General features: G+C 67.9%; 63 protein-coding genes and 1 tRNA gene (2 of these 64 only partly in view). 60 read left to right on the plus strand and 4 right to left on the minus strand.

Annotated elements, in window-relative coordinates:
- Positions 1-784 carry the 3' portion of a UDP-N-acetylmuramate dehydrogenase gene (locus PGH47_RS25235; protein ID WP_271665338.1) on the plus strand. It extends 272 nt beyond the left edge of the window, so the window shows 784 of its 1,056 coding nt (coding positions 273-1,056); the start codon falls outside the window, past its left edge; it ends in the stop codon at positions 782-784.
- Positions 785-822: 38 nt separating this feature from the next.
- Here the strand turns inward: PGH47_RS25235 and PGH47_RS25240 are convergent, their stop codons facing one another.
- Positions 823-1,455, minus strand: a complete 633-nt coding sequence (locus tag PGH47_RS25240; RefSeq protein ID WP_271665339.1) for an NAD(P)-dependent oxidoreductase — start codon at positions 1,453-1,455, stop codon at positions 823-825.
- A 106-nt stretch (positions 1,456-1,561) separates the two neighbouring features.
- On the opposite strand from PGH47_RS25240, the gene PGH47_RS25245 reads away from it, so the two are divergent.
- On the plus strand, positions 1,562-2,158 hold the full coding sequence (locus PGH47_RS25245; RefSeq protein ID WP_271665340.1) for a TetR/AcrR family transcriptional regulator: 597 nt from the start codon (positions 1,562-1,564) through the stop codon (positions 2,156-2,158).
- Between the two features lie 52 nt (positions 2,159-2,210).
- Here PGH47_RS25245 and PGH47_RS25250 read toward each other — a convergent pair whose 3' ends face one another.
- Positions 2,211-3,248: an adenosine deaminase gene (locus tag PGH47_RS25250; RefSeq protein ID WP_271665341.1), complete on the minus strand. Its 1,038-nt coding sequence runs from the start codon at positions 3,246-3,248 to the stop codon at positions 2,211-2,213.
- Between the two features lie 123 nt (positions 3,249-3,371).
- Complete coding sequence (locus PGH47_RS25255; protein ID WP_271665342.1) at positions 3,372-4,598, minus strand: pyridoxal phosphate-dependent aminotransferase; 1,227 nt, start codon at positions 4,596-4,598, stop codon at positions 3,372-3,374.
- A gap of 284 nt (positions 4,599-4,882) precedes the next feature.
- Between PGH47_RS25255 and PGH47_RS25260 the strand changes: the two genes are divergently transcribed.
- The 55 genes from PGH47_RS25260 (at position 4,883) to truA (ending at position 48,864) form a co-directional block, all read left to right on the plus strand.
- A tRNA-Trp gene (locus PGH47_RS25260) sits at positions 4,883-4,955 on the plus strand.
- A 108-nt stretch (positions 4,956-5,063) separates the two neighbouring features.
- On the plus strand, positions 5,064-5,348 hold the full coding sequence (secE, locus tag PGH47_RS25265) for a preprotein translocase subunit SecE (RefSeq protein ID WP_030955320.1): 285 nt from the start codon (positions 5,064-5,066) through the stop codon (positions 5,346-5,348).
- An 81-nt stretch (positions 5,349-5,429) separates the two neighbouring features.
- Positions 5,430-6,248 carry a transcription termination/antitermination protein NusG gene (gene nusG / locus PGH47_RS25270; RefSeq protein WP_030955319.1) on the plus strand — a complete coding sequence of 273 codons (819 nt, stop codon included), beginning with the start codon at positions 5,430-5,432 and terminating at the stop codon, positions 6,246-6,248.
- Between the two features lie 287 nt (positions 6,249-6,535).
- The gene (locus PGH47_RS25275; RefSeq protein ID WP_271665343.1) at positions 6,536-7,063 is read left to right on the plus strand and encodes a hypothetical protein; all 528 of its coding nucleotides are present in this window, start codon (positions 6,536-6,538) and stop codon (positions 7,061-7,063) included.
- A 258-nt stretch (positions 7,064-7,321) separates the two neighbouring features.
- The gene (gene rplK / locus PGH47_RS25280) at positions 7,322-7,756 is read left to right on the plus strand and encodes a 50S ribosomal protein L11 (RefSeq protein ID WP_016645192.1); all 435 of its coding nucleotides are present in this window, start codon (positions 7,322-7,324) and stop codon (positions 7,754-7,756) included.
- Between the two features lie 79 nt (positions 7,757-7,835).
- Positions 7,836-8,561, plus strand: a complete 726-nt coding sequence (rplA, locus tag PGH47_RS25285) for a 50S ribosomal protein L1 (RefSeq protein WP_269637569.1) — start codon at positions 7,836-7,838, stop codon at positions 8,559-8,561.
- A gap of 130 nt (positions 8,562-8,691) precedes the next feature.
- The gene (locus PGH47_RS25290) at positions 8,692-9,507 is read left to right on the plus strand and encodes a hypothetical protein (RefSeq protein ID WP_271665344.1); all 816 of its coding nucleotides are present in this window, start codon (positions 8,692-8,694) and stop codon (positions 9,505-9,507) included.
- Between the two features lie 108 nt (positions 9,508-9,615).
- Entirely contained in the window at positions 9,616-10,446 is an 831-nt protein-coding gene (locus PGH47_RS25295) for an LppX_LprAFG lipoprotein (protein WP_271665345.1), read from the plus strand.
- 293 nt (positions 10,447-10,739) lie between these two features.
- Positions 10,740-11,270: a 50S ribosomal protein L10 gene (gene rplJ, locus PGH47_RS25300; protein WP_030944759.1), complete on the plus strand. Its 531-nt coding sequence runs from the start codon at positions 10,740-10,742 to the stop codon at positions 11,268-11,270.
- Between the two features lie 121 nt (positions 11,271-11,391).
- Positions 11,392-11,775 (plus strand): 50S ribosomal protein L7/L12, encoded by a 384-nt coding sequence (gene rplL / locus PGH47_RS25305; protein ID WP_093746978.1) that lies wholly within the window; start codon positions 11,392-11,394, stop codon positions 11,773-11,775.
- A gap of 579 nt (positions 11,776-12,354) precedes the next feature.
- On the plus strand, positions 12,355-15,840 hold the full coding sequence (gene rpoB / locus PGH47_RS25310; RefSeq protein ID WP_271665346.1) for a DNA-directed RNA polymerase subunit beta: 3,486 nt from the start codon (positions 12,355-12,357) through the stop codon (positions 15,838-15,840).
- 97 nt (positions 15,841-15,937) lie between these two features.
- Positions 15,938-19,837 (plus strand): DNA-directed RNA polymerase subunit beta', encoded by a 3,900-nt coding sequence (locus PGH47_RS25315; RefSeq protein WP_271665347.1) that lies wholly within the window; start codon positions 15,938-15,940, stop codon positions 19,835-19,837.
- Positions 19,838-19,999: 162 nt separating this feature from the next.
- The gene (locus tag PGH47_RS25320) at positions 20,000-20,557 is read left to right on the plus strand and encodes a DUF1707 and DUF4190 domain-containing protein (RefSeq protein ID WP_126900986.1); all 558 of its coding nucleotides are present in this window, start codon (positions 20,000-20,002) and stop codon (positions 20,555-20,557) included.
- A 419-nt stretch (positions 20,558-20,976) separates the two neighbouring features.
- Entirely contained in the window at positions 20,977-21,348 is a 372-nt protein-coding gene (rpsL, locus tag PGH47_RS25325) for a 30S ribosomal protein S12 (RefSeq protein ID WP_003948652.1), read from the plus strand.
- Between the two features lie 2 nt (positions 21,349-21,350).
- Entirely contained in the window at positions 21,351-21,821 is a 471-nt protein-coding gene (rpsG, locus tag PGH47_RS25330; RefSeq protein WP_003992340.1) for a 30S ribosomal protein S7, read from the plus strand.
- 39 nt (positions 21,822-21,860) lie between these two features.
- Complete coding sequence (fusA, locus tag PGH47_RS25335) at positions 21,861-23,987, plus strand: elongation factor G (RefSeq protein ID WP_030944744.1); 2,127 nt, start codon at positions 21,861-21,863, stop codon at positions 23,985-23,987.
- 154 nt (positions 23,988-24,141) lie between these two features.
- Positions 24,142-25,335 carry an elongation factor Tu gene (gene tuf / locus PGH47_RS25340; protein ID WP_030046358.1) on the plus strand — a complete coding sequence of 398 codons (1,194 nt, stop codon included), beginning with the start codon at positions 24,142-24,144 and terminating at the stop codon, positions 25,333-25,335.
- Between the two features lie 200 nt (positions 25,336-25,535).
- A complete protein-coding gene (locus tag PGH47_RS25345) occupies positions 25,536-26,636 on the plus strand; it encodes a PQQ-dependent sugar dehydrogenase (RefSeq protein WP_271665348.1) in 1,101 nt (366 codons plus the stop codon).
- A gap of 42 nt (positions 26,637-26,678) precedes the next feature.
- Entirely contained in the window at positions 26,679-27,785 is a 1,107-nt protein-coding gene (locus PGH47_RS25350) for a PQQ-dependent sugar dehydrogenase (RefSeq protein WP_271665349.1), read from the plus strand.
- A 51-nt stretch (positions 27,786-27,836) separates the two neighbouring features.
- Positions 27,837-27,977: a pyrroloquinoline quinone precursor peptide PqqA gene (gene pqqA, locus PGH47_RS25355; protein ID WP_271665350.1), complete on the plus strand. Its 141-nt coding sequence runs from the start codon at positions 27,837-27,839 to the stop codon at positions 27,975-27,977.
- 8 nt (positions 27,978-27,985) lie between these two features.
- Positions 27,986-28,885, plus strand: a complete 900-nt coding sequence (pqqB, locus tag PGH47_RS25360; RefSeq protein ID WP_271665351.1) for a pyrroloquinoline quinone biosynthesis protein PqqB — start codon at positions 27,986-27,988, stop codon at positions 28,883-28,885.
- The gene (gene pqqC, locus PGH47_RS25365) at positions 28,882-29,619 is read left to right on the plus strand and encodes a pyrroloquinoline-quinone synthase PqqC (RefSeq protein WP_271665352.1); all 738 of its coding nucleotides are present in this window, start codon (positions 28,882-28,884) and stop codon (positions 29,617-29,619) included. Before pqqB ends, pqqC begins: the two co-directional genes overlap by 4 nt.
- Positions 29,616-29,888: a pyrroloquinoline quinone biosynthesis peptide chaperone PqqD gene (gene pqqD, locus PGH47_RS25370; RefSeq protein ID WP_271665353.1), complete on the plus strand. Its 273-nt coding sequence runs from the start codon at positions 29,616-29,618 to the stop codon at positions 29,886-29,888. Before pqqC ends, pqqD begins: the two co-directional genes overlap by 4 nt.
- Positions 29,885-31,021 carry a pyrroloquinoline quinone biosynthesis protein PqqE gene (gene pqqE, locus PGH47_RS25375; RefSeq protein ID WP_271665354.1) on the plus strand — a complete coding sequence of 379 codons (1,137 nt, stop codon included), beginning with the start codon at positions 29,885-29,887 and terminating at the stop codon, positions 31,019-31,021. Before pqqD ends, pqqE begins: the two co-directional genes overlap by 4 nt.
- A gap of 407 nt (positions 31,022-31,428) precedes the next feature.
- The gene (gene rpsJ / locus PGH47_RS25380; RefSeq protein ID WP_003948644.1) at positions 31,429-31,737 is read left to right on the plus strand and encodes a 30S ribosomal protein S10; all 309 of its coding nucleotides are present in this window, start codon (positions 31,429-31,431) and stop codon (positions 31,735-31,737) included.
- 17 nt (positions 31,738-31,754) lie between these two features.
- Positions 31,755-32,399 carry a 50S ribosomal protein L3 gene (rplC, locus tag PGH47_RS25385; RefSeq protein WP_030952368.1) on the plus strand — a complete coding sequence of 215 codons (645 nt, stop codon included), beginning with the start codon at positions 31,755-31,757 and terminating at the stop codon, positions 32,397-32,399.
- An 8-nt stretch (positions 32,400-32,407) separates the two neighbouring features.
- Complete coding sequence (gene rplD, locus PGH47_RS25390) at positions 32,408-33,064, plus strand: 50S ribosomal protein L4 (protein ID WP_107904103.1); 657 nt, start codon at positions 32,408-32,410, stop codon at positions 33,062-33,064.
- Positions 33,064-33,483, plus strand: coding sequence for a 50S ribosomal protein L23 (rplW, locus tag PGH47_RS25395; RefSeq protein ID WP_030952372.1), 420 nt, complete (start codon positions 33,064-33,066; stop codon positions 33,481-33,483). The genes rplD and rplW overlap by 1 nt, the downstream gene beginning before the upstream one ends.
- A 40-nt stretch (positions 33,484-33,523) precedes the next feature.
- Positions 33,524-34,360 carry a 50S ribosomal protein L2 gene (gene rplB / locus PGH47_RS25400; protein WP_007494772.1) on the plus strand — a complete coding sequence of 279 codons (837 nt, stop codon included), beginning with the start codon at positions 33,524-33,526 and terminating at the stop codon, positions 34,358-34,360.
- Positions 34,361-34,372: 12 nt separating this feature from the next.
- Positions 34,373-34,654, plus strand: coding sequence for a 30S ribosomal protein S19 (gene rpsS / locus PGH47_RS25405; protein WP_030952374.1), 282 nt, complete (start codon positions 34,373-34,375; stop codon positions 34,652-34,654).
- A gap of 44 nt (positions 34,655-34,698) precedes the next feature.
- Positions 34,699-35,046, plus strand: coding sequence for a 50S ribosomal protein L22 (gene rplV / locus PGH47_RS25410; RefSeq protein WP_026290933.1), 348 nt, complete (start codon positions 34,699-34,701; stop codon positions 35,044-35,046).
- Complete coding sequence (rpsC, locus tag PGH47_RS25415; RefSeq protein ID WP_055706471.1) at positions 35,046-35,864, plus strand: 30S ribosomal protein S3; 819 nt, start codon at positions 35,046-35,048, stop codon at positions 35,862-35,864. The genes rplV and rpsC overlap by 1 nt, the downstream gene beginning before the upstream one ends.
- 5 nt (positions 35,865-35,869) lie before the next feature.
- A complete protein-coding gene (gene rplP / locus PGH47_RS25420) occupies positions 35,870-36,289 on the plus strand; it encodes a 50S ribosomal protein L16 (protein WP_030967307.1) in 420 nt (139 codons plus the stop codon).
- Positions 36,289-36,513: a 50S ribosomal protein L29 gene (gene rpmC / locus PGH47_RS25425; RefSeq protein WP_007494763.1), complete on the plus strand. Its 225-nt coding sequence runs from the start codon at positions 36,289-36,291 to the stop codon at positions 36,511-36,513. Before rplP ends, rpmC begins: the two co-directional genes overlap by 1 nt.
- Positions 36,513-36,797, plus strand: coding sequence for a 30S ribosomal protein S17 (gene rpsQ, locus PGH47_RS25430; RefSeq protein WP_018543912.1), 285 nt, complete (start codon positions 36,513-36,515; stop codon positions 36,795-36,797). Before rpmC ends, rpsQ begins: the two co-directional genes overlap by 1 nt.
- A 98-nt stretch (positions 36,798-36,895) precedes the next feature.
- Positions 36,896-37,264, plus strand: a complete 369-nt coding sequence (gene rplN / locus PGH47_RS25435) for a 50S ribosomal protein L14 (protein ID WP_003998823.1) — start codon at positions 36,896-36,898, stop codon at positions 37,262-37,264.
- 2 nt (positions 37,265-37,266) lie between these two features.
- On the plus strand, positions 37,267-37,590 hold the full coding sequence (gene rplX, locus PGH47_RS25440; protein WP_107904101.1) for a 50S ribosomal protein L24: 324 nt from the start codon (positions 37,267-37,269) through the stop codon (positions 37,588-37,590).
- Complete coding sequence (gene rplE / locus PGH47_RS25445; RefSeq protein ID WP_107904099.1) at positions 37,590-38,147, plus strand: 50S ribosomal protein L5; 558 nt, start codon at positions 37,590-37,592, stop codon at positions 38,145-38,147. Before rplX ends, rplE begins: the two co-directional genes overlap by 1 nt.
- A gap of 5 nt (positions 38,148-38,152) precedes the next feature.
- Positions 38,153-38,338, plus strand: coding sequence for a type Z 30S ribosomal protein S14 (locus tag PGH47_RS25450; RefSeq protein ID WP_003948630.1), 186 nt, complete (start codon positions 38,153-38,155; stop codon positions 38,336-38,338).
- A 212-nt stretch (positions 38,339-38,550) separates the two neighbouring features.
- Positions 38,551-38,949, plus strand: coding sequence for a 30S ribosomal protein S8 (gene rpsH, locus PGH47_RS25455; RefSeq protein ID WP_007384075.1), 399 nt, complete (start codon positions 38,551-38,553; stop codon positions 38,947-38,949).
- A gap of 24 nt (positions 38,950-38,973) precedes the next feature.
- Positions 38,974-39,513, plus strand: a complete 540-nt coding sequence (rplF, locus tag PGH47_RS25460) for a 50S ribosomal protein L6 (protein WP_107904097.1) — start codon at positions 38,974-38,976, stop codon at positions 39,511-39,513.
- Between the two features lie 3 nt (positions 39,514-39,516).
- Entirely contained in the window at positions 39,517-39,900 is a 384-nt protein-coding gene (rplR, locus tag PGH47_RS25465) for a 50S ribosomal protein L18 (protein ID WP_030967303.1), read from the plus strand.
- Positions 39,901-39,941: 41 nt separating this feature from the next.
- The gene (gene rpsE, locus PGH47_RS25470; protein ID WP_015658456.1) at positions 39,942-40,547 is read left to right on the plus strand and encodes a 30S ribosomal protein S5; all 606 of its coding nucleotides are present in this window, start codon (positions 39,942-39,944) and stop codon (positions 40,545-40,547) included.
- Positions 40,547-40,729, plus strand: coding sequence for a 50S ribosomal protein L30 (rpmD, locus tag PGH47_RS25475; RefSeq protein ID WP_006376032.1), 183 nt, complete (start codon positions 40,547-40,549; stop codon positions 40,727-40,729). Before rpsE ends, rpmD begins: the two co-directional genes overlap by 1 nt.
- A gap of 2 nt (positions 40,730-40,731) precedes the next feature.
- Positions 40,732-41,187: a 50S ribosomal protein L15 gene (gene rplO / locus PGH47_RS25480; protein WP_093824865.1), complete on the plus strand. Its 456-nt coding sequence runs from the start codon at positions 40,732-40,734 to the stop codon at positions 41,185-41,187.
- 245 nt (positions 41,188-41,432) lie between these two features.
- Positions 41,433-42,749, plus strand: a complete 1,317-nt coding sequence (gene secY, locus PGH47_RS25485; protein ID WP_107904093.1) for a preprotein translocase subunit SecY — start codon at positions 41,433-41,435, stop codon at positions 42,747-42,749.
- Positions 42,749-43,414 carry an adenylate kinase gene (locus PGH47_RS25490; RefSeq protein WP_271665355.1) on the plus strand — a complete coding sequence of 222 codons (666 nt, stop codon included), beginning with the start codon at positions 42,749-42,751 and terminating at the stop codon, positions 43,412-43,414. Before secY ends, PGH47_RS25490 begins: the two co-directional genes overlap by 1 nt.
- Positions 43,415-43,549: 135 nt before the next feature.
- The gene (gene map / locus PGH47_RS25495; RefSeq protein ID WP_150500348.1) at positions 43,550-44,386 is read left to right on the plus strand and encodes a type I methionyl aminopeptidase; all 837 of its coding nucleotides are present in this window, start codon (positions 43,550-43,552) and stop codon (positions 44,384-44,386) included.
- Between the two features lie 179 nt (positions 44,387-44,565).
- A complete protein-coding gene (infA, locus tag PGH47_RS25500) occupies positions 44,566-44,787 on the plus strand; it encodes a translation initiation factor IF-1 (RefSeq protein ID WP_003948620.1) in 222 nt (73 codons plus the stop codon).
- 59 nt (positions 44,788-44,846) lie between these two features.
- On the plus strand, positions 44,847-44,960 hold the full coding sequence (rpmJ, locus tag PGH47_RS25505; protein ID WP_003998809.1) for a 50S ribosomal protein L36: 114 nt from the start codon (positions 44,847-44,849) through the stop codon (positions 44,958-44,960).
- A 190-nt stretch (positions 44,961-45,150) separates the two neighbouring features.
- Positions 45,151-45,531, plus strand: a complete 381-nt coding sequence (gene rpsM / locus PGH47_RS25510; protein WP_020135802.1) for a 30S ribosomal protein S13 — start codon at positions 45,151-45,153, stop codon at positions 45,529-45,531.
- A 66-nt stretch (positions 45,532-45,597) separates the two neighbouring features.
- Positions 45,598-46,002, plus strand: a complete 405-nt coding sequence (gene rpsK, locus PGH47_RS25515) for a 30S ribosomal protein S11 (RefSeq protein WP_003956432.1) — start codon at positions 45,598-45,600, stop codon at positions 46,000-46,002.
- A 152-nt stretch (positions 46,003-46,154) separates the two neighbouring features.
- Entirely contained in the window at positions 46,155-47,177 is a 1,023-nt protein-coding gene (locus PGH47_RS25520) for a DNA-directed RNA polymerase subunit alpha (RefSeq protein ID WP_003966937.1), read from the plus strand.
- A 179-nt stretch (positions 47,178-47,356) separates the two neighbouring features.
- Entirely contained in the window at positions 47,357-47,863 is a 507-nt protein-coding gene (gene rplQ, locus PGH47_RS25525) for a 50S ribosomal protein L17 (RefSeq protein ID WP_030960844.1), read from the plus strand.
- 140 nt (positions 47,864-48,003) lie between these two features.
- Positions 48,004-48,864, plus strand: a complete 861-nt coding sequence (truA, locus tag PGH47_RS25530; protein WP_030960846.1) for a tRNA pseudouridine(38-40) synthase TruA — start codon at positions 48,004-48,006, stop codon at positions 48,862-48,864.
- A 4-nt stretch (positions 48,865-48,868) separates the two neighbouring features.
- Here the strand turns inward: truA and PGH47_RS25535 are convergent, their stop codons facing one another.
- The gene (locus PGH47_RS25535) at positions 48,869-49,759 is read right to left on the minus strand and encodes a hypothetical protein (protein ID WP_271665356.1); all 891 of its coding nucleotides are present in this window, start codon (positions 49,757-49,759) and stop codon (positions 48,869-48,871) included.
- An 89-nt stretch (positions 49,760-49,848) separates the two neighbouring features.
- On the opposite strand from PGH47_RS25535, the gene PGH47_RS25540 reads away from it, so the two are divergent.
- The 3 genes from PGH47_RS25540 to pgsB form a co-directional block, all read left to right on the plus strand.
- Positions 49,849-51,051, plus strand: coding sequence for a CapA family protein (locus tag PGH47_RS25540; RefSeq protein ID WP_376054451.1), 1,203 nt, complete (start codon positions 49,849-49,851; stop codon positions 51,049-51,051).
- A gap of 211 nt (positions 51,052-51,262) precedes the next feature.
- Complete coding sequence (locus tag PGH47_RS25545) at positions 51,263-53,512, plus strand: HAMP domain-containing protein (protein ID WP_271668146.1); 2,250 nt, start codon at positions 51,263-51,265, stop codon at positions 53,510-53,512.
- A gap of 7 nt (positions 53,513-53,519) precedes the next feature.
- Positions 53,520-55,103, plus strand: the 5' portion of a protein-coding gene (gene pgsB, locus PGH47_RS25550) for a poly-gamma-glutamate synthase PgsB (protein WP_271665357.1). The gene runs 108 nt beyond the window's last position; only the first 1,584 of its 1,692 coding nucleotides appear in the window; the start codon lies at positions 53,520-53,522; its stop codon lies beyond the right edge, outside the window.

Genomic DNA, 55,103 nt, shown 5'->3' on the forward strand with positions numbered 1-55,103 from the left:
CGAAGCCGTCGCCCGCACTGTCGAGGCAGGGCTCGCCGGGGTCGAGTGCCTCGCCGGAATCCCCGGCTCCGCGGGCGCCACGCCGATCCAGAACGTCGGCGCCTACGGCCAGGAGGTCTCCTCGACGATCACCGAGGTGATCGCGTACGACCGCCGGGCCGGCGAGACGGTCGTCATCCCGAACGCCGACTGTGCCTTCTCCTACCGCCACAGCCGCTTCAAGGCCGACCCCGAGCGCTACGTCGTCCTGCGCGTCCGCTTCCGGCTGGAGGACGCCGACGGGCTCTCCGCCCCCGTGAAGTACGCCGAGACCGCGCGCGCCCTCGGCGTCGAGGTCGGCGACCGCGTGCCGCTGGCCGCCGCCCGCGAGACGGTGCTGAAGCTCCGTAGCGGCAAGGGCATGGTCCTGGACCCCGAGGACCACGACACCTGGTCGGCCGGATCGTTCTTCACCAACCCGATCCTCACCGCCGAGCAGTTCGCGGCGTTCCACGCACGCGTGCGCGAGCACCTCGGGGACGGCACCGAGCCGCCCGCCTATCCGGCGGGGGAGGGGCACACCAAGACCTCCGCGGCCTGGCTCATCGACAAGGCCGGCTTCACCAAGGGGTACGGCACGGGACCCGCCCGCATCTCCACCAAGCACACCCTCGCCCTCACCAACCGCGGTGAGGCGACCACCGAGGACCTCCTCGCGCTCGCCCGCGAGGTCGTCGCCGGCGTCCGCGAGACCTTCGGCATCACGCTGGTCAACGAGCCGGTGACGGTCGGCGTCAGCCTGTAGCGCGCACCCGCGCGGGGCTTCGGCGGCCGTGGGCGGCCTCAGTAGGCGACGCCCACGCCCTGCTTCACCGTGGCCTGGTCGTCGACCGCCGCCAGCATGGCGTGCGCCACATCGGCCCGCCCCAGGAAGCGGCCCCGGACCGGGAACCCGCCCACGACCTTCCGGTACGAGCCGGTGAGCGGCTTGTCCTGGAGGCGGGGCGGCCGCACCGACGTCCACTCCGTGGAGCTGCGGGCCAACTCGGCCTCCATCTCCCGCAGATCGGCGTAGATGTCCTTGAGGACCGCCGAGACGATGCCGCGCGCCGCCCGGTCGACGAAACCGTCGCCCTCCGCCTCGGGGCCGACCGGCGCCGCGCTCACCACGACCAGCCGCCGCACCCCCTCGGCCTCGAGCGCGCCGAGCACCGTACGCGTCAGACGCGCCGCGATCCCGGCGTCCTTGCGGCTGCGGGCACCGAGCCCGGACAGCACCGCGTCCCGTCCGGCCACGGCGGGGCGCAGCGCCTGCGGGTCGGTCAGATCCGCGCGGAACACCTCCAGCCGCTCGCCGGTGACGGGGAAGCGGGCGGGGTCCCGTACGACGGCGGTGACCTCGTGACCGGCGTCCAGCGCCTGGCGGACGATCTCCTTGCCGGTGCCTCCCGTGGCACCGAAGACGGTGAGTTTCATGAGCTCTCCCGTGTGGGTGAGATTGGGTGGGTGAGTATTCACTCACCCCCATCTCCTCTAGAGTGAGTAAGTACTCACCCACCCGTCAAGGGCGATTGGACGTTTCATGGAGAACCGACCCACCCGCGTTCGACTGCTCGACGCCGCCCACGACCTGATGCTCACCGTCGGGCTGGCGCGGGCCACGACGAAGGAGATCGCGCGGGCGGCCGGGTGCTCCGAGGCGGCGCTGTACAAGCACTTCGCCAGCAAGGAGGAACTCTTCATCCAGGTGCTCACCGAGCGGCTGCCCCCGCTGCGCCCCCTGCTCAGCGGCCTCGCGGCCGAGCCCGGCCGGCACTCCCTTCAGGAGAACCTCACCGAGATCGCCCGCCAGGCCGCGCTGTTCTACGAGCAGAGCTTCCCGATCGCCGCGTCGCTGTACGCGCAGACCGAGCTCAAGCGGCGGCACGACGACGCCGTACGGCAGATGGGGGCCGGCCCGCACGTGCCGATCCAGGAGCTCGACACCTACCTGCGGGCCGAGCAGGAGCTGGGCCGGGTCCGCACGGACGCGGACACGTTCGCGGCGGCCTCGCTGCTGATGGGCGCCTGCGCACAGCGGGCGTTCGCCTACGACGCGACCAGGGAGGCGGTACGGCCGCCGGTGGACGAGTTCGCCGCCCGGCTGGCCCGCACGCTCCTCGCAGGCATCGCCGACTGACCGCCGGCCCGGTGAGAGAGGCGGCCAGGACGACGACCGGGGTGAGCCGGTTCTAAACGGGCTGGGTGAGCCAGTCGTCCACCCCCGCCAGCAGCTTGCCCTTCACCTCCTCGGGCGCGGCCGACGCGCGCACCGACTGCCGGGCCAGTTCCGCCAACTCCTCGTCCGTGAAGGCATGGTGGCGGCGCACGAGGTCGTACTGGGCGGCGAGCCGCGAGCCGAACAGCAGGGGGTCGTCCGCGCCGAGGGCCATCGGCACCCCCGCGTCGTACAGGGTCCGCAGCGGGACGTCCTCGGGCTTCTCGTAGACGCCGAGGGCGACGTTCGAGGCGGGGCACACCTCGCACGTCACGCCCCGGTCCGCGAGGCGCTTCAGCAGCCGCGGGTCCTCCGCCGCCCGCACGCCGTGCCCGATCCGGTGCGCGTCCAGGTCGTCCAGGCAGTCACGGACCGAGGACGGGCCGGTCAGCTCGCCGCCGTGCGGGGCCGACAGCAGGCCGCCCTCGCGGGCGATGTGGAAAGCGCGGTCGAAGTCCCGTGCCATGCCCCGGCGTTCGTCGTTCGACAGCCCGAAGCCGACGATCCCGCGGTCGGCGTACCGCACCGCGAGCCGCGCCAGCGTGCGGGCGTCCAGCGGGTGCTTCATACGGTTCGCGGCGACCAGGACGCGCATCCCGAGGCCCGTGTCCCGCGACGCCGTCTCCACCGCGTCCAGGATGATCTCCAGCGCCGGGATCAGACCGCCCAGCCGGGGCGCGTACGACGTCGGGTCGACCTGGATCTCCAGCCAGCCCGAGCCGTCCTTGATGTCCTCCTCCGCGGCCTCCCTCACCAGGCGCTGGATGTCCTCCGGCTGCCGCAGGCACGAGCGGGCCGCGTCGTACAGGCGCTGGAAGCGGAACCAGCCGCGCTCGTCCGTCGCCCGCAGTTTCGGGGGCTCCCCACTGGTCAGCGCGTCGGTCAGGGCCTCGGGCAGGCGCACACCGTACTTGTCGGCCAGTTCCAGCACGGTCGTCGGCCGCATCGAGCCGGTGAAGTGCAGGTGCAGATGGGCTTTCGGCAGTTCAGAGACATCACGTACACGCTCCATTCCAGGATCCTGCCGCACGTCCGCGCCGTCCCGGTAGCGGTTTCCCCTTTAGTGGTCTTGCTCGCACAAACAAATGGGGCCGCCTCCGAAACCGGAGGCGGCCCCACGGGCGGAAGGCGGACGTCAGTCCGTGGCCTCCGCGAGCAGCTTCTGGATGCGGCTCACGCCCTCGACGAGGTCCTCGTCACCGAGCGCGTACGACAGCCGCAGATAGCCCGGCGTACCGAACGCCTCACCCGGGACGACCGCGACCTCGGCCTCCTCCAGGATCAGCTCGGCCAGCTCGACGCTGCTCTGCGGGCGCTTGCCGCGGATCTCCTTGCCGAGCAGGGCCTTGACCGACGGGTACGCGTAGAAGGCGCCCTCGGGCTCCGGGCAGACCACGCCGTCGATCTCGTTGAGCATCCGCACGATCGTCTTGCGGCGGCGGTCGAAGGCCTCACGCATCTTCGCGACCGCGTCCAGGTCGCCGGAGACGGCGGCGAGGGCGGCCACCTGCGCCACGTTCGAGACGTTCGACGTCGCGTGGGACTGGAGGTTGGTCGCGGCCTTCACCACGTCCTTCGGGCCGATGACCCAGCCGACCCGCCAGCCCGTCATGGCGTACGTCTTGGCGACACCGTTGACCACGATGCACTTGTCGCGCAGCTCGGGGAACAGCCCAGGCAGGGAGACCGCGGCGGCCTCGCCGTAGACGAGGTGCTCGTAGATCTCGTCCGTCAGCACCCACAGGCCGTTGTCGACGGCCCAGCGGCCGATCGCCTCGGTCTCGGCCTCGGTGTAGACGGCGCCGGTCGGGTTGGACGGCGACACGAAGAGGACGACCTTCGTCCGCTCGGTGCGGGCCGCCTCCAGCTGCTCCACGGAGACGCGGTAGCCGGTGGTCTCGTCGGCCACGACCTCGACCGGGACACCGCCCGCGAGGCGGATCGACTCCGGGTACGTCGTCCAGTACGGCGCCGGGACGATGACCTCGTCGCCCGGGTCGAGGATCGCGGCGAAGGCCTCGTAGATGGCCTGCTTGCCGCCGTTGGTGACGAGGATCTGCGAGACGTCGGGCTCGTAGCCGGAGTCGCGCAGCGTCTTCGCGGCGATCGCGGCCTTCAGCTCGGGCAGACCGCCGGCCGGCGTGTAGCGGTGGAACTTCGGGTTCTTGCACGCCTCGATGGCGGCCTCGACGATGTAGTCCGGCGTCGGGAAGTCGGGCTCACCGGCGCCGAAGCCGATCACCGGACGCCCGGCGGCCTTGAGGGCCTTGGCCTTGGCGTCCACGGCGAGAGTGGCGGACTCGGAGATCGCGCCGACTCGGGCGGAGACCCGGCGCTCGGTCGGAGGGGTTGCAGCGCTCATGGGCCCCATCGTTTCAGACAGGAAACGCGCGCGGCACGCGGGTTTCACGGACTGAACATCGACTGAACATCCGTCCGGATCCGGCCCTCGGCCTGGGCGATCTTGCGTCGCGGCACCGTCCGACCCCTGGCGATCTTTCGCCTATCAAGCCCCCATCGGGCACTTTCTGTTCGACGGCGCGCCCCGGACCACGTACACTCTCACCTCGTTGGCCTTCAGCAGCCCGCAGTCGCACAGTGCACAGCGAGCACTCGACCGGATGCGGTACGTTGGGGGACACACAAAGGGTCGTAGCTCAATTGGTAGAGCACTGGTCTCCAAAACCAGCGGTTGGGGGTTCAAGTCCCTCCGGCCCTGCTACACACACCTTCGCCAGGATGTGTGCGCATGTACGTACAGCATTGCAACGCCGTGCGGCTCAGACCGGGCGCGGCACGGCCACGACCCGGGATCAGGTGAGGACGGATGGCGGACGCCGTGGGCTCCATCGATACGCCTGACGCCCAGGATGAGGCGCAGGAGAAGAAGAAGGCCCGCAAGGGCGGCAAGCGCGCGAAGAAGGGCCCGCTGAAGCGGCTTGCCCTCTTCTACCGCCAGATCGTCGCGGAGCTTCGCAAGGTCGTCTGGCCGACGCGTAATCAGCTGACGTCGTACACCACCGTGGTGATCTTCTTCGTCGTCGTCATGATCGCCCTGGTGACCGTGATTGACTATGGGCTCGACCACGCTGCCAAGTACGTTTTTGGCTGAGCCGAGAGCGAAGGGCGCCGTTGGTTACCGGCGCCCCTTTCGCATGTTCCACCCCTATGTATCCAGGAAGAAGCAGCCACCGTGTCTGACCAGAACCTGAACGACGCCGTCGAGCCGGACGAGTCCGTGGAAGACGAGCTCGACATCGTCGAGGGCGCGGACGAGGACCTGGACGAGGTCGAGGTTGCCGACGCCGAGGCGGGCGAGCCGGCCGAGGAGGCCGCGCTGCACGTCGAGGACGCCGAAGACGCGGAAGAGGCCGTCGAGGAGGAGACCGAGCCGGTCGACCCCATCGCCGCCCTGCGCGAGGAACTTCGCACGCTGCCCGGCGAGTGGTACGTCATCCACACCTACGCCGGTTACGAGAACCGCGTGAAGACCAACCTGGAGCAGCGCGCCGTCTCGCTGAACGTCGAGGACTACATCTTCCAGGCCGAGGTGCCGCAGGAAGAGGTCGTCCAGATCAAGAACGGCGACCGCAAGACGATCAAGCAGAACAAGCTGCCGGGTTACGTCCTGGTCCGTATGGACCTCACCAACGAGTCCTGGGGTGTCGTCCGCAACACCCCCGGCGTCACCGGCTTCGTGGGCAACGCCTACGACCCGTACCCGCTGACGCTGGACGAGATCGTGAAGATGCTCGCCCCGGAGGCCGAGGAGAAGGCCGCCCGCGAGGCCGCCGAGGCCGAGGGCAAGCCCGCCCCGCAGCGCAAGGTCGAGGTCCAGGTCCTGGACTTCGAGGTCGGCGACTCGGTCACCGTCACCGACGGCCCGTTCGCCACGCTGCAGGCCACGATCAACGAGATCAACGCCGACTCCAAGAAGGTCAAGGGCCTCGTGGAGATCTTCGGCCGCGAGACGCCGGTCGAGCTCTCCTTCGACCAGATCCAGAAGAACTAGCGGTACAGCAGCTCTCGACGAAGGGCCTCCCGTTGGCGGATTCCGCCGGTGGGAGGCCCTTTCGTCGTACGCGGCGGGGCGGGTGCCGGCCGCGTTCCCGGTGGCTTCTCAATAAATGTGTGTTGCACCACAACCATCGGGCTCCCCGGCCGGTCTGACTTGATGACCGAAACGCGTGGACAGCGTTCTTCATGGTGATCCCCAACTCTTTGTGGCGGTTTGTGCTGCGCTGATCGCTGCCCGCGCCGACTCAGAAGTGACGACCCAGAAGTAGGGGGAACTTCCTCATGCGCACTCGCACCCTCCTGGTCGTGGCGGCCGCGTCCGCCTGCGTCCTGCTGCCGACGACCTCCGCGGTCGCCGGCACCGGACCCGCCCCGTCTCCCAACAAGCAGAAGCAGACCGCCCGTTCGGCCGCCCCGTCCGAGGCGGGCAACCCGCTGAGCGCCAAGGCGCAGGCCGCCGGCGTCTGTTCGGACGCCTACCAGATCGGCGCCACTGCCTACATCAACCGCGGTGGCGCGCACGCCGCCTCGGTGAAGCAGTTCTACTCGCCCAGGTGCAAGGCGAACTACGGCTACGTCTGGGTCTGGCAGAGCTTCCGCGACAAGATCAAGGACTACGACGTCAGTACCGGCGTCTACAGCTACGCCCGTGACGAGGTCGTCGGCCAGGACTGGTGGAACGCCACCAACAGCCAGGAGTTCTGGTCCTTCCCCGCCGACACGGTCAGCGAGTGCACCGCGGCCATCGGGACGCTGCGCGCCCCCGGCGACCCGGTGGCGGGCCAGGCCACCACGGCCAAGCGCTGCTGACCCCGCTCAAGCCCCATGCGGGCCCCGGCCGACGCGCGACGGCCGGGGTCCGTTCCTGTCCGGGGCACGGACCGCTGGGGCCGACCGCTGTCAGGGGGCGGGCGACCAGCGGCCTGAGCTGCCGGTTTTGGCCCTGACGCGTTACCCGTTATCGTTGTGCGGTATGCCTCCATCCGGATGATCCGGACGTTCACCGTTCTAGGTGGCCCACGGTACGGATGGCGGCGGATCACCTCTCACTAAGGACCCGGAGAGAGCATGCCTCCCAAGAAGAAGAAGGTCACGGGGCTCATCAAGCTCCAGATCCAGGCCGGTGCGGCCAACCCGGCTCCGCCGGTCGGCCCCGCGCTGGGCCAGCACGGCGTCAACATCATGGAGTTCTGCAAGGCCTACAACGCCGCGACCGAGTCGCAGCGCGGTTGGGTCATCCCGGTGGAGATCACGGTCTACGAGGACCGTTCCTTCACCTTCATCACCAAGACCCCGCCGGCCGCGAAGATGATCCTCAAGGCCGCTGGTGTCGAGAAGGGCTCCGGCGAGCCGCACAAGACCAAGGTCGCCAAGATCACCGAGGCGCAGGTCCGCGAGATCGCCACCACGAAGATGCCCGACCTCAACGCCAATGACCTGGACGCCGCGTCCAAGATCATCGCCGGCACCGCCCGTTCCATGGGCATCACGGTCGAGGGCTGACCTCAACCTCCCCAGCAGAAGTGAGTGGCGGGGCCTGCTCGGCCCGGACCACAACTCCTAAGACAACACAGGAGCAGCAGTGAGCAAGCGCAGCAAGTCTCTCCGCGCTGCGGACGCCAAGGTCGACCGGGACAAGCTCTACGCCCCGCTCGAGGCCGTCCGTCTCGCCAAGGAGACGTCCACGACCAAGTTCGACGGCACCGTCGAGGTCGCCTTCCGCCTGGGTGTCGACCCGCGCAAGGCGGACCAGATGGTCCGTGGCACCGTGAACCTGCCGCACGGCACCGGCAAGACTGCCCGGGTCCTGGTCTTCGCGACCGGTGACCGTGCTGCGGCCGCGGAGGCCGCGGGCGCCGACATCGTCGGCTCCGACGAACTGATCGACGAGGTTTCGAAGGGCCGCCTGGACTTCGACGCCGTCGTCGCCACCCCGGACCTCATGGGCAAGGTCGGCCGCCTCGGCCGTGTCCTCGGCCCGCGTGGTCTGATGCCGAACCCGAAGACCGGAACCGTGACCCCGGACGTGGCCAAGGCCGTGACCGAGATCAAGGGCGGCAAGATCGAGTTCCGCGTCGACAAGCACTCGAACCTGCACTTCATCATCGGCAAGTCGTCCTTCGACGACACCAAGCTGGTGGAGAACTACGGCGCCGCGCTGGAGGAGATCCTCCGTCTCAAGCCGTCCGCCGCCAAGGGTCGCTACATCAAGAAGGCCGCCATCACCACCACGATGGGCCCCGGCATTCCGCTCGACCCGAACCGCACCCGCAACCTCCTCGTCGAGGAGGACCCGGCCGCGGTCTGAGCCAACGGCTCACCAGGCTCGACGACGGGCCCCGCACCCTTCCCGGGTGCGGGGCCCGTCCCCTTTGCCGCCCCCGTCTGACAGTGCCCTGGGTTAACGTGCATTCACGGGATTCGCTCAGGGGGGACGGATGACGAGTACGAGGGCGCGCCGGTCGGCGTTCTGGGTCGCGCTGCTGACCGCGCTGACGGCCTCGGCCGCCTGCACCTCCTCCGACCGCTCCGGGGACCGGGACCGCCCGACGCCCTCCCGCGCGGTGACGGCCGCCCTGCGCACCGTCGAGCGCTCCACCGACGGAGCCGAATCGGCACGCGTCCGCTCCACGACCACGGTGGGCTCGGCCCTGTCCATGAAGGCCCACGGCACCCTCGCCTGGCACGACGGCCTCACCGGCGCCCTGACGATCACGTACACCGGCGGCACCACGGCCGAGACGATGCGCCGCCTCGGCACCACCTCGATGCAGGCTCGCTATCTCCCCGACGCCTACTACGCCCGCATGGGCGAGGCGTTCGCCGAGAAGACCGACGGCAAACACTGGATCAAGTACGCCTACGAGGACCTGGAGCGCCTCGCCGGCAGCTCCGGCGCCGATCTCGCCGACCAGATGCGCGGCACCGTCCCGCACACCTCGGTGAAGCTGCTGCTGTCCTCCACGGACGTACGCAAGGTGGGGGAGGAGACCGTGAGCGGCGAGCGCACCACGCGCTACTCCGGCACGGTCCGGGTCGCGGGCGCCACCTCGCAGACCGTCGACATATGGGTCGACGACCGTGACCTGCTGGTCAAGAAGGTCGAGAAGGGCCGCACGGCCACCGGGCAGCTGACCCAGACCGCGTACTACAGCGACTACGGCGTGAAGGCCACCGTCGAGAAGCCTCCGGCCGGGGACACCGCGGACCTGGAGGACCTGCTGGAGGAAGGGGCCCTCGGCGGCACCTCGTGAGCCGGGCACGGCCGAGTATTCGCAGGACCGTTCGGGGTTCTTGAGGCTACGCTCCCGATCTTGCTGTGCGCTCGTCGGCGCCGGCCGAGCGTTCCTTGGGGGAAAAGGATGAGGCTTTCCGTACGTGCCGCCGTGCCCGCCGCCGCGCTGCTCCTCGCCGGCTGCGCGGGCGGAGCGGGCCCCGACCAGGACGCCTCGGGTGCCTCGGCCGCCGACGCCGTGGCCAGGGCCGTGGAGAAGACCGAGGGCGTCACGTCGCTGCACTACAAGGTGACCGGACGCTTCCCGGAGCGGGGACGCATAGCTGACGAGGGAACCGTCCGCACGAAGCCGGTGACGGCCAGTCTGAGGACGGCCGACCTGGGCGGCGCCGAGCGGGGCGAGACCGAGCTCCGCCTGGTCGACGGGGTGCTGTACGGCAGCGCGACCGGCGACATGGTCGAGGAGATGGGCGGCCGGCACTGGATCAGCTACGGCCCGGCCGCCCACTTCACCACGCACGGCGGCCTGCGCATGGACGTCGGCGCCCTGCGCGACTCGGTCACCCGCAACCCGGCCCGTGAGGCCGCCTTCCTGGCCGGCGCACCGGACGCGAAACGGGTCGGCGACGAGAAGATCGACGGGACCGGGACCACGCACTACACGGGCACGGCCGCCGTCGACGAGCTGCGTGCAGCGCTCGACGAGGTCGAGGACAAGGCCGCCCGTGAGGGCCGCGGGCGCAGCCTCGACCAGTACGAGAAGGCCGGGGTGGACGAGCTCACCCTGGACGTCTGGATCGACGGCGACGACCGCGTCAGACGGCTGCGCACCCAGGGCTTCGGACGGCACGGTGAGCTCGATCTCACCGTCACCTTCCTCGACTACGGCAAGCCGGTGACGATCCGTGCACCCCGCCCCGGCGACACCGCGGACCTGCGGAAACCGCTGGAGAAGTAGGGGGAGCCGACGGCCGCGGGGACCGATTTGCCTGACGGTGACCGTGTCCCGTACTCTCCTACAGAAGCCAAAGACCGCTGGTCGTTGCCGTGTGCTTGCAAGAGGGCGCGGTGGCCGAAGGATCCGCTGAACCGCGGACGACCCGCGCAGGTGACTGTGGAAGTGCTCCCGGAGTTCGCTGCTCGCGCTGCGAATACCCGGTCGAGCTACGCCCCGTGCGCCTGCGCCGGGGCGTTTCGTTTTCCCCAGCCCCTTCTGAGCGGTCGTCATCACCCGGAAGGAGGCCGACGCTCATGGCAAGGCCCGACAAGGCTGCCGCGGTAGCCGAGCTGACGGAGCAGTTCCGCAGCTCGAACGCCGCCGTGCTGACCGAGTACCGGGGTCTCACCGTGGCGCAGCTCAAGACGCTGCGTCGTTCGCTCGGTGAGAACGCCCAGTACGCCGTGGTGAAGAACACGCTGACCAAGATTGCGGCCAACGAGGCCGGGATCTCGACGCTCGACGACCTGTTCAACGGTCCGACGGCGGTCGCCTTCGTCACCGGTGACCCGGTGGAGTCGGCGAAGGGTCTTCGTGACTTCGCCAAGGACAACCCGAACCTCGTCATCAAGGGCGGTGTCCTTGACGGCAAGGCGCTGTCCGCCGACGAGATCAAGAAGCTTGCGGACCTCGAGTCCCGCGAGGTTCTGCTCGCCAAGCTGGCGGGTGCCTTCAAGGCCAAGCAGACGCAGGCTGCCCAGGTCTTCCAGGCGCTCCCGTCGAAGTTCGTCCGCACCGCGGAGGCGCTTCGTGCCAAGCAGGCCGAGCAGGGCGGTGCCGAGTAATTCGGCTCGCATCATGATCGCCGCCTGAGGCAGTCCGCCTGAGGCAGTGGTCGTAGCGGGCCGAGCGTACGCCCGCCAGACATGTACATCCGGCACCAGCCGAATTAGTGGAAGGAAAGCCATCGTGGCTCTCACCCAGGACGAACTGCTCGCCGAGTTCGAGGGCATGACCCTCATCCAGCTCTCCGAGTTCGTGAAGGCGTTCGAGGAGAAGTTCGACGTCACCGCCGCCGCGGCCGTCGCCGTTGCCGGTCCCGCCGTCCCCGGCGCCCCGGCCGAGGCCGCTGAGGAGCAGGACGAGTTCGACGTCATCCTCACCGGCGCCGGCGACAAGAAGATCCAGGTCATCAAGGTCGTGCGTGAGCTGACCTCCCTGGGTCTGAAGGAGGCCAAGGACCTCGTGGACGGCGCCCCGAAGCCCGTTCTCGAGAAGGTCGCCAAGGAGGCCGCGGAGAAGGCTGCCGAGTCCCTCAAGGGCGCCGGCGCCTCCGTCGAGGTCAAGTAACACCTCTCGGCCGAGTACGGCCGTAGCGCTGCAGAATCCGGCCTCCTGAGGCTGTAACGCAGTCGCACCGAAGAGCGATCATCCATTCGGGTGGTCGCTCTTCGGCGTTCCTGGGGGCGCGGCCACGGTTGCCTTGCGCCCGCTTCGACGGCGGGTATGGTGATCTTCGTCGTGTCTCCGGGCCCCCAGGGTTCGGGCATGGGGGCCTTGACGAACCGCACGCAGCGCGCAATTCTCAGGACGCGTCGCCACAAGGATCCGAATCCGAGGCATGGATCGGCGACGAAGAGGGCAGTATCAACGTGCATTGAGGGCAAGCAGGCCGAGGGCGTTGAGAGCAACGAGGGTCGCGAAAAACCCGCACTGGACATCAGTGTGCCAAGTGGCTACACTGACCCTTTGCGCTGCCTGTTAGCTGTCCCCTGCCCGTCACCAGGGGCATGCCCTCGCTTGAGCACCGATGACCGGACCATCCCTGACCTGGCCATTCTTTGGCTGGAGAAGGAAACACCTGTCTCTGTGCGCCGGTGAGGGGCCGGTACGCGCGTAGTGAGTCCGAGCCCTCGGAAGGACCCCCTCTTGGCCGCCTCGCGCAACGCCTCGACCGCGAATACGAACAACGGCGCCAGCACCGCCCCGCTGCGCATCTCCTTTGCAAAGATCAAGGAGCCCCTCGAGGTTCCCAACCTGCTCGCGCTGCAGACCGAGAGCTTTGACTGGCTGCTCGGGAACACCGCCTGGCAGAGTCGGGTCGAGGCGGCTCTGGAGTCCGGTCAGGACGTCCCCACCAAGTCCGGCCTCGAGGAGATCTTCGAGGAGATCTCCCCGATCGAGGACTTCTCCGGGTCGATGTCGCTGACGTTCCGCGACCACCGTTTCGAGCCGCCGAAGAACAGCATCGACGAGTGCAAGGACCGTGACTTCACGTACGCGGCCCCGCTCTTCGTGACGGCAGAGTTCACCAACAACGAGACCGGCGAGATCAAGTCTCAGACCGTCTTCATGGGCGACTTCCCGCTCATGACGCACAAGGGCACGTTCGTCATCAACGGCACCGAGCGTGTCGTGGTGTCGCAGCTGGTCCGTTCGCCCGGTGTCTACTTCGACTCCTCCATCGACAAGACGTCCGACAAGGACATCTTCTCCGCCAAGGTCATCCCGTCCCGGGGCGCCTGGCTGGAGCTGGAGATCGACAAGCGCGACATGGTCGGTGTGCGCATCGACCGCAAGCGCAAGCAGTCCGTGACCGTTCTGCTCAAGGCTCTCGGTTGGACGACCGAGCAGATCCTGGAGGAGTTCGGCGAGTACGAGTCCATGCGCGCCACCCTGGAGAAGGACCACACCCAGGGCCAGGACGACGCGCTGCTCGACATCTACCGCAAGCTGCGTCCGGGCGAGCCCCCCACGCGTGAGGCCGCGCAGACGCTCCTCGAGAACCTGTACTTCAACCCCAAGCGCTACGACCTCGCCAAGGTCGGCCGCTACAAGGTCAACAAGAAGCTGGGTGCGGAGGCTCCGCTCGACGCGGGCGTCCTGACCGTCGAGGACGTCATCTCGACGATCAAGTACCTGGTCAAGCTGCACGCCGGTGAGACCGAGACGGCCGCCGACAACGGCCAGACGATCGTCGTCGAGACCGACGACATCGACCACTTCGGCAACCGTCGTCTGCGCAGCGTCGGCGAGCTCATCCAGAACCAGGTCCGCACGGGTCTGGCTCGTATGGAGCGCGTCGTCCGTGAGCGCATGACGACTCAGGACGTCGAGGCGATCACGCCGCAGACCCTGATCAACATCCGGCCGGTCGTCGCCTCCATCAAGGAGTTCTTCGGCACCAGCCAGCTGTCGCAGTTCATGGACCAGAACAACCCGCTGTCGGGTCTCACCCACAAGCGCCGCCTGTCGGCTCTTGGCCCGGGTGGTCTCTCCCGTGAGCGGGCCGGCTTCGAGGTCCGTGACGTGCACCCGTCTCACTACGGCCGTATGTGCCCGATCGAGACGCCCGAAGGCCCCAACATCGGTCTGATCGGTTCGCTCGCCTCCTACGGCCGCGTCAACGCGTTCGGTTTCGTGGAGACGCCGTACCGCAAGGTCGTCGACGGTCAGGTCACCGACGAGGTCGACTACCTGACGGCCGACGAGGAAGACCGCTTCGTCATCGCGCAGGCCAACGCCACGCTCAACGACGACATGCGCTTCACCGAGAACCGCGTCCTGGTCCGCCGTCGTGGCGGCGAGGTCGACTACGTCGCCGGTGACGACGTGGACTACATGGACGTCTCGCCGCGCCAGATGGTGTCGGTCGCGACCGCCATGATCCCGTTCCTCGAGCACGACGACGCCAACCGTGCCCTCATGGGCGCGAACATGATGCGTCAGGCCGTGCCCCTCATCAAGTCCGAGTCCCCGCTCGTCGGCACCGGCATGGAGTACCGCTCCGCCGTCGACGCCGGCGACGTGGTCAAGGCCGAGAAGGCGGGTGTGGTCCAGGAGGTCTCCGCGGACTACATCACCACCGCCAACGACGACGGCACGTACATCACGTACCGCCTGGCCAAGTTCGCCCGTTCCAACCAGGGCACCTCGGTCAACCAGAAGGTCATCGTCAACGAGGGCGACCGGATCATCGAGGGCCAGGTCCTGGCCGACGGTCCGGCCACCGAGAACGGCGAGATGGCGCTGGGCAAGAACCTGCTCGTGGCGTTCATGCCGTGGGAGGGTCACAACTACGAGGACGCGATCATCCTGTCGCAGCGCCTCGTGCAGGACGACGTCCTCTCCTCGATCCACATCGAGGAGCACGAGGTCGACGCCCGTGACACCAAGCTCGGCCCCGAGGAGATCACCCGGGACATCCCGAACGTCTCCGAGGAGGTCCTCGCCGACCTCGACGAGCGCGGCATCATCCGGATCGGTGCCGAGGTCGTCGCCGGAGACATCCTTGTCGGCAAGGTCACGCCCAAGGGCGAGACCGAGCTGACGCCGGAGGAGCGCCTGCTGCGCGCGATCTTCGGTGAGAAGGCCCGTGAGGTCCGTGACACCTCGCTGAAGGTGCCGCACGGCGAGATCGGCAAGGTCATCGGCGTCCGCGTCTTCGACCGCGAGGAGGGCGACGAGCTTCCCCCCGGTGTGAACCAGCTGGTGCGCGTGTACGTGGCGCAGAAGCGCAAGATCACCGACGGTGACAAGCTCGCCGGCCGTCACGGCAACAAGGGTGTCATCTCCAAGATCCTGCCGATCGAGGACATGCCGTTCCTGGAGGACGGCACCCCGGTCGACATCATCCTCAACCCGCTGGGTGTGCCGTCCCGAATGAACCCGGGACAGGTCCTGGAGATCCACCTCGGCTGGCTCGCCAGCCGCGGCTGGGACGTCTCCGGTCTCGGCGAGGAGTGGGCGCAGCGCCTCCAGGTGATCGGCGCCGACAGCGTCCAGCCCGGCACCAACGTCGCCACCCCGGTCTTCGACGGTGCGCGTGAGGACGAGCTCGCGGGTCTGCTCCAGCACACCATCCCCAACCGCGACGGCGAGCGCATGGTGCTCCCGACCGGTAAGGCGCGGCTCTTCGACGGTCGCTCGGGTGAGCCTTTCCCGGACCCGATCTCCGTCGGCTACATGTACATCCTGAAGCTGCACCACCTGGTCGACGACAAGCTGCACGCCCGCTCGACCGGTCCGTACAGCATGATCACCCAGCAGCCGCTGGGTGGTAAGGCCCAGTTCGGTGGCCAGCGCTTCGGTGAGATGGAGGTGTGGGCGCTCGAGGCTTACGGCGCCGCGTACGCCCTCCAGGAGCTGCTGACCATCAAGTCCGACGACGTCACCGGCCGCGTGAAGGTCTACGAGGCCATCGTCAAGGGCGAGAACATCCCCGAGCCCGGCATCCCCGAGTCCTTCAAGGTGCTCATCAAGGAGATGCAGTCGCTCTGCCTGAACGTGGAGGTGCTGTCCAGCGACGGTATGTCCATCGAGATGCGTGACACCGACGAGGACGTCTTCCGCGCTGCGGAGGAGCTCGGCATCGACCTGTCCCGGCGCGAGCCGAGCAGCGTCGAAGAGGTCTGACGGGAGTCCGGCGGGGCTCTGAACCACAGAGCCCCGCCGACCCCCAGGCCCCCGTTTCAGACCCAAGACTTACAACCCTGAGAGGGATTGACGCATAGTGCTCGACGTCAACTTCTTCGATGAGCTCCGGATCGGTCTGGCCACCGCTGACGACATCCGTCAGTGGAGCCACGGCGAGGTCAAGAAGCCCGAGACCATCAACTACCGCACCCTCAAGCCCGAAAAGGACGGACTCTTCTGCGAGAAGATCTTCGGTCCGACCCGGGACTGGGAGTGCTACTGCGGCAAGTACAAGCGTGTCCGGTTCAAGGGCATCATCTGTGAGCGCTGCGGCGTCGAGGTGACTCGCGCCAAGGTGCGCCGTGAGCGGATGGGCCACATCGAGCTGGCCGCGCCCGTGACGCACATCTGGTACTTCAAGGGTGTCCCGAGCCGGCTGGGCTACCTGCTCGACCTGGCTCCCAAGGACCTCGAGAAGGTCATCTACTTCGCGGCGTACATGATCACGTACGTCGACGAGGAGCGCCGTACCCGCGACCTGCCCTCCCTGGAGGCGCACGTCTCCGTGGAGCGTCAGCAGGTCGAGAACCGTCGCGACGCCGACCTCGAGGCCCGCGCCAAGAAGCTCGAGACCGACCTGGCCGAGCTGGAGGCCGAGGGCGCCAAGGCCGACGTGCGCCGCAAGGTGCGCGAGGGTGCCGAGCGTGAGATGAAGCAGCTGCGCGACCGTTCGCAGCGCGAGATCGACCGCCTCGACGAGGTGTGGACCCGGTTCAAGAACCTCAAGGTCCAGGACCTCGAGGGCGACGAGCTCCTCTACCGCGAGCTGCGCGACCGCTTCGGCACGTACTTCGACGGCTCGATGGGTGCCGCGGCGCTGCAGAAGCGCCTGGAGTCCTTCGACCTCGACGAGGAGGCCGAGAAGCTCCGCGAGATCATCCGTACCGGCAAGGGCCAGAAGAAGACCCGTGCGCTCAAGCGCCTCAAGGTCGTCTCCGCGTTCCTGCAGACCAGCAACAGCCCCAAGGGCATGGTGCTCGACTGCGTGCCGGTCATCCCGCCGGACCTTCGCCCGATGGTGCAGCTGGACGGTGGCCGCTTCGCGACCTCCGACCTGAACGACCTGTACCGCCGTGTGATCAACCGCAACAACCGTCTGAAGAGGCTCCTCGACCTCGGCGCGCCCGAGATCATCGTCAACAACGAGAAGCGCATGCTTCAGGAGGCTGTTGACGCCCTCTTCGACAACGGTCGTCGCGGCCGTCCGGTGACCGGCCCCGGTAACCGTCCGCTGAAGTCCCTCAGCGACATGCTGAAGGGCAAGCAGGGTCGATTCCGTCAGAACCTGCTCGGCAAGCGTGTGGACTACTCCGCGCGTTCCGTGATCGTCGTCGGTCCGCAGCTGAAGCTGCACCAGTGCGGTCTGCCGAAGGCCATGGCGCTGGAGCTCTTCAAGCCGTTCGTGATGAAGCGCCTGGTCGACCTGAACCACGCGCAGAACATCAAGAGCGCCAAGCGCATGGTGGAGCGCGGCCGTACGGTCGTGTACGACGTCCTCGAAGAGGTCATCGCCGAGCACCCGGTTCTGCTGAACCGTGCTCCCACCCTGCACCGCCTCGGCATCCAGGCCTTCGAGCCGCAGCTGGTCGAGGGCAAGGCCATCCAGATCCACCCGCTCGTCTGCACCGCGTTCAACGCGGACTTCGACGGTGACCAGATGGCCGTGCACCTGCCGCTGTCCGCGGAGGCGCAGGCCGAGGCCCGCATCCTGATGCTGTCCTCCAACAACATCCTCAAGCCCGCCGACGGTCGTCCGGTGACGATGCCGACCCAGGACATGGTCCTCGGTCTGTTCTTCCTCACCACCGACTCCGAGATGCGGAACGTCAAGGGCGAGGACCGCTCCTTCGCGTCCGTGGCCGAGGCGATCATGGCCTTCGACGCGGGCGAGCTCTCGCTTCAGTCGAAGATCGACATCCGCTTCCCGGTCGGCACCATCCCGCCCCGCGGCTGGATGCCGCCGGCGCAGGAGGAGGGCGAGCCGGAGTGGCAGCAGGGTGACTCGTTCCGTCTGCGGACGACCCTGGGCCGCGCGCTCTTCAACGAGCTGCTGCCCGAGGACTACCCGTTCGTCGACTACGAGGTCGGCAAGAAGCAGCTCTCCGAGATCGTCAACGACCTCGCCGAGCGCTACCCCAAGGTCATCGTGGCGGCGACGCTCGACAACCTGAAGGCGTCCGGCTTCTACTGGGCGACCCGTTCCGGTGTCACCGTGGCCATCTCCGACGTCGTCGTTCCCGAGGCGAAGAAGGAGATCGTCCGCGGCTACGAGGCGCAGGACGAGAAGGTCCAGAAGCAGTACGAGCGCGGTCTGATCACCAAGGACGAGCGCACGCAGGAGCTCATCGCGATCTGGACCAAGGCGACCAACGAGGTCGCCGAGGCGATGAACGACAACTTCCCGAAGACCAACCCGATCTTCATGATGGTGAACTCGGGTGCACGAGGCAACATGATGCAGATGCGTCAGATCGCCGGTATGCGTGGTCTCGTGTCGAACGCCAAGAACGAGACGATCCCGCGTCCGATCAAGGCGTCGTTCCGTGAGGGCCTGTCCGTGCTGGAGTACTTCATCTCCACGCACGGTGCCCGTAAGGGTCTGGCGGACACCGCCCTGCGTACCGCCGACTCGGGTTACCTGACCCGTCGTCTGGTGGACGTCTCGCAGGACGTCATCATCCGCGAGGAGGACTGCGGCACCGAGCGCGGTCTGAAGCTGCGGATCGCCTCGAAGAACGCCGCCGGCGTTCTGGTCAAGGCGGACGACGTCGAGACCAGCGTCTACGCCCGCATGCTCGCCGAGGACGTCGTCATCGACGGCAAGGTGATCGCGCCGGCCAACGTGGACCTGGGCGACGTGCTCATCGACCAGCTGGTGCACCACGGTGTCGAGGAGGTCAAGACCCGTTCGATCCTGACCTGCGAGTCCCAGGTCGGCACCTGCGCGATGTGCTACGGCCGTTCGCTGGCCACCGGCAAGCTGGTCGACATCGGTGAGGCGGTCGGCATCATCGCCGCCCAGTCCATCGGTGAGCCCGGTACCCAGCTGACGATGCGTACCTTCCACACCGGTGGTGTGGCCGGTGACGACATCACCCAGGGTCTGCCGCGTGTCGTCGAGCTCTTCGAGGCCCGTACCCCGAAGGGTGTCGCCCCGATCTCCGAGGCCACCGGCCGCGTGCGGATCGAGGAGACCGAGAAGACCAAGAAGCTCGTCGTCACCCCGGACGACGGCAGCGACGAGACGGCGTACCCGATCTCGAAGCGTGCCCGACTCCTGGTCAGCGAGGGCGAGCACGTCGAGGTGGGCCAGAAGCTCACCGTGGGTGCCACCAACCCGCACGACGTGCTGCGCATCCTGGGTCAGCGTGCCGTCCAGGTCCACCTGGTCGGCGAGGTCCAGAAGGTCTACAACTCGCAGGGTGTGTCGATCCACGACAAGCACATCGAGATCATCATCCGGCAGATGCTGCGCCGTGTGACGATCATCGAGTCCGGCGACGCCGAGCTGCTGCCGGGTGAGCTGGTCGAGCGCTCGAAGTTCGAGACCGAGAACCGTCGTGTGGTGCAGGAGGGCGGTCACCCGGCCTCCGGTCGTCCGCAGCTCATGGGTATCACCAAGGCCTCGCTGGCCACGGAGTCCTGGCTGTCGGCGGCGTCCTTCCAGGAGACGACGCGAGTCCTCACGGATGCGGCGATCAACGCCAAGTCCGACTCGCTCATCGGCCTCAAGGAGAACGTCATCATCGGTAAGCTCATCCCGGCCGGTACGGGTCTGTCCCGCTACCGCAACATCCGGGTCGAGCCGACCGAGGAGGCCAAGGCCGCGATGTACTCGGCCGTCGGCTACGACGACATCGACTACTCGCCGTTCGGCACCGGCTCCGGCCAGGCCGTTCCGCTGGAGGACTACGACTACGGTCCGTACAACCAGTAAGGCGTGCGTCTGACGCACTGAAAGGCGGTCACCTCCCGGGGTGGCCGCCCTTCGGCGTGCCCGGGGACGTGTCGGGGTTTTCTCGGGGTGGACCCCGATGCCCGGAAGGCCGGTTCGGCGCATCATGGAGAGACTCCGACCAGTACGGGGGAGGTGCTCTCCATGGCGCAACCGTCGTGGCAGCCCTGGCAGCCGTGGCAGGGCGGTGGTGTTCCGCAGCCGTGGACCGGGCCCGGCACCCCGGCGACACCGTCGATGCTCGCCTCGCACGCCGACCGCGAGCGGGCCGTGGACGTGCTCAGGGCCGGCTACGGCGAGGGACGCCTGGAGCAGCCCGAGTTCGAGAAGCGTGTCACGCGCGCCTATACGGCCCGTACGGTCGGCGAGCTGGCCCTGCTCGTCGCCGATCTGCCCCAGGGCCCGATGCCGCTGCCGGCACCCGTGACGCCCGTGCCCCGGACCTTCCTGCCGGTCGCCCGGCCGCAGACCAACGGCAAGGCGGTCGGCTCCGCGGTCTGCGGTGTGCTGTGTCTGGTGAGCTTCGGGCTGACCGGCATCCCGGCCGTGGTGCTCGGGCACGCGGCCCGTGCGGAGATACGGCGGACCGGGGAGGGCGGTGACGCGCTCGCCCTGACCGGGCTGGTGTTCGGCTGGGTGTCGAACGCGGCCTGGGCGGTCCTGCTGACGCTGATGCTCGTGGCCGCCGCGGTGTCCGCGTAGGCGCTGCGCTGGGAGGTGCCGCGATGTTCAGCCGTCGTTCGCGTGCCGCGCCGTCGTGCCTGGTCGCGCAGTTCCCCGCGCCCCTTGAGGGGGCTGTGGAGCCGCCGGTGACTTCGCCAGGCGGTGGATTCGAAGATCAAAACCGTCGCGTGGTCTTGACATCCGTCGTATGGCGATGCGGGCGAGGTCCATTTGTTTTGACCGCAGCGAATGAGGTAGGTACGCTCAGACCTTGTGCCTGGGGTGTGCCCTGGCTCTCGTGCGTGCCTTCAACCGCATAACGAGCTGTGAGCGGCCACCGCAATCTGTGCTCTTTTCGCCTCACGGCGGGAGTCCGCCGGATTCGACACACCCGACCGCGTGGGTCGGCGACGTTCCAGGTTAGCTTCACCATTCGGCACACAGAAACCGGAGAAGTAGTGCCTACGATCCAGCAGCTGGTCCGTAAGGGCCGGCAGGACAAGGTCGAGAAGAACAAGACGCCCGCACTCGAGGGTTCCCCTCAGCGTCGTGGCGTCTGCACGCGTGTGTTCACGACCACCCCGAAGAAGCCGAACTCGGCCCTGCGTAAGGTCGCGCGTGTGCGTCTGACCAGCGGGATCGAGGTCACCGCTTACATTCCGGGTGAGGGACACAACTTGCAGGAGCACTCCATCGTGCTCGTGCGTGGTGGCCGTGTGAAGGACCTGCCGGGTGTTCGCTACAAGATCATCCGCGGCTCCCTCGACACCCAGGGTGTCAAGAACCGCAAGCAGGCCCGCAGCCGCTACGGCGCCAAGAAGGAGAAGTAAGAATGCCTCGTAAGGGCCCCGCCCCGAAGCGCCCGGTCATCATCGACCCGGTCTACGGTTCTCCTCTTGTCACGTCGCTCATCAACAAGGTGCTGCTGAACGGCAAGCGCTCCACCGCCGAGCGCATCGTCTACGGCGCCATGGAGGGTCTGCGTGAGAAGACGGGCAACGACCCGATCATCACGCTGAAGCGCGCGCTTGAGAACATCAAGCCGACCCTCGAGGTCAAGTCCCGCCGTGTCGGTGGTGCGACGTACCAGGTTCCGATCGAGGTCAAGCCCGGTCGTGCCAACACGCTCGCGCTGCGCTGGCTGGTCGGTTACTCCCGCGCCCGTCGCGAGAAGACCATGACCGAGCGTCTCCTCAACGAGCTTCTCGACGCCTCGAACGGCCTCGGTGCGGCCGTGAAGAAGCGCGAGGACACCCACAAGATGGCCGAGTCCAACAAGGCCTTCGCGCACTACCGCTGGTAGTCGCAGACCCCATCGAGACCGAGAGAAGACTGAAGCCTTATGGCTACCACTTCACTTGACCTGGCCAAGGTCCGCAACATCGGGATCATGGCCCACATCGACGCGGGCAAGACGACCACCACCGAGCGGATCCTCTTCTACACCGGCGTCAGCTACAAGATCGGTGAAGTCCACGACGGCGCTGCCACCATGGACTGGATGGAGCAGGAGCAGGAGCGTGGCATCACGATCACCTCTGCTGCCACCACCTGTCACTGGCCGCTCGAGGACAACGACTACACGATCAACATCATCGACACCCCGGGCCACGTCGACTTCACGGTCGAGGTGGAGCGCTCGCTGCGCGTCCTCGACGGTGCCGTCACGGTGTTCGACGGTGTCGCCGGTGTCGAGCCGCAGTCCGAGACGGTGTGGCGTCAGGCCGACCGTTACGGCGTGCCGCGCATCTGCTTCGTGAACAAGCTTGACCGCACCGGTGCCGAGTTCCACCGCTGCGTCGACATGATCTCGGACCGCCTTGGTGCGCAGCCGCTGGTCATGCAGCTTCCGATCGGTGCCGAGGCCGACTTCAAGGGCGTCGTGGACCTGGTCCGCATGAAGGCGCTCGTGTGGTCCGCCGAGGCCGCCAAGGGCGAGATGTACGACGTCGTCGACATCCCGGCCACGCACACCGAGGCTGCCGAGGAGTACCGCGGCAAGCTGATCGAGGGCGTCGCCGAGAACGACGAAGAGATCATGGAGCTGTACCTGGAGGGCCAGGAGCCCACCGAGGAGCAGCTGTACGCCGCGATCCGTCGCATCACCATCGCGTCCGGCAAGTCGAGCGACACCACGGTCACCCCGGTGTTCTGTGGCACCGCGTTCAAGAACAAGGGCGTCCAGCCCCTGCTCGACGCGGTCGTGCGCTACCTGCCGACCCCCCTCGACGTCGAGGCCATCGAGGGCCACGACGTCAAGGACCCCGAGGTCGTCGTCAAGCGCAAGCCGTCCGAGGAGGAGCCGCTGTCGGCTCTTGCCTTCAAGATCATGAGCGACCCGCACCTCGGCAAGCTCACCTTCGTCCGGATCTACTCCGGTCGCCTGGAGTCCGGCACCGCCGTGCTGAACTCCGTCAAGGGCAAGAAGGAGCGCATCGGCAAGATCTACCGCATGCACGCGAACAAGCGTGAGGAGATCGAGTCGGTGGGCGCCGGCGACATCGTCGCCGTCATGGGCCTGAAGCAGACCACCACCGGTGAGACGCTGAGCGACGACAAGCAGCCGGTGATCCTGGAGTCCATGGACTTCCCGGCGCCGGTCATCCAGGTCGCCATCGAGCCCAAGTCCAAGGGTGACCAGGAGAAGCTGGGTGTCGCCATCCAGCGTCTCGCGGAGGAGGACCCCTCCTTCCAGGTCCACTCGGACGAGGAGACGGGCCAGACCATCATCGGTGGTATGGGCGAGCTGCACCTCGAGGTGCTGGTCGACCGTATGCGCCGTGAGTTCAAGGTCGAGGCCAACGTCGGCAAGCCGCAGGTCGCGTACCGCGAGACGATCCGCAAGGCCGTCGAGCGCGTCGACTACACGCACAAGAAGCAGACTGGTGGTACCGGCCAGTTCGCCAAGGTGCAGATCGCGATCGAGCCGATCGAGGGCGGCGACGCCTCGTACGAGTTCGTGAACAAGGTCACCGGTGGTCGTATCCCGAAGGAGTACATCCCTTCGGTCGACGCCGGTGCGCAGGAGGCCATGCAGTTCGGCATCCTCGCGGGCTACGAGATGACCGGCGTGCGCGTCACGCTGATCGACGGTGGCTACCACGAGGTCGACTCCTCCGAGCTCGCGTTCAAGATCGCCGGCTCGCAGGCCTTCAAGGAGGCCGCGCGCAAGGCCAGCCCCGTGCTGCTCGAGCCGATGATGGCCGTCGAGGTCACCACGCCCGAGGACTACATGGGTGAGGTCATCGGCGACATCAACTCCCGCCGTGGTCAGATCCAGGCCATGGAGGAGCGGGCGGGTGCTCGCGTCGTGAAGGGCCTCGTGCCCCTCTCGGAGATGTTCGGTTACGTCGGCGACCTGCGCAGCAAGACGTCCGGCCGGGCCAGCTACTCCATGCAGTTCGACTCCTACGCCGAGGTTCCGCGGAACGTCGCCGAGGAGATCATCGCGAAGGCCAAGGGCGAGTAACGCACCGCGTTCACACGCTTTAGGCTTGACTCCGGAGCCTGGAGGGGCATTCACCCACATTCGTGGGGGAATGCCCTCGGGCCCGGGCTTTCCAGCAAAGATCACCTGGCGCCGATGAAGCAAGGCGTTCAGAACCACTCCACAGGAGGACCCCGTGGCGAAGGCGAAGTTCGAGCGGACTAAGCCCCACGTCAACATCGGCACCATCGGTCACATCGACCACGGTAAGACGACCCTTACGGCCGCCATTACCAAGGTGCTGCACGACGCGTACCCGGACCTGAACGAGGCCTCGGCCTTCGACCAGATCGACAAGGCTCCCGAGGAGCGCCAGCGCGGTATCACCATCTCCATCGCGCACGTCGAGTACCAGACCGAGACGCGTCACTACGCCCACGTCGACTGCCCCGGTCACGCGGACTACATCAAGAACATGATCACGGGTGCGGCGCAGATGGACGGCGCCATCCTCGTTGTCGCCGCCACCGACGGCCCGATGCCGCAGACCAAGGAGCACGTGCTCCTGGCCCGCCAGGTCGGCGTTCCGTACATCGTCGTCGCCCTGAACAAGGCCGACATGGTGGACGACGAGGAGATCCTGGAGCTCGTCGAGCTCGAGGTCCGTGAGCTGCTCTCCGAGTACGAGTTCCCGGGCGACGACCTGCCGGTCGTCAAGGTCTCGGCGCTCAAGGCCCTTGAGGGCGACAAGGAGTGGGGCAACACCGTCCTCGAGCTCATGAAGGCCGTGGACGAGAACATCCCGCAGCCCGAGCGTGACGTCGACAAGCCGTTCCTGATGCCGATCGAGGACGTCTTCACGATCACCGGTCGCGGTACGGTCGTCACCGGCCGTATCGAGCGTGGTGTCCTCAAGGTCAACGAGACCGTTGACATCGTGGGCATCAAGCAGGAGAAGACCACCACCACGGTCACCGGCATCGAGATGTTCCGCAAGCTGCTCGACGAGGGCCAGGCCGGTGAGAACGTCGGTCTGCTCCTCCGTGGCATCAAGCGCGAGGACGTCGAGCGCGGCCAGGTCATCATCAAGCCCGGTTCGGTCACGCCGCACACCGAGTTCGAGGCCCAGGCCTACATCCTGTCCAAGGACGAGGGTGGCCGCCACACGCCGTTCTTCAACAACTACCGTCCGCAGTTCTACTTCCGTACGACGGACGTGACCGGCGTTGTGACCCTCCCCGAGGGCACCGAGATGGTCATGCCGGGTGACAACACCGAGATGAAGGTGGAGCTCATCCAGCCCGTCGCCATGGAAGAGGGCCTGAAGTTCGCCATCCGTGAGGGTGGCCGGACGGTCGGCGCCGGCCAGGTCACCAAGATCAACAAGTAATTGTCGATCTGACCTGGTAGCTCCAAGCGCGAGCTCCTGAAGGGGCCCGTACGACTTCGGTCGTACGGGCCCTTTCGCTGTTTCTGAGGAGATGTCACGAGAGGTGGGCCGGCGGCGGTCTCACCCTCGCGGCTCACCCCGAGTGACAGGCCGATCACGCCTCGCAAAGATTGCTGTGAGGAATCAAGAAAGGTGTCGGCATGGCACATTCAGGCCACTGGGTGCGTTATTCGTCCCGGTTCTGCATAACCTCGCTCACCGCCGCGGCCACCCTGCTGGTCGGCGCGGTGCCGTCGACGAACGCCGCCGCCACGGACCTCGCTCCGCGGCCCGCCGTCGACGTGACCGGTTTCTCCACGGGCTGGTCGAATCCGTGGGCCATCTCCTTCCTGCCGGACGGGCGCTCGGCACTGGTGACGGAGAACGAGAGCGCCCGTGTCTACCGCCTGCGCGACAACGGCCGCCGGACCTTGATCGGCAAGGTGCCGAAGGTCGCCGTCCTCCAGCCCGGTGACGCCGCCAAGGGCGGGCTCCTGGGTGTCGCTCCGTCCCCGACATGGGACGGCAGGAAGGACAAGCAGGTGTTCTTCATGCACACCACGGCGACCGGCAGCCGGGTGGTGCGGATGAACTACGACGGCAAGTCGCTCAGCGGCTACCGAGTCGTCCTCGACGGCCTCAAGCGGGGGTCCAACCACCACGGCGGCAAGATCGCCTTCGGTCCCGACAAGTACCTCTACGTCGCGACGGGCGAGGCCACGCACGCCAGGCTCGCGCAGGACAAGTCCTCGCTCAACGGCAAGATCCTGCGGATCACGAAGTCCGGCAAGGCGGCGCCCGGCAACCCGTTCGGCAACCGCGTCCACAGCTACGGCCACCGCAATCCGCAGGGCCTGGCGTGGGACCGCAAGGGCCGGCTGTGGTCGGTGGAGATCGGGCAGGAAGCCAAGGACGAGCTCAACCTGATCAAACCGGGCGCCAACTACGGCTGGCCCAGCTGCGAGGGCGTCTGCGCCACCAAGGGCATGACCGACCCGAAGGTCACCTGGGACCACACCACGGCCCCCGCCCAGGTCGCCGTCGTGGGTGACGACCTCTACGTGTCGACGCTGAGGGGCTACCAGCTCTGGCGCGTCCCCATCAGCGCGGCCCTCCAGGGCAAGGGCGACAGCGCCAGGACCAAGGTCTTCTCCGGCTACGCGCTGCGTGCCCTCGCGAAGGTCCCCGGCCGGAACGAGCTGTGGCTGGGCACCGCGAGACAGGCCAACGGCGACCGGATCCTCCGGGTGACCGTCGGCTGACGCTGCCCGCCGTCAGACCGAGCAACGACGAAGGACGTCCACATGACCGACATACGCCGCTCGACGCGGCATCCGTCCCGGCTCATGACAGCCGTGCTCGCCACCGCGGCCGCGCTGCTGGCGACCGCTCTGGCCCAGCCGGTGACCGCCGTCCCGCGGGCCGCCGACGGCGGTGCTCCGGCCGGCGCCAAGACACTGTCGAAGGGATGGCACACCCCCTGGGGCATCTCGTTCCTGCCGAACGGCCGGACCGCCCTGGTGACCGAGCGCCTCTCCTACCAGGTCTACCGCCTGGACCGGAACGGCACCAAGAAATGGGTCGGCGAGGTGCCGTACACCGTCCCGGAGCCGTACGACGAGGGCGCAGGCGGACTGCTGGGGGTCGCTCCGTCGCCGACGTGGGACGGCAGGAAGGACAAGCAGGTGTTCTTCATGCACACCACGAAGAGCGAGACCCGCGTGGTCAGGATGGACTACGACGGCACCTCGCTGCGCAACTACAAGCCGATCCTGACCGGCATCCGGCGGGGCGGCGACCACAACGGCGGCAGGATCGCCTTCGGCCCCGACAAGTACCTGTACGTCACCACCGGCGAGGCCCTGCAGCCCGAGCTGGCGCAGGACAAGTCCTCGCTCAACGGCAAGATCCTGCGGATCACGAAGTCCGGCAAGGCGGCGCCCGGCAACCCGTTCGGCAACCGCGTCCACAGCTACGGCCACCGCAATCCGCAGGGCCTGGCATGGGACGCCAAGGGCCGGCTGTGGTCGGTGGAGATCGGCCAGCAGACCCACGACGAACTCAACCTGATCAAGCGGGGCGCCAACTACGGCTGGCCCAGCTGCGAGGGCGTCTGCTCCGTCAAGGGCATGACCGGTCCGAAGGCCACCTTCACCCCCGAGAAGGGCGTCCCGGCCCAGCTCGCCGTCGTACGCAACGTCCTGTACGTGTCGTCGCTGCGCGGGCAGCGGCTGTGGCGCGTGCCGATCGACGGCGGCAGCGAACGCCTCGGCACGAAGACCGCCTTCTACCCCGGCACATACGGCCGGCTCCGCGCCATCGCCAAGGTGCCCGGCGCGAACGAACTGTGGGTCGGCACCAGCGACCTGGGGTACGGCAACGACAAGATCCTCCGTGTCCCGATCAGGTGAGCCCGGCCCCTTCCCTCCCCAAGTAACCCCGAAAGAAGGGACGTACGACCGATGCACGAGACCAAGGAACCGCTGAAGCCGGTCGAGCAGGCCCCCTCGGCGCAGCCGGACGACACCACCTGGCGGGCACCCGCCTTCGAGGTCGTCGACACCGCGCTGGAGGTCACCGCCTACTCACTCAGCACCCGCTAGCGGCCGCCATGCTGCTGCTGGTACTCGGCACTGCCGCCGGCGGCGGCATCCCCCAGTGGAACTGCGCGTGCCCCGGTTGCTCCGGGGCACGCGCCCACCCGCACCGGCGCCGCCGGCACGCCTCGCTGGCCGTACGCACCGGCGAGGGCCGCTGGTACGTCGTCAACGCGACCCCCGACATCGGCGACCAGATCGAGGAACGGCCCGAGCTCCACCCCGGACCCGGCCCCCGGCAGACCCCCCTCGCCGGCGTGATCCTCACCGACGCCGAACTCGACCACACCCTGGGCATCGCCCGGCTGCGCGAGGCGGACGGCTTCCAGGTGCTGGCGACCGCCCCGGTACGGCATGCGCTGCTGGACCGCCAGCGTCTCGGCGAGGTCCTGGCGCCGTACACCGATGTGACCTGGCGGGAGCTGCCGGGGCACGGCGCCGAACCGCTGGACGGCACACCCTCCGGCCTCCAGGTCAGCGGCATCCCGGTCTCCGGCAAGCGCCCGCGGTACGCCGCCGACGCCCCGGACGACGACGCCTGGGTCGTCGCGCTGCGGCTGTACGACCCGTCGTCCGGCACCTCGGTCCTCTACGCCCCGGCTCTTGCCGCCTGGCCGGACCGCCTCCAGCAGGCCGCCGCCGAGGCCGACTGCGTCATCGTCGACGGCACCTTCTGGGACGACGAGGAGCCCCGCCGCACCGGCATCTCCTCGCGCACCGCCACCGGCATGGGCCATCTGCCCATCGACGGCCCGGGCGGCACCGCCGAGCGGCTGGCCCCCCTCACCGCACGGTGCCTGTACACGCACCTCAACAACACCAACCCCCTCGTCGACCCGGCCGCACCCCAGCACAAGCGCCTCGCCCGGCTGGGCATCGAGGTGGCGCACGACGGAATGGTGATCGAGCCATGAGCACAGCCGCTGTGAACACGAGCCCGGCCCCGCCCGAGGAGCCCTGGAGCCCCGCCGAGTTCGAGGCACGACTGCGTGCGGTGGGGGAGCAGCGCTACCACCACCTGCACCCCTTCAACATCCGTATGCACGACGGCGACCTCAGCCCCGGGGAACTGCGCCGCTGGATCGTCAACCGCTTCCACTACCAGCGCCACATCCCCGTCAAGGACGCCCTGATCACCGCCAAGCTGCCCACCTCGGAGCTGCGCCGGATGTGGCTGCGCCGCATCCAGGACCACGACGGGGCACAGACCGGCGAGGGCGGAATCGAGCGCTGGCTGCGGCTCGGGGAGGCGGCCGGCCTGGACCGCGAGACCCTGCTGCGCGCCGACTCGGTGCTGCCGGGCGTACGGCTGGCAGTCGACGGATACGTCAACTTCTGCCGGCTGCGCCCGCCCCTGGAGGCCGTCGCCGCCTCGCTCACCGAACTGTCCGCCCCGGACCTGATGCGCACCCGCATCGACGCCTTCGAGCGCCACTACCCGTGGATCGAAGCCGAGGGCCTCGCCTACTTCCGCACCCGGGTCTCCCAGGGGCGGCGCGACAGCCGCGAGGCGCTGGACCTGGTCCTTCGCTGGGCCCGCACCCATGACGACCAGGAGCGTGCCGTGGCAGCGCTGCGCTTCAAGTGCGACGTCCTGTGGTCGCTGCTGGACACCGTGGACGGCGCGGGCCGCGGGGAGCCGGCGTGAGCGCGCCGCCCGGCACCGACTGGCGGCCCGCCCTGGCCCCCGCCACCGTGCGCCGCCACGACCCCGTGCGGGACGCGGACCTGCTGCTCCTGCCCGAGCGGGTCGGCGTCCTGACCGGCTCGGCCGGCACGGTGCTCGGCCTGTGCGACGGCACCCGCAGTGTCGGCGCCATCGTCGCGGAACTCACCGAGCGCTTCCCCGACGCCCCCGTGGCCACCGACGTCCCCGTGTTCCTGGAGCGGCTGCGCAAGGAGGGCTGGCTGCGATGACCCCGACCGACCCGCCGCCCGGCCCCGCCACACCCCCAGCCCGTCCCTGGGCCCTCCTCGCCGAGCTCACCCACGCCTGCCCCCTGCACTGCGGCTACTGCTCGAACCCCCTTGAACTGACGCGCCGTTCGAGCGAGCTGAGCACCGAACAGTGGGCGGACGTGCTGCGCCAGGCGGGAGAGCTCGGTGTCGTCCAGATGCATCTGTCGGGCGGCGAGCCGCTGCTGCGCCGGGACCTGGCCGAGATCGTCGCCGCGGCCGAGGCGGCCGGCATCTACACCCAGCTGGTCACCAGCGGCGTGGGCCTGAGCGAGCCGCGCCTCGCCGCACTCGCCGCCGCCGGACTGAAGAGCGTCCAGCTGTCCGTGCAGCACGCCGACCCGCGCGCCTCCGACCGCATCGCCGGGCGGCGCTCCTTCGCCGAGAAGGAACGTGCCGCCGAGCTGGTGCGGGCCGCCGGCCTGCCCCTCGGCATGAACGTCGTCCTGCACCGCGAGAACCTGGACGCCCTCGACGCGCTCGTCGAGCTGGGCGTGTCCTGGGGCGTGGACCGCATCGAGCTCGCCAACGTCCAGTTCTACGGCTGGGGCCTGCTCAACCGCGCCGCGCTGCTGCCCACCCGCGAGCAGCTCACCGGCGCGCGGGAGGCGGTGCAGCGGTGGCGCGGGCGGCTCCCGGACGGACCCGAGCTGGTGTGGGTCGTCCCCGACTACTTCGACGGCGTCGCCAAGCCGTGCATGGGCGGCTGGGGAGCCGTCTCGCTCACGGTCGCCCCCGACGGCACGGTCCTGCCGTGCCCCGCCGCCGCCGCGCTGCCGGACCTGGATCCACCGAACGTCCGCGATCACCGGCTGGACTGGATCTGGGACCACTCCGGGGCGTTCACCCGTTACCGCGGCACCGACTGGATGCCCGATCCCTGCCGCAGCTGTTCCCGCCGTGAGGAGGACTTCGGCGGCTGCCGCTGCCAGGCCTACGCACTCACGGGGGACGCCACCCGTACGGATCCCGCGTGCGGGCTCTCGCCGGACCACGGGCTGATCCGGGGGCTGGCCGAGGCCGAACCGGACGAAACGGTGCAGATCAGACGTCGGGTGCCCGGCCGGGTCAAGGGCGCCGCCGCCCGGGTTTGACCTGCGTCACCCTCGGGGTATTCTCTCCGGCTCGATTGGCGGACCCCCTGCCCCATATGGCAGACTGTCCGAGTTGCTCGGTCGAGTGTTGATGCTGCGCGCCTCCCGCCGGGAGGACCGGAAGCGAGTCCCACAGTACTCGTCGCCCTAACTGCCGTAAGGCAGCGCTGGGGCGGACGTACGGGAATCTTCCGGGAAGTGTCAGTGCGGCACCGACCAGGCACCCGGTGGACCTCCTAGTCCCCGGCTTGCGGTTCCGGAAGGGCCGTGCTCCCAGGCAAGGGATGTTCGAACAAGGGGCATCTGTGTCAGCGAGAGCGCGACACGCCCGACCGCGTGGGTCGGAGAGCAGGACACAGGAACACCGGGTTCCAGAGCGTTACGAGACAAAGGACTACTGAGTAGCCATGGCGGGACAGAAGATCCGCATCCGGCTCAAGGCCTACGACCACGAGGTCATCGACTCCTCGGCGAAGAAGATCGTCGAGACGGTGACCCGCACTGGTGCGTCGGTCGCGGGCCCGGTGCCGCTGCCCACTGAGAAGAACGTGTACTGCGTCATCAAGTCGCCGCACAAGTACAAGGACTCGCGCGAGCACTTCGAGATGCGCACGCACAAGCGCCTGATCGACATCCTCGACCCGACGCCCAAGACCGTTGACTCTCTGATGCGACTCGACCTCCCGGCCGGTGTCGACATCGAGATCAAGCTCTAGGGGCCGGTGATCTGAGAATGGCTAAGCAGATCAAGGGCATCCTGGGCGAGAAGCTCGGCATGACGCAGGTGTGGGACGCGAACAACCGTGTTGTTCCGGTCACCGTCGTCAAGGCCGGCCCGAACGTCGTCACCCAGGTCCGCACGAACGACGCCGACGGCTACGAGTCCGTCCAGATCGCGTTCGGCGACATCGACCCGCGCAAGGTGAACAAGCCCCTCAAGGGCCACTTCGCGAAGGCCGACGTCACCCCCCGTCGCCACCTCGTCGAGATCCGCACCGCGGACGCCGCCGAGTACACCCTCGGCCAGGAGATCACCGCTGAGGTGTTCGAGGCCGGCGTGAAGGTCGACGTGACCGGCAAGAGCAAGGGCAAGGGCTTCGCCGGTGTCATGAAGCGTCACAACTTCAAGGGCCTCGGCGCCGGACACGGCACCCAGCGCAAGCACCGCTCGCCCGGTTCCATCGGTGGCTGCGCCACCCCGGGCCGCGTGTTCAAGGGCCTCCGCATGGCGGGTCGCATGGGCAACGAGCGGGTCACCACCCAGAACCTGACCGTCCACGCCGTTGACGCGGAGAAGGGTCTGCTGCTCATCAAGGGCGCGGTTCCCGGTCCGAACGGCGGCCTCGTCCTGGTCCGCACCGCGGCCAAGGGGGCCTGAGGTAACCGATGAGCACTGTTGACATCCTTTCGCCGGCGGGCGACAAGGCCGGTACCGTCGAGCTCCCCGCGGAGATCTTCGACGTAGAGAAGATCAGCGTTCCGCTGCTTCACCAGGTCGTCGTCGCGCAGCTGGCCGCTGCCCGCCAGGGCACGCACAAGACCAAGACGCGTGGCGAGGTCCGTGGTGGTGGCAAGAAGCCTTACCGCCAGAAGGGCACCGGTCGCGCCCGTCAGGGCTCGACCCGCGCGCCGCAGTTCGCCGGTGGTGGCGTCGTGCACGGTCCCGTGCCGCGTGACTACTCGCAGCGGACCCCGAAGAAGATGAAGGCCGCGGCCCTGCGCCACGCCCTCACCGACCGGGCCCGCAACAACCGCATCCACGTCGTCTCCGGCGTGATCGAGGGCGAGAACCCCAGCACCAAGGCCGCGAAGAGCCTGTTCGGCAAGATCAGCGAGCGCAAGAACCTGCTCCTGATCGTCGAGCGCGCCGACGAGGCCGCGTGGCTGTCCGCCCGCAACCTGCCCCAGGTCCACATCCTGGAGCCGGGCCAGCTGAACACGTACGACGTTCTCGTCTCGGACGACGTGGTCTTCACCCAGGCCGCGTTCGAGTCCTTCGTGTCGGGCCCGAAGGCCAATGACACCGAAGGGAGCGAGGCCTGATGGCTACGCGTCACCCGAGCATTGCCTCCAAGGCGGCCAAGGCCGCCAAGGCCGCGCGCGTCGCCAAGGCGCGTCGTCACGCCGCCGAGGGCAAGAACACCGTCGAGACCCCGGTCAGCAAGTCCTTCACGGACCCCCGTGACGTGCTGCTGAAGCCGGTCGTCTCCGAGAAGAGCTACGCGCTTCTCGACGAGGGCAAGTACACGTTCATCGTCGCCCCGAGCGCCAACAAGACCCAGATCAAGCAGGCCGTCCAGGCGGTCTTCGACGTCAAGGTCACTGGGGTCAACACGATCAACCGCCAGGGCAAGCGCAAGCGGACCCGCACCGGCTTCGGCCAGCGCGCGGGCACCAAGCGCGCGATCGTGACCCTCGCCGAGGGCGACCGTATCGACATCTTCGGCGGTCCGACCGCCTAAGGGCGGTCCGGATCGTCCGATATCGGACGAGGACTGAGAAATGGGAATCCGCAAGTACAAGCCGACTACGCCGGGCCGTCGCGGCTCCAGCGTCGCCGACTTCGTCGAGGTCACGCGGTCCACGCCGGAGAAGTCGCTGGTCCGCCCCCTGCACAGCAAGGGCGGCCGTAACAACGCCGGTCGTGTGACCGTTCGCCACCAGGGTGGCGGACACAAGCGCGCCTACCGAGTGATCGACTTCCGTCGTCACGACAAGGACGGCGTGCCGGCGAAGGTCGCGCACATCGAGTACGACCCCAACCGCACCGCGCGCATCGCGCTGCTGCACTACGCCGACGGCGAGAAGCGCTACATCCTCGCCCCGCGCAACCTGCAGCAGGGTGACCGCGTCGAGAACGGTCCTGGGGCCGACATCAAGCCGGGCAACAACCTGGCGCTCCGCAACATCCCGGTCGGTACCACGATCCACGCGATCGAGCTCCGTCCCGGTGGCGGCGCCAAGTTCGCCCGCTCCGCCGGTGCCTCCGTGCAGCTGCTCGCGAAGGAGGGCTCGATGGCCCACCTCCGCATGCCCTCCGGTGAGATCCGCCTGGTCGACCAGCGCTGCCGCGCCACGGTCGGCGAGGTCGGCAACGCCGAGCAGAGCAACATCAACTGGGGCAAGGCCGGCCGCAAGCGCTGGCTGGGCGTCCGCCCGACCGTTCGCGGTGTGGCGATGAACCCGGTTGACCACCCCCACGGTGGTGGTGAGGGCAAGACCTCCGGTGGTCGCCACCCGGTCAGCCCCTGGGGCCAGAAGGAAGGTCGTACTCGTTCGCCCAAGAAGGCGTCGAACAAGTACATCGTCCGCCGCCGCAAGACGAACAAGAAGCGCTAGGAGCGGGTTTAGATGCCGCGCAGTCTCAAGAAGGGGCCCTTCGTCGACGGACACCTCATCAAGAAGGTGGACGCCCAGAACGAAGCCGGCACCAAGAACGTCATCAAGACCTGGTCCCGTCGCTCCATGATCGTGCCGGCCATGCTCGGCCACACGCTCGCGGTGCACAACGGCAAGACCCACATCCCGGTGTTCGTCACCGAGTCGATGGTCGGCCACAAGCTCGGCGAGTTCTCGCCGACGCGCACCTTCCGGGGCCACGTCAAGGACGACCGGAAGTCGAAGCGCCGCTAGTAGCGGATCGCATTCAGACACGTAAGTAACTGAGAGGGACAACCATGGAAGCCAGGGCCCAGGCGCGGTACATCCGCGTTACGCCCATGAAGGCCCGCCGCGTGGTGGACCTTATCCGTGGCATGGATGCCACGGAGGCTCAGGCTGTTCTGCGATTCGCTCCGCAGGCAGCCTCCGTGCCGGTCGGCAAGGTGCTCGACAGCGCCATCGCCAACGCCGCGCACAACTACGACCACCCGGACGCCTCCTCGCTGGTCATCAGCGAGGCGTACGTTGACGAGGGCCCGACCCTGAAGCGGTTCCGTCCGCGTGCCCAGGGCCGTGCCTACCGGATCCGCAAGCGGACCAGCCACATCACTGTGGTCGTCAGCAGCAAGGAAGGAACCCGGTAATGGGCCAGAAGGTTAACCCGCATGGGTTCCGGCTCGGTGTCACCACGGACTTCAAGTCCCGGTGGTACGCCGACAAGCTGTACAAGGACTACGTCAAGGAAGACGTCGCCATCCGTCGGATGATGACGTCCGGCATGGAGCGCGCCGGTATCTCGAAGGTTGAGATCGAGCGCACCCGTGACCGTGTCCGCGTGGACATCCACACCGCGCGTCCGGGCATCGTCATCGGCCGCCGTGGCGCCGAGGCCGACCGCATCCGCGGTGACCTCGAGAAGCTCACGGGCAAGCAGGTCCAGCTGAACATCCTCGAGGTCAAGAACCCCGAGACCGACGCTCAGCTGGTTGCCCAGGCCGTTGCCGAGCAGCTCTCCTCCCGCGTCTCCTTCCGTCGGGCCATGCGTAAGAGCATGCAGTCCGCCATGAAGGCCGGCGCCAAGGGCATCAAGATCCAGTGCGGCGGCCGCCTCGGTGGCGCCGAGATGTCCCGCTCGGAGTTCTACCGCGAGGGCCGCGTGCCCCTGCACACGCTCCGCGCGAACGTGGACTACGGCTTCTTCGAGGCCAAGACGACCTTCGGCCGCATCGGCGTGAAGGTCTGGATCTACAAGGGCGACGTCAAGAACATCGCCGAGGTCCGCGCCGAGAACGCTGCGGCCCGTGCGGGTAACCGCCCGGCCCGTGGTGGTGCCGACCGCCCGGCCCGTGGTGGCCGTGGTGGCGAGCGGCGCGGTCGCAAGCCGCAGCAGGCTGCCGGCGCCGAGGCCCCCAAGGCCGAGGCCCCCGCCGCTCCGGCTGAGAGCACCGGAACGGAGGCCTGACCGAAATGCTGATCCCCCGTAGGGTCAAGCACCGCAAGCAGCACCACCCCAAGCGCTCCGGCGCCGCCAAGGGTGGCACGACGGTTGCGTTCGGCGAGTACGGCATCCAGGCGCTCACCCCGGCCTACGTGACGAACCGTCAGATCGAGGCCGCTCGTATTGCCATGACGCGTCACATCAAGCGTGGTGGCAAGGTCTGGATCAACATCTACCCGGACCGTCCCCTCACCAAGAAGCCTGCCGAGACCCGCATGGGTTCCGGTAAGGGTTCTCCGGAGTGGTGGATCGCCAACGTCAAGCCCGGACGCGTGATGTTCGAGCTGTCGTACCCCAACGAGAAGATCGCCCGTGAGGCCCTGACTCGCGCCGCCCACAAGCTGCCGATGAAGTGCCGGATCGTCAAGCGCGAGGCAGGTGAAGCGTGATGTCGGCCGGTACCAAGGCGTCCGAGCTGCGCGAGCTGGGCAACGAGGAGCTTCTTGCGAAGCTCCGCGAGGCCAAGGAAGAGCTGTTCAACCTCCGCTTCCAGGCGGCGACCGGTCAGCTCGAGAACCATGGCCGTCTGAAGGCGGTCCGCAAGGACATCGCGCGGATCTACACCCTGATGCGCGAGCGTGAGCTGGGCATCGAAACGGTGGAGAACGCCTGATGAGCGAGAAGAACGTGACTGAGAACGCAGAGGCGCGCGGTTTCCGCAAGACCCGTGAGGGTCTCGTCGTCAGCGACAAGATGGACAAGACCGTCGTCGTCGCCGTCGAGGACCGTGTGAAGCACGCGCTGTACGGCAAGGTCATCCGCCGTACGAACAAGCTCAAGGCGCACGACGAGCAGAACGCCGCGGGTGTCGGCGACCGTGTCCTCCTCATGGAGACCCGGCCGCTGTCCGCGACGAAGCGCTGGCGCGTCGTCGAGATCCTCGAGAAGGCCAAGTAATTCCTGCGGGGTATCCCGCAGGACAGTTCCGCCAGGCTCGGCAGGGGTGCTCGTACTGAGCCCCCTGCCGGGAACCGGCAGACAAACAGGAGATAGACGTGATCCAGCAGGAGTCGCGACTGCGCGTCGCCGACAACACTGGTGCGAAGGAAATCCTTTGCATCCGTGTGCTCGGTGGCTCCGGTCGCCGCTACGCGGGCATCGGTGACGTCATCGTCGCCACCGTCAAGGACGCGATCCCCGGTGGCAACGTGAAGAAGGGTGACGTCGTCAAGGCGGTCATCGTTCGCACCGTCAAGGAGCGCCGCCGTCCGGACGGCTCGTACATCCGCTTCGACGAGAACGCCGCCGTCATTCTGAAGAACGACGGCGACCCTCGCGGCACCCGCATCTTCGGCCCGGTCGGGCGTGAGCTGCGCGAGAAGAAGTTCATGAAGATCATCTCGCTGGCTCCGGAGGTGCTGTAAGCATGAAGATCAAGAAGGGCGACCTGGTCCAGGTCATCACCGGTAAGGACAAGGGCAAGCAGGGCAAGGTCATCGCGGCCTACCCCCGCGAGGACCGTGTCCTGGTCGAGGGTGTCAACCGGGTCAAGAAGCACACCAAGGCCGGTCCGACCGCCAAGGGTTCGCAGGCCGGCGGCATCGTCACGACCGAGGCGCCCGTCCACGTCTCCAACGTCCAGCTGGTCGTTGAGAAGGACGGCAACAAGGTCGTCACGCGTGTCGGCTACCGCTTCGACGACGAAGGCAACAAGATCCGCGTTGCCAAGCGGACGGGTGAGGACATCTGATGACGACCACCACCAGCCCGCGTCTGAAGCTGAAGTACCGCGAGGAGATCGCGGGCAAGCTGCGTGACGAGTTCAAGTACGAGAACGTCATGCAGGTTCCCGGCCTCGTCAAGATCGTGGTCAACATGGGTGTGGGCGACGCCGCCCGCGACTCCAAGCTGATCGAGGGCGCCATCCGCGACCTCACCACGATCACCGGTCAGAAGCCGGCCGTCACCAAGGCCCGCAAGTCCATCGCGCAGTTCAAGCTGCGTGAGGGCCAGCCGATCGGTGCCCACGTCACGCTCCGTGGCGACCGCATGTGGGAGTTCCTGGACCGCACCCTGTCGCTCGCGCTCCCGCGCATCCGCGACTTCCGTGGTCTGTCCCCCAAGCAGTTCGACGGCCGTGGCAACTACACCTTCGGTCTCACCGAGCAGGTCATGTTCCACGAGATCGACCAGGACAAGATCGACCGTACCCGGGGTATGGACATCACCGTGGTGACCACGGCGACCAACGACGCTGAGGGCCGTGCGCTCCTTCGTCACCTCGGCTTCCCGTTCAAGGAGGCGTGAGCGAGATGGCGAAGAAGGCTCTGATTGCCAAGGCTGCTCGCAAGCCCAAGTTCGGTGTGCGTGGCTACACGCGCTGCCAGCGCTGCGGCCGTCCGCACTCCGTGTACCGCAAGTTCGGCCTGTGCCGCGTGTGCCTTCGTGAGATGGCTCACCGTGGCGAGCTGCCGGGCGTGACCAAGAGCTCCTGGTAATCCCCCTAATAAGGGATTCCGGAGTCTCTCGGTAAGCATCTGGGTGGACAGGGGCCCACCCCCGCATGGCTTAGGCTTGTGGGGTTGGGCGCCTGTCGCGCCCGTACGACTTACTACGCCGTAGGTCCACCGCGCCGCACCCGTCCCGTCTCGGATCGGGGAGAGGGATGGCGCACCAGGAAACCCCGGCGAGAGAGGCCGAAGGCCAATTCATGACCATGACTGATCCGATCGCAGACATGCTTACGCGTCTGCGGAACGCGAACTCGGCATACCACGACTCCGTGACGATGCCGGCATCGAAGATCAAGTCGCACATCGCGGAGATCCTCCAGCAGGAGGGCTTCATCACGGGCTGGAAGGTCGAGGACGCCGAGGTCGGCAAGAACCTCGTCCTGGAGCTGAAGTTCGGCCCCAACCGTGAGCGCTCCATCGCGGGCATCAAGCGGATCTCCAAGCCCGGTCTCCGGGTTTACGCGAAGTCCACCAACCTGCCGAAGGTGCTCGGCGGCCTCGGCGTGGCGATCATCTCCACGTCGCACGGGCTCCTCACCGACAAGCAGGCCGGCAAGAAGGGCGTAGGCGGAGAAGTCCTCGCCTACGTCTGGTAACGGAAGGGAACGGAGGAAACAGCTATGTCGCGCATCGGCAAGCTCCCCATCGCGGTTCCCGCCGGCGTGGACGTCACCATCGACGGCCAGACGGTCTCGGTCAAGGGCCCCAAGGGCACGCTGACCCACACCGTCGTGTCGCCGATCGAGATCGCCAAGGGTGAGGACGGCGTACTCAACGTCACCCGCCCCAACGACGAGCGTCAGAACAAGGCCCTGCACGGCCTGTCCCGCACGCTGGTGGCGAACATGATCACCGGCGTGACCCAGGGTTACGTGAAGAAGCTCGAGATCAGCGGTGTCGGTTACCGCGTTGCGGCCAAGGGATCGAACCTCGAGTTCGCGCTCGGCTACAGCCACTCGATCACCGTCGAGGCCCCCGAGGGCATCACCTTCAAGGTGGAGAACCCGACCCGCTTCTCGGTCGAGGGCATCGACAAGCAGAAGGTCGGCGAGGTTGCGGCGAACATCCGCAAGCTGCGCAAGCCCGACCCGTACAAGGCCAAGGGCGTCAAGTACGAGGGCGAAGTCATCCGCCGCAAGGTCGGAAAGGCGGGTAAGTAAGCCATGGCATACGGACAGAAGATCCTCAAGGGCGACGCCTACAAGCGCGCCGCGATCAAGCGCCGCCACATCCGGATCCGTAAGCACATCAACGGAACGGCGGAGCGTCCGCGTCTGGTCGTTACCCGCTCGAACCGCCACATCGTGGCCCAGGTGATCGACGACCTCAAGGGTCACACCCTTGCGTCGGCGTCCACCCTGGACACCTCGATCCGCGGTGGCGAGGGCGACAAGTCCGCGCAGGCCAAGCAGGTCGGAGCCCTGGTCGCCGAGCGCGCCAAGGCTGCCGGCGTCGAGGCCGTCGTATTCGACCGTGGTGGCAACCAGTACGCCGGGCGCATCGCCGCCCTGGCGGACGCCGCCCGCGAAGCCGGACTCAAGTTCTGAGCCGCTTCCGTAGCTAGCGGAAAAAGAGAGAGGTAATTCCAATGGCTGGACCCCAGCGCCGCGGTGGCGGTGCCGGTGGCGGCGAGCGGCGGGACCGGAAGGGCCGTGACGGCGGCGCAGCTGCCGCCGAGAAGACCGCTTACGTTGAGCGCGTTGTCGCGATCAACCGTGTCGCCAAGGTTGTGAAGGGTGGTCGTCGCTTCAGCTTCACCGCGCTGGTCGTGGTGGGCGACGGTGACGGCACCGTGGGTGTCGGTTACGGCAAGGCCAAGGAGGTGCCGGCCGCCATCGCCAAGGGTGTTGAGGAGGCCAAGAAGCACTTCTTCAAGGTCCCCCGTATCCAGGGCACGATCCCGCACCCGATCCAGGGTGAGAAGGCTGCCGGTGTCGTGCTGCTCAAGCCCGCGTCGCCCGGTACCGGTGTTATCGCCGGTGGTCCGGTGCGTGCCGTGCTCGAGTGCGCCGGTATCCACGACATCCTGTCGAAGTCGCTCGGCTCCGACAACGCGATCAACATCGTGCACGCGACCGTGGAGGCCCTGAAGGGTCTGCAGCGTCCCGAGGAGGTCGCGGCCCGCCGTGGCCTGCCGCTCGAGGACGTCGCCCCCGCGGCTCTGCTTCGTGCGCGTGCGGGAGCGGGTGCGTAATGGCTCGCCTCAAGGTCACGCAGACGAAGTCGTACATCGGTAGCAAGCAGAACCACCGTGACACCCTGCGGTCCCTTGGTCTCAAGGGGATCAACACCGTGGTCGTCAAGGAGGACCGCCCCGAGTTCCGCGGAATGGTGCACACCGTCCGCCACCTCGTGACGGTTGAGGAGGTCGACTGATCATGGCGGAGAACAACCCGCTCAAGATCCACAACCTCCGTCCCGCCCCGGGCGCCAAGACCGCCAAGACCCGTGTGGGTCGTGGTGAGGCGTCGAAGGGTAAGACGGCCGGTCGTGGTACCAAGGGTACGAAGGCTCGTTACCAGGTTCCGGAGCGCTTCGAGGGTGGCCAGATGCCCCTCCACATGCGTCTTCCGAAGCTGAAGGGCTTCAAGAACCCGTTCAAGACCGAGTTCCAGGTCGTGAACCTCGACAAGCTGGCGTCGCTGTACCCCGAGGGTGGCGAGGTCACCGTCGAGGGTCTGGTCGCCAAGGGTGCCGTTCGCAAGAACAGCCTCGTCAAGGTGCTCGGCCAGGGCGAGATCTCCGTGGCGCTGCAGGTGACGGTCGACGCCGTCTCCGGCTCCGCCAAGGAGAAGATCACCGCCGCCGGCGGTACCGTCACCGAGCTCGTCTGAACACTTCAGGCGTCTCGATGACTTGAGCGATCCCGACCGGGGATACCCCACAAATGGGGTATCCCCGGTTGGTCGTTCCAAGGGGGGCGGTCTCGCCGGTAAGGTGGCCTGCACTGTCCACTTTTACCGAGTGCTGTTCGTGAGGCACTCTGAGCGGCAGTCGACCGTTAGCTAAGTCGTTCCTATTAGTCGAACCTCAAGACCGTCACCCTTGACGCAGTTGCGCGGGGGTCGCAGGAGGCACCGTGCTCACCGCGTTCGCCCGGGCGTTCAAGACGCCCGACCTGCGCAAGAAGCTGCTCTTCACGCTCGCCATCATCGTGGTGTATCGGATCGGTACCCACATTCCGATTCCAGGCGTCGACTACTCGGCCGTCCAGGTCTGCATCGACCAGGCCAGCACCAACACGGGCCTGTTCGGTCTGGTCAACATGTTCAGCGGCGGCGCGCTGCTTCAGATCACGATCTTCGCGCTCGGCATCATGCCGTACATCACGGCGAGCATCATCCTTCAGCTGCTGACCGTCGTGATCCCGCGCCTGGAAGCCCTCAAGAAAGAGGGCCAGGCGGGGACGGCCAAGATCACGCAGTACACCCGCTACCTGACCGTGGCGCTCGCGATCCTTCAGGGCACCGGCCTGGTGGCCACCGCCCGCAGCGGCGCGCTCTTCCAGGGCTGCCAGGTGTCCAGCCAGATCGTTCCTGACCAGTCGATCTTCACGACCATCACCATGGTCATCACGATGACCGCCGGTACGGCCGTCGTCATGTGGCTCGGTGAGCTCATCACCGACCGCGGCATCGGCAACGGCATGTCGATCCTGATGTTCATCTCGATCGCCGCGACCTTCCCGTCCGCCCTGTGGGCCATCAAGCAGCAGGGTGACCTGGCCGGCGGCTGGATCGAGTTCGGCACCGTCATCGCGGTGGGCCTGGTCATGGTCGGACTGGTCGTCTTCGTGGAGCAGGCACAGCGCCGTATTCCGGTGCAGTACGCGAAGCGCATGATCGGCCGCCGTTCCTACGGCGGTACTTCGACGTACATCCCGCTCAAGGTGAACCAGGCGGGCGTGATTCCCGTCATCTTCGCGTCGTCGCTGCTCTATATTCCGGCGCTGATCGTGCAGTTCTCCAACAACCAGGAGTCCGGCTGGGCGACCTGGGTCACAAAGAACCTGGCGGACACGGGGGCACCCGTGCACGTCGCCCTCTATTTCTTCCTGATTGTCTTCTTCGCGTTCTTCTACGTGGCTATCTCGTTCAACCCCGAGGAAGTCGCGGACAACATGAAGAAGTATGGTGGCTTCATCCCGGGCATCCGGGCTGGCCGACCGACCGCTGAGTACCTCTCCTACGTGCTCAACCGGATCACCTGGCCGGGCTCGCTGTACTTGGGTCTGATCGCTCTCGTGCCGACGATGGCGTTGGCTGGTTTCGGGGCAAACCAGAACTTCCCGTTCGGCGGGACCAGCATCCTGATCATCGTGGGTGTCGGTCTTGAAACGGTGAAGCAGATCGAGAGCCAGCTCCAGCAGCGCAATTACGAAGGGTTCCTCCGCTGATGCGTATCGTCCTCGTCGGGCCGCCGGGTGCCGGCAAGGGAACGCAGGCTGCGTTCCTCGCCAAGAACCTGTCGATCCCGCACATCTCCACGGGCGACCTGTTCCGCGCCAACATCAGCCAGCAGACGGAGCTCGGGAAGCTCGCGAAGTCCTACATGGACGCGGGCAACCTGGTGCCGGACGAGGTCACCATCGGGATGGCCAAGGACCGCATGGAGAAGCCGGACGCCGAGAACGGCTTCCTGCTGGACGGTTTTCCGCGCAACGTGTCCCAGGCCGAGGCTCTGGACGAGATGCTCCAGTCCGAGAGCATGAAGCTGGACGCGGTCCTGGACCTGGAAGTCCCCGAGGAAGAGGTCGTCAAGCGGATCGCCGGGCGGCGGATCTGCCGCAAGGACTCCAGCCACGTCTTCCACGTGACGTACAGCAAGCCGAAGACGGAGGGCGTCTGTGACGCCTGCGGCGGCGAGCTGTACCAGCGTGACGACGACTCGGAGGAGACGGTCCGCAAGCGTCTCGAGGTCTACCACACGCAGACCGAGCCGATCATCGACTACTACAAGGCGCAGGGGCTGGTCGTCACCATCTCCGCGCTGGGCAAGGTCGAAGAGGTCACGGGGCGTGCGATGGAGGCCCTCAAGCGCGACGAGGACGGCAAGAAGTAGCGTTCTCAGCTGGTACGCAGCACTGGCCGCGGTTCCCTTCAAGGGGACCGCGGCTGCTGTGTGGGGCGGGGTGTCACGGCTCCGCCCTTATGGTTGAAGAAGTCCCTCCACCCGGCAGGAAAGGCCCCCGACCCCATGGTGCAGATCAAGAGCCCCGAGCAGATCGCCAAGATGCGTGAGGCGGGGCTGGTCGTCGCCGCCATTCACGCGGCCACGCGCGAGGCCGCGGTGCCCGGGGCCAGCACCAAGGATCTGGACGAGGTCGCCCGCAAGGTGCTCGCCGAGCACGGCGCCAAGTCGAACTTCCTCGGCTACGGCGGCTTCCCCGCGACGATCTGCACCTCCGTGAACGACGTCGTCGTCCACGGCATCCCGTCCGAGGACGTCGTCCTGAAGGACGGCGACATCATCTCCATCGACTGCGGCGCCATCATCGACGGCTGGCACGGCGACGCCGCCTACACCGCCTTCGTGGGCTCAGGTCACGCCCCGGAGCTGATCGAGCTCTCCCGGGTGACCGAGGGGTCGATGTGGGCCGGCATCGCGGCCATGAAGCAGGGCAACCGCCTGGTCGACGTCTCCCGTGCCATCGAGACCTACATCCGCCGCCAGCCGAAGCCCGGCGGCGGCCGCTACGGCATCATCGAGGACTACGGCGGCCACGGCATCGGCACCGAGATGCACATGGACCCGCACCTGCTGAACTACGTGGAGCGCCGGCGGGGCAAGGGCCCCAAGCTGGTCCCCGGGTTCTGCCTGGCGATCGAGCCGATGGTGTCCCTGGGCACCCCGAAGACCGAGGTCCTCTCGGACGACTGGACGGTCATCACCACCGACGGCACCTGGTCCTCGCACTGGGAGCACTCCGTCGCGCTGACCGAGGAGGGTCCGCTGGTGCTGACCGCTCCCGACGCGGGCAAGGCCAAGCTGGCCGAGTTCGGCATCGTCGCCGCGCCGGATCCGCTGGCCTGAGCGCCCTTCCGCGGACCGCGTGCTTAATGATCTGCCGGTCAGGGCAGGATTCCCCGATTCGTCTTTCCGGGTGCGCTGACGTAGACTGACTCGTCGGCTCTCGTGCACCCGCATGTCCGCATGCGCCCGTAAGGGAAAGCACTGGAGTCGATCAAGGTAGTCGATTCGAAGGGCGAAGCGTGGCCAAGAAGCAAGGTGCCATCGAGATCGAGGGCACTGTCGTCGAGTCTCTTCCGAACGCCATGTTCAAGGTCGAGCTCCAGAACGGCCACCAGGTCCTGGCACACATCAGCGGCAAGATGCGTATGCACTACATCCGCATCCTCCCTGACGACCGGGTCGTGGTGGAGTTGTCTCCGTACGACCTGACGCGTGGCCGGATCGTCTACCGATACAAGTAGATCTTGCCCGCATTCCGCTTCGGCGGGGTGGTGGCACTGACCCGGAGAACCTCAATCCCATGAAGGTCAAGCCGAGCGTCAAGAAGATCTGCGACAAGTGCAGGGTGATCCGCCGTCACGGTCGGGTCATGGTCATCTGCGAGAACCCGCGCCACAAGCAGCGCCAGGGCTGACGCACGACCGATCCCTCTGCATCCATCGCAGAGATTCGCGCGACGCAAGCTGAATATGTTCATACGCAGAATCCAGGCGATCCTTTGCCTGATACCCCCGGTTCGGAGGCCGGGGACTCAGTTCGTACCTCATACGGCAGCTGGGAATCGGTTCTGCGGAAGACCTCCGAAGATCACCAGGAGCCATTGAATGGCACGCGTTTCCGGTGTTGACATCCCGCGCGAAAAGCGCGTGGAGGTCGCCCTGACCTACGTGTTCGGTATCGGCCGTACGCTCTCCCAGCAGACGCTGGCCGAGACCGGCATCGACCCGAACACCCGCGTTCGCGACCTCTCCGAGGAGCAGCTCGTCGCGATTCGTGAGTACGTCGACAACAACATCAAGACCGAGGGTGACCTCCGTCGCGAGATCCAGGCCGACATCCGCCGCAAGGTCGAGATCGGTTGCTACCAGGGTCTCCGTCACCGTCGCGGTCTGCCCGTCCGCGGTCAGCGCACCAGCACGAACGCCCGTACCCGCAAGGGCCCGCGTCGCGCCATCGCCGGTAAGAAGAAGCCGGGCAAGAAGTAGTCCACAGCGGACTTCGCCGTCCAGCGGTCTTCGCTGTAGGACCGACCACCTCCCGTAGGAGTACAGATGCCCCCCAAGGGTCGTCAGGGCGCTGCCAAGAAGGTGCGCCGCAAGGAAAAGAAGAACGTCGCTCACGGCCACGCGCACATCAAGAGCACGTTCAACAACACGATCGTCTCCATCACGGACCCGTCGGGCAACGTGATCTCCTGGGCCTCCGCCGGCCACGTCGGCTTCAAGGGCTCCCGGAAGTCCACGCCGTTCGCCGCGCAGATGGCCGCCGAGTCGGCTGCCCGCCGCGCCCAGGAGCACGGCATGCGCAAGGTCGACGTGTTCGTGAAGGGTCCGGGTTCGGGTCGTGAGACCGCGATCCGTTCGCTTCAGGCGACCGGTCTCGAGGTCGGCTCCATCCAGGACGTCACCCCGACCCCGCACAACGGCTGCCGTCCGCCGAAGCGTCGTCGCGTCTGACGTACGACTGCTTCGCGCAGGCTTGGTTTCGGGCGGTACGGCTCTTCGGGGCTGTATCGCCCGTACCCTTGCAGTACCCGTCCCTTTTGCCGGGGACGGTTCCGTCGGGCGTCAAATAGCGGGCGTCCACGAAAGAAGGATCTGATCCACACATGCTGATCGCTCAGCGTCCCTCGTTGACCGAAGAGGTCGTCGACGAATTCCGCTCCCGGTTCGTGATCGAGCCGCTGGAGCCGGGCTTCGGCTACACCCTCGGCAACTCCCTGCGTCGGACCCTCCTGTCCTCGATCCCGGGTGCGGCGGTCACGTCCATCCGTATCGACGGCGTGCTGCACGAGTTCACCACCGTGCCGGGCGTCAAGGAGGACGTCACCGACCTGATCCTCAACATCAAGCAGCTGGTCGTCTCCTCGGAGCACGACGAGCCGGTCGTGATGTACCTGCGCAAGCAGGGTCCGGGTCTGGTCACCGCCGCCGACATCGCGCCCCCGGCCGGTGTCGAGGTGCACAACCCCGACCTGGTCCTCGCCACGCTCAACGGCAAGGGCAAGCTGGAGATGGAGCTCACGGTCGAGCGTGGCCGTGGTTACGTGTCCGCCGTGCAGAACAAGCAGGTCGGCCAGGAGATCGGGCGCATCCCGGTCGACTCGATCTACTCGCCGGTTCTGAAGGTCACGTACAAGGTCGAGGCCACGCGTGTCGAGCAGCGCACCGACTTCGACAAGCTGATCGTCGACGTCGAGACCAAGCAGGCCATGCGTCCGCGTGACGCCATGGCGTCGGCCGGTAAGACCCTGGTCGAGCTGTTCGGTCTGGCGCGCGAGCTGAACATCGACGCCGAGGGCATCGACATGGGCCCGTCCCCGACGGACGCCGCCCTCGCCGCCGACCTGGCGCTGCCGATCGAGGAGCTGGAGCTCACCGTTCGGTCGTACAACTGCCTCAAGCGCGAGGGCATCCACTCCGTGGGTGAGCTCGTGGCTCGTTCCGAGGCCGACCTGCTGGACATCCGCAACTTCGGTGCGAAGTCCATCGACGAGGTCAAGGCGAAGCTGGCCGGCATGGGCCTGGCCCTGAAGGACAGCCCGCCCGGATTCGACCCGACCGCCGCCGCGGACGCCTTCGGTGCCGATGACGACGCGGACGCCGGGTTCGTGGAGACCGAGCAGTACTAAGCGCTCCGCGGGGAGGCCGTACTGCTTCTGCGGGCCGGTTTCGGCTGGTCGCGCAGTTCCCCGCGCCCCTTCCGGGAGCGCCCCTTCGGGGCCGCTCCCGGATCTCCGACAGGTAACCGCCTGCTCGGATACTGACCTCGGTACCTCATACGGCCGGGGCAGACACACAGGAGATTGACATGCCGAAGCCCACCAAGGGTGCCCGTCTGGGCGGCAGTGCCGCGCACGAGAAGCTGCTTCTCGCGAACCTCGCGAAGGCGCTCTTCGAGCACGGCCGTATCACCACCACCGAGGCGAAGGCCCGCCGTCTGCGGCCCTACGCCGAGCGTCTGGTGACCAAGGCGAAGAAGGGCGACCTTCACAACCGCCGTCAGGTGCTCCAGGTCATCACGGACAAGAGCGTCGTCCACACGCTCTTCACCGAGATCGGCCCGCGCTACGAGAACCGTCCGGGTGGCTACACCCGCATCACCAAGATCGGTAACCGCCGTGGCGACAACGCGCCCATGGCTGTCATCGAGCTGGTCGAGGCGCTGACGGTCGCGCAGCAGGCCACTGGTGAGGCCGAGGCCGCCACCAAGCGTGCGGTCAAGGAGGCCGACGAGGCCAAGGTCGACACGACCAAGGCCGACGAGGCTGCCGAGGCTCAGGCCGACGAGGCTGCCGAGGAGTCGAAGGACGCGTAAGCGTCTGCCGGGTGGCTGTTGTCGGGCGGCTGCGGCTTCGTCGTGGTTGTTCGCGCAGTTTCCCGCGCCCCTTCAGGGCGTTGGCGGGTCCGTTCCTTTCGAGGGGCGGGCCCGCTTTTTGTTGCTGAGAGGATCTCTGGGTGAGTGACGAAGTAGAGCCGGGGTATGTGCGTGTGCGCCTCGATCTGTCCTATGACGGGACCGAGTTCTCCGGGTGGGCCAAGCAGGCCGGTGGGCGGCGGACCGTGCAGGGCGAGATCGAGGACGCGCTGCGGACCGTCACGCGGTCGGGGGGCACGACGTACGAGCTGACCGTCGCCGGGCGGACGGATGCCGGGGTGCATGCGCGGGGTCAGGTCGCGCATGTGGACCTGCCCGAGCAGGTCTGGCGTGAGCACCACGAGAAGCTGCTGAAGCGGCTCGCCGGGCGGCTGTCCCGGGACGTGCGGGTGTGGGCGCTGCGTGAGGCGCCCGCCGGCTTCAACGCGCGGTTCTCGGCGATCTGGCGGCGGTACGCCTATCGCGTCACCGACAACCCCGGCGGAGTCGACCCGCTGCTGCGGGGCCACGTCCTGTGGCACGACTGGCCGCTGGACGTCGACGCCATGAACGAGGCCGCGCAACGGCTGCTCGGGGAGCACGACTTCGCCGCGTACTGCAAGAAGCGGGAGGGCGCCACGACCATCCGTACGCTTCAGGAGCTGAGCCTGGTGCGGGGGGACGACGGGATCGTCACCGCGACCGTGCGGGCCGACGCGTTCTGCCACAACATGGTGCGCTCGCTCATCGGGGCGCTGCTGTTCGTGGGGGACGGGCACCGGCCCGCCGACTGGCCGGGCAAGGTGCTGGCCGCCGGTGTCAGGGACTCCGCCGTGCATGTCGTACGCCCGCATGGGCTGACGCTCGAAGAGGTCGGGTACCCCGCCGACGAGTTGCTGGCGGCGCGGAACAAGGAGGCGCGCAACAAGCGGACGTTGCCGGGCGCCTTCGGCTGCTGCTGAGTCCTCAGTCCTCGGACCACGTCCTCAGCAGGTCGCCGAGGGCCTCCTCGGTCTCGTCGGCGTCACGGCCGTCGTCGCGGGCGTCGGGGGCCAGTTCCACGTGCAGGAAGCCGGCGTGCCGGCGCTCGGCCGACCTGCCCTGGACGTTGGTGGTGCCCTCCAGCGGGCAGCGCGCGGACCAGCCCCGGCAGACCCGAAGCCCCTCCGACTCCAGGCGGTCGGCCAGCGCCGACGCCTCGCCGGACGTGCTCTGGGCCGAGCCGCCGGAGACGACGGCCTCGTAGGGGCGGTCGGACGACTCGGCGAAGCCGTGCAGTTGGAGGCCGGGCACCCCGCGCTTCTGGAGTTCCACGACGATCGAGTGGAAGGCGCTGTCCTCGCGGTGGGCGACGTCGGCGGCGTCCGAGCGGCCGGCGCGGCGGTGGGCGCCGGCGACGACCAGTGAGCCGGAGGGCGTGTTCTCCAGCAGCCGGACGCCGAGTTCCTCGGTGTCGCGGTCGGACACCGGGTGGGGGACCTGGACGTTCCAGCGCACGTCGGAGTCGGCGGTCAGGTAGAGACGGCCCCAGCGGGCGGCCTCGCTGTTGGGCCGCAGGGCGGCGATCTCGTCGTAGCGGCGGCCGGAGTCGGTGTCGGTGAGGCGGGTGACGCCCAGGCCGAGGGGGGCGAGGACGCGCTCGGCACCGGTCGCGTCGCCGTCCAGGAGGTGGCCCACGCCGCGCGCCAGTTCCTCGCGCCGGCTGTCGCCGGGCGGGGTGTAGGGGCCGTCGGGCCCGAAGTCGGCCGTGTAGGTGAGGATCCGGTCGCGCAGGTCGACGAGTTCGCGGGCTTTCGGAACGGAATGTTCCGCACTTCCGGGCGATGCGGAGTCACAACCCGCCAGCGCGAGGATCAAAACCGTTGGGGCAAGAATGCGAGCGAAACGTGATGTTCTTGTGATGGTAGAGACCGATTGAGGTGTGAGTGGCGTGTGAGTATGTCGCGGTGACATTCCGTAAGTCTCTCCGTATAGGTCGCTCGGTGGCGGTTCTGGGGGCTTTGGCAGGCCTCGTCGCCTCATGTACCTCCGAGCCGTCCGGGGCTCAGGTGAAGCCAGGTGGGCGCTCGTTCACCGTCGCCGCCGCGGGTGATGTGCTCATCCACCCCGAGCTCGTCGAACAGGCGGCCAAGGACGCCGAGAAGACCGGTGAGGGACAGGCCGGGCTGGACTTCGGACCGCTGATGGCCGGCGTGAAGCCCGTCATCAGCAAGGCCGACCTGGCCATCTGCCACATGGAGACACCGGTCGGAAAGCCCAAGGGCCCCTTCGAGGGGTACCCGGAGTTCCTCGTGCCACCGCAGATCCTCACGACCCTCAAGGACGTGGGTTACGACACCTGCTCGACGGCCTCCAATCACACCTACGACCACGGCCTCAAGGCCGTGAAGCGCACCCTGGACGCGATGGACAAGGTGGGCCTCGGGCACACCGGGTCCTCGCGCACGCCTGACGAAGCAGAGCAGATCAACATTCGGGACGTCAACGGCGTCAAGGTCGCCCACCTGGCGTTCTCCTGGGAGTCCTTCCTCAACCCGACGCCCGAGAAGGAGCGTTGGGCCTTCAACCGGATCGGCTTCGACGCGGTGAAGAAGGCCGAGGCCCGGGCCCGCAAGAAGGGCGCCGAGGTGGTGATCCTCTCGGTCCACTGGGGCCTGGAGCACTACAACGAGCCGAGCGTCCCGCAGCTCAAGCTGGCCGAACGGATCACCGAGGAGACCGGGATCAATCTGATCATCGGCCACCATTCGCACGTCGTGCAGCCCATCCAGAAGCTCAACGGCACCTGGGTCGCCTACAGCCTCGGCAACCAGGTCGCCCGGCACTCCTCGCCGACCGGTCTCACCGAGGAGGGGGCGATCGGCTGGTTCGAGTTCAAGGAGACGACCGACGGCTGGGACGTCAGCGCCCGCTACCGGACCACGCTGGTCGACATCCCGCCGGAGCTGGAGGAGGGGGAGAAGCTCCCCGAGGGCGCGGTCGAGGACCACCGTGTGGTGGACGTGCAGAACGTGCTCGACCACCCCGGCGAGCTCTCCGAGGACCGGCTGGCCCGCTATCGGCTGGCCGCCGACCGCACCCGCGGCTTCCTGACCAACCGTGGCGCCCCGGGCGGCGACGGCCTTGAGCAGCTCGATCTCGGGACGTGACGAGCGACACAGCAAGCTCTTGCGCTCCGGAACCCAACCCCGGCGCGTGTCGGCAGTCTTCTAAAGGGACGGCGTCTCACGCCCGCGTCAGCGGTGGCTCCTGCGAGCGCCTGAGTAGTGAAGAGGCGAAGGAAAACCACCGGTGACTCCAACCAAAGGCGCACAGCGTCCCGCACGGGGCGGGCGCAGACGCCTGCGCAGACGCGCGGACATGCCGCTGCTGGGCGGCATCCGTCCGCCGATCGCGCTGCTGTGCCTGCTGATCCTCGCCCTGGCCGGGCTGACCGCCAAGGTGCTGGGACCGGCCGGCGACCCGGTCGTCCCGAAGGCGGTGCTGGGCTCCCAGCAGCACTTCGCGGAGGACGGCGCGATCGCACTACGCGCGTCGATCGACGAGCGGGTCACCGACCTGAACCGCACCGCGGCCGCGCTGAACGCGGGTGAGCCCGCCGACCCGGAGCGGGTGCTGTCGGACCTGAGCAACACGTACCAGAAGTGGACCGGCACCACGGTGCTGGACCTGGAGAGCGGAAAGATCCTCGCCGCAAGGGGTGAAACGATTCCGCTCGCCTGGCTGGACAAGGACGTCCTCACCGGCGACCACGCCCTGACCCCCCGCATGGTGCGCCTGGAGACCGGCGACGTACGGCTGATGACGATGGCCCTCCTCGACTGGAAGGACCGTCCGCAGGAGCTGCTGATCGCCTCCAACAGCCTCTCCGTGCCCGCCATCAACCTGGGCCCGTTCCGCTCGATGGCGGTCGTGGCCCGCGGCGGCGAGGTCCTCGCCACGGCCGGCTTCGAGCAGGCCGAGGCGCTCAACTCGGACGCCGAGCGCGATGAGCTCGCCTTCCTCCAGAAGCAGATGACCCGGCTGTCCGAGCGCGGCGCCAAGGAGGCCGAGGAGGACCCCGTCAGCGCACGGGAGCCCGGCTCCCGCGGCTACCCGGGCGTCAGCGGAACCCTGCTCGGCGACGCCTACAACGGCCGCGTGGCCACCGCCGGATACGCCTCCCTCGCCTCCGCCGACCCCGAGCAGCGCAAGAGCGTCGGCGCGGGCCTCGGGCTCACCGTCGTGGCCATGCTGCCCGTGGTGCAGGAGCACGCCGTCGGGCAGGAGCGTGAGCTGTACGGGCTGGTCGCGGCCGGTGCCCTGGTGGTGTTCGGACTGCTGGCGGCGGCCCTGCTCTGGATGGCCGTGCAGCGGCCCCTGCTGCACCTCTTCCTGGAGTCGCGCCGACTGGCCCGCGGCGATCTGACCCGCCCCGTCGAGATACCCCGCTGGGGCGAGACCGCCCGGGTCGGTGCCGCCCTGGAGCGGCTGCGGACACAGCTGTCCGGCGACGCCGAGGCGGACCGGGAGACCGGTGGCCGCAAGGGCCGGTTCGGTCTGCGGGTGCCGCTGGCGCTCACCGCCGTCCTGCTGTTGCTGTGGTGCGTGCCGGTCGGACTGCTCCTCAACCGCACGGACGCCTCGGTGAGCGTGCCGAGCACCATGGTCAACGACCAGCGCGACCGCACCGACCTCGTCGCCGACCGGGTCCGCCGCGCCCTCAACGAGGCCCAGGCCGACCTCGTCTCCACCACCCGCCTGATCGACGCGGACGACCCCGACGCCACCACCGGCGTGCTGGACGACGCCCTGCGCAAGCACACCCGCTACGGCTCCCTGTACGTCGTCGACAAGGGCGGCGACGTCGTCGCCCGCGCCGGCGATGAGCCCAGCGCCGACTGGAGCGAGGACGAGAAGGACGCGTCGCTCATCCGGGTCGCGGGCGAGGGCGGCAAGAAGCCCGTCATCCAGGCCGGGGCCGCCGTACCGGACGCCAAGGGCCTGACCCTGGTCGGCGAGATCCGGGTGGAGTTCCTGAACTCGCTGCTGGCCCGGCCCGGACTCGGCGAGGTCCGCGTGGTCGACGCCAAGGCGCGGACCATCGCCGGCAGCAACGGCTTCCTGGCCTTCGAGAGCCTGCCGCGCGAGTCGCTCACCGACCTCGTGCGGGCCGGCGGCGTCAAGGCCGGCGCGGGCCCCGTGGAGAACGGCCTGCTCATCCGCGAGGGACGCTCGGTCACGGTCGCCGCGGCCGCGCCCTTCTCCGGCGGCGGTGTGGCGGCCGACGTCGGCTGGACCGTGATCAGCTGGCAGAACGCCAAGCACTTCGAGATCGCCCCGTACGAGCGCGAGGACCGCAGCGTGCTCGCCGGGATGCTCGGGCTCGCGCTGATCGTGGTCTGCCTCGGCTGGATCCACCTGGTCGTCGTCCGGCCGCTGCGGGCCCTCGCCGGCGGCGCCGAGAAGCTCGCCGACGGCGACCTCAAGACCGTGTTGTACCCCCGCTACCACGACGAGGTGGGGGCCGTCGTCCGCAGCCTCGAACTGGTCCGCCAGCAGTTGCAGGCCCGCAGGCAGAACCAGGCACGCCGGAGTGCCGAGCCACGGCTCGGCGCCGGAGGAAGGTGACCGGCCCGTGCTCTACCTCTACTTCGTCCTCCTGATCGGCTCGGTGTTCCTGCTCATCGCGGGCATCGTCGAACAGCGCAGGCACTACGCCGCCCTGCACACCATCCCCTCCCGGGTGCTGGTCAACGGCATCCGCGGCAAGTCCTCCATCACCCGGCTGTGCGCGGGTGCCCTGCGCGGCGGTGACCTGGTCACCGTGGCCAAGACGACGGGCACCGCCGCGCGCTTCATCCACCCGGACGCCACCGAGGAGCCGGTCTACCGCAAGTTCGGCATCGCCAACGTGGTGGAGCAGATCGGCATCGTCCGCCGGGCCGCCACCTACCGCCCCGACGCGCTCGTCATCGAGTGCATGGCGGTCATGCCGGCCCTCCAGGAGGTCAACCAGAGCAAGCTGATCCGCTCCACGATCGGTGTGCTGTGCAACGTCCGTGAGGACCACCTCGCCGAGATGGGCCCCACCCTGGACGACGTGGCGCGCTCGCTGTGCCGCTCGATGCCGGAGGACGGCATCTGCGTCACCGCCGAGAAGGATCGCTTCCACATCCTCCAGGAGGAGGCGGACGCCCGTAACTGCCAGTTGATCTACGCCGACCCGGAGACCGTCACCGACGAGGAGCTGCGCGGCTTCAGCTGGTTCACCTTCAAGGAGAACGTGGCGATCGCGCTGGTCGTGGCGGACCTGCTCGGCGTCGAACGCGAGGTCGCCCTCCAGGGCATGTACGACGCCCCGCCGGACCCGGGTGTCCTCTCCGTCGAGCGGTACGTCACCCCCGAGGACAAGCGGCTCGCCTTCGCCAACGTCTTCGCGGCCAACGACCCCGAGTCGACGCTGATGAACATCAACCAGCTGCTCGACCTCGGCGCGATCCGGCGCCCCCTGAACGTCGTGATCAACTGCCGCCCGGACCGGGTGGAGCGCAACGGGCAGATGGGCGAGATCATCCCCGACCTGAAGCCCGACAACGTCTTCGTGATCGGGCACCCCGCCAAGAGCGCCATCGACGCCATCCCCGCCGACTGGCGCGACCGCGCGGTCGACCTCGGTGGCGAGCGCCGCTCGGCGGACGAGTTCATGCCGACGCTGCTCGGCCGGATGTCCGACGGCTCCTCCCTGGTCGCCATCGGCAACATCCACGGGCAGGGCGAGGAACTCCTGGAGTACCTGGCCGAGCTCCCGGCGGACGAGAGCGCCGCGGACGAGGGCCAGGACCGGCCCGCGGCCGTCGCGCCGGCCCAGCAGCAGCGCCTGGACCCCTACGCCTCGTACCCCACGGCCTACGAGGAGCGCTACCAGGCGTCGCAGACCCAGGAGATCCCGGTGGTCCGCATCCCGCAGCCGCAGGCGCCGTACGGCCACCCGGCCGGGGCGTACACCGGCGGCTCCCCTTCCTACGCCGGTACGGCGGGGCACCACCCCGGCGGCAACGGCGGGTACGGCGCTCCCGTGCCGGGGGCGGACCAGTACGGCGGGAACCGGGCCCAGGCACCTCAACCGCAGGCCCAGGGCTGGTTCCAGACACCGGACCGCCGCGTGCCCGGCCGGCCGGAGCTGCCGCAGGGGTCCGGCCACCCGGGGTACGGCCCCGAG

Origin of the sequence: Streptomyces sp. HUAS 31 (genome assembly GCF_028198125.1) — a bacterium.
Lineage (GTDB): Bacteria > Actinomycetota > Actinomycetes > Streptomycetales > Streptomycetaceae > Streptomyces > Streptomyces chartreusis.

Coding starts and splice junctions, on each gene's coding strand:
- map (WP_150500348.1), top strand. CDS start 43,550: ATGGTGCAGATCAAGAGCCCCGAGCAGATCGCCAAGATGCGTGAGGCG.
- PGH47_RS25240 (WP_271665339.1), bottom strand. CDS start 1,455: ATGAAACTCACCGTCTTCGGTGCCACGGGAGGCACCGGCAAGGAGATC.
- rplQ (WP_030960844.1), top strand. CDS start 47,357: ATGCCGAAGCCCACCAAGGGTGCCCGTCTGGGCGGCAGTGCCGCGCAC.
- rplB (WP_007494772.1), top strand. CDS start 33,524: ATGGGAATCCGCAAGTACAAGCCGACTACGCCGGGCCGTCGCGGCTCC.
- PGH47_RS25345 (WP_271665348.1), top strand. CDS start 25,536: ATGGCACATTCAGGCCACTGGGTGCGTTATTCGTCCCGGTTCTGCATA.
- rplC (WP_030952368.1), top strand. CDS start 31,755: ATGGCTAAGCAGATCAAGGGCATCCTGGGCGAGAAGCTCGGCATGACG.
- PGH47_RS25450 (WP_003948630.1), top strand. CDS start 38,153: ATGGCGAAGAAGGCTCTGATTGCCAAGGCTGCTCGCAAGCCCAAGTTC.
- rpsE (WP_015658456.1), top strand. CDS start 39,942: ATGGCTGGACCCCAGCGCCGCGGTGGCGGTGCCGGTGGCGGCGAGCGG.
- PGH47_RS25290 (WP_271665344.1), top strand. CDS start 8,692: ATGACGAGTACGAGGGCGCGCCGGTCGGCGTTCTGGGTCGCGCTGCTG.
- rplV (WP_026290933.1), top strand. CDS start 34,699: ATGGAAGCCAGGGCCCAGGCGCGGTACATCCGCGTTACGCCCATGAAG.
- pqqC (WP_271665352.1), top strand. CDS start 28,882: ATGAGCACAGCCGCTGTGAACACGAGCCCGGCCCCGCCCGAGGAGCCC.
- rpsQ (WP_018543912.1), top strand. CDS start 36,513: ATGAGCGAGAAGAACGTGACTGAGAACGCAGAGGCGCGCGGTTTCCGC.
- rplP (WP_030967307.1), top strand. CDS start 35,870: ATGCTGATCCCCCGTAGGGTCAAGCACCGCAAGCAGCACCACCCCAAG.
- rpmD (WP_006376032.1), top strand. CDS start 40,547: ATGGCTCGCCTCAAGGTCACGCAGACGAAGTCGTACATCGGTAGCAAG.
- rplK (WP_016645192.1), top strand. CDS start 7,322: ATGCCTCCCAAGAAGAAGAAGGTCACGGGGCTCATCAAGCTCCAGATC.
- rplJ (WP_030944759.1), top strand. CDS start 10,740: ATGGCAAGGCCCGACAAGGCTGCCGCGGTAGCCGAGCTGACGGAGCAG.
- rpmJ (WP_003998809.1), top strand. CDS start 44,847: ATGAAGGTCAAGCCGAGCGTCAAGAAGATCTGCGACAAGTGCAGGGTG.
- pqqB (WP_271665351.1), top strand. CDS start 27,986: ATGCTGCTGCTGGTACTCGGCACTGCCGCCGGCGGCGGCATCCCCCAG.
- fusA (WP_030944744.1), top strand. CDS start 21,861: ATGGCTACCACTTCACTTGACCTGGCCAAGGTCCGCAACATCGGGATC.
- rpsG (WP_003992340.1), top strand. CDS start 21,351: ATGCCTCGTAAGGGCCCCGCCCCGAAGCGCCCGGTCATCATCGACCCG.
- rplD (WP_107904103.1), top strand. CDS start 32,408: ATGAGCACTGTTGACATCCTTTCGCCGGCGGGCGACAAGGCCGGTACC.
- PGH47_RS25490 (WP_271665355.1), top strand. CDS start 42,749: ATGCGTATCGTCCTCGTCGGGCCGCCGGGTGCCGGCAAGGGAACGCAG.
- rplO (WP_093824865.1), top strand. CDS start 40,732: ATGGCGGAGAACAACCCGCTCAAGATCCACAACCTCCGTCCCGCCCCG.
- PGH47_RS25245 (WP_271665340.1), top strand. CDS start 1,562: ATGGAGAACCGACCCACCCGCGTTCGACTGCTCGACGCCGCCCACGAC.
- rpsH (WP_007384075.1), top strand. CDS start 38,551: ATGACCATGACTGATCCGATCGCAGACATGCTTACGCGTCTGCGGAAC.
- PGH47_RS25320 (WP_126900986.1), top strand. CDS start 20,000: ATGGCGCAACCGTCGTGGCAGCCCTGGCAGCCGTGGCAGGGCGGTGGT.
- rplE (WP_107904099.1), top strand. CDS start 37,590: ATGACGACCACCACCAGCCCGCGTCTGAAGCTGAAGTACCGCGAGGAG.
- PGH47_RS25275 (WP_271665343.1), top strand. CDS start 6,536: ATGCGCACTCGCACCCTCCTGGTCGTGGCGGCCGCGTCCGCCTGCGTC.
- PGH47_RS25520 (WP_003966937.1), top strand. CDS start 46,155: ATGCTGATCGCTCAGCGTCCCTCGTTGACCGAAGAGGTCGTCGACGAA.
- pqqE (WP_271665354.1), top strand. CDS start 29,885: ATGACCCCGACCGACCCGCCGCCCGGCCCCGCCACACCCCCAGCCCGT.
- rpsM (WP_020135802.1), top strand. CDS start 45,151: ATGGCACGCGTTTCCGGTGTTGACATCCCGCGCGAAAAGCGCGTGGAG.
- rplX (WP_107904101.1), top strand. CDS start 37,267: ATGAAGATCAAGAAGGGCGACCTGGTCCAGGTCATCACCGGTAAGGAC.
- rpsK (WP_003956432.1), top strand. CDS start 45,598: ATGCCCCCCAAGGGTCGTCAGGGCGCTGCCAAGAAGGTGCGCCGCAAG.
- rplF (WP_107904097.1), top strand. CDS start 38,974: ATGTCGCGCATCGGCAAGCTCCCCATCGCGGTTCCCGCCGGCGTGGAC.
- PGH47_RS25295 (WP_271665345.1), top strand. CDS start 9,616: ATGAGGCTTTCCGTACGTGCCGCCGTGCCCGCCGCCGCGCTGCTCCTC.
- PGH47_RS25545 (WP_271668146.1), top strand. CDS start 51,263: ATGCCGCTGCTGGGCGGCATCCGTCCGCCGATCGCGCTGCTGTGCCTG.
- rpsJ (WP_003948644.1), top strand. CDS start 31,429: ATGGCGGGACAGAAGATCCGCATCCGGCTCAAGGCCTACGACCACGAG.
- rplW (WP_030952372.1), top strand. CDS start 33,064: ATGGCTACGCGTCACCCGAGCATTGCCTCCAAGGCGGCCAAGGCCGCC.
- pqqA (WP_271665350.1), top strand. CDS start 27,837: ATGCACGAGACCAAGGAACCGCTGAAGCCGGTCGAGCAGGCCCCCTCG.
- rplR (WP_030967303.1), top strand. CDS start 39,517: ATGGCATACGGACAGAAGATCCTCAAGGGCGACGCCTACAAGCGCGCC.
- rpsS (WP_030952374.1), top strand. CDS start 34,373: ATGCCGCGCAGTCTCAAGAAGGGGCCCTTCGTCGACGGACACCTCATC.
- PGH47_RS25255 (WP_271665342.1), bottom strand. CDS start 4,598: ATGAGCGCTGCAACCCCTCCGACCGAGCGCCGGGTCTCCGCCCGAGTC.
- PGH47_RS25350 (WP_271665349.1), top strand. CDS start 26,679: ATGACCGACATACGCCGCTCGACGCGGCATCCGTCCCGGCTCATGACA.
- rpsC (WP_055706471.1), top strand. CDS start 35,046: ATGGGCCAGAAGGTTAACCCGCATGGGTTCCGGCTCGGTGTCACCACG.
- secE (WP_030955320.1), top strand. CDS start 5,064: ATGGCGGACGCCGTGGGCTCCATCGATACGCCTGACGCCCAGGATGAG.
- PGH47_RS25250 (WP_271665341.1), bottom strand. CDS start 3,248: ATGGAGCGTGTACGTGATGTCTCTGAACTGCCGAAAGCCCATCTGCAC.
- rpmC (WP_007494763.1), top strand. CDS start 36,289: ATGTCGGCCGGTACCAAGGCGTCCGAGCTGCGCGAGCTGGGCAACGAG.